This is a genomic window from Streptomyces sp. NPDC001407 (assembly GCF_042895325.1).
GTDB lineage: Bacteria > Actinomycetota > Actinomycetes > Streptomycetales > Streptomycetaceae > Streptomyces.
Genome location: NZ_JBIAWF010000008.1, coordinates 1 through 55,867 on the forward strand (window position 1 = coordinate 1; position 55,867 = coordinate 55,867).

Annotated in this window: 52 protein-coding genes (1 of these 52 cut by a window edge); 24 read left to right on the plus strand and 28 right to left on the minus strand. The window is 71.2% G+C overall.

Annotated features, from left to right (window positions below):
• The first annotated feature begins 421 nt into the window (after positions 1–421).
• From ACFY1P_RS13515 to ACFY1P_RS13525, 3 genes are read left to right on the plus strand one after another with little or no spacing between them, the layout of a single operon-like run.
• Positions 422–1,678, plus strand: a complete 1,257-nt coding sequence (locus ACFY1P_RS13515) for a sugar ABC transporter substrate-binding protein (protein ID WP_361535422.1) — start codon at positions 422–424, stop codon at positions 1,676–1,678.
• Complete coding sequence (locus tag ACFY1P_RS13520; RefSeq protein WP_361535416.1) at positions 1,679–2,620, plus strand: sugar ABC transporter permease; 942 nt, start codon at positions 1,679–1,681, stop codon at positions 2,618–2,620.
• On the plus strand, positions 2,617–3,462 hold the full coding sequence (locus tag ACFY1P_RS13525; protein WP_361535419.1) for a carbohydrate ABC transporter permease: 846 nt from the start codon (positions 2,617–2,619) through the stop codon (positions 3,460–3,462). Before ACFY1P_RS13520 ends, ACFY1P_RS13525 begins: the two co-directional genes overlap by 4 nt.
• Positions 3,463–3,500: 38 nt before the next feature.
• Here the strand turns inward: ACFY1P_RS13525 and ACFY1P_RS13530 are convergent, their stop codons facing one another.
• From ACFY1P_RS13530 to dusB, 3 genes are all read right to left on the minus strand, one after another.
• Positions 3,501–4,550: a helix-turn-helix domain-containing protein gene (locus tag ACFY1P_RS13530; RefSeq protein ID WP_361534026.1), complete on the minus strand. Its 1,050-nt coding sequence runs from the start codon at positions 4,548–4,550 to the stop codon at positions 3,501–3,503.
• Positions 4,551–5,257: 707 nt separating this feature from the next.
• On the minus strand, positions 5,258–7,987 hold the full coding sequence (ppdK, locus tag ACFY1P_RS13535; RefSeq protein WP_390750689.1) for a pyruvate, phosphate dikinase: 2,730 nt from the start codon (positions 7,985–7,987) through the stop codon (positions 5,258–5,260).
• A gap of 441 nt (positions 7,988–8,428) precedes the next feature.
• The gene (gene dusB, locus ACFY1P_RS13540) at positions 8,429–9,571 is read right to left on the minus strand and encodes a tRNA dihydrouridine synthase DusB (protein ID WP_390750690.1); all 1,143 of its coding nucleotides are present in this window, start codon (positions 9,569–9,571) and stop codon (positions 8,429–8,431) included.
• An 83-nt stretch (positions 9,572–9,654) separates the two neighbouring features.
• On the opposite strand from dusB, the gene ACFY1P_RS13545 reads away from it, so the two are divergent.
• Together ACFY1P_RS13545 and ACFY1P_RS13550 are read left to right on the plus strand one after the other, a co-directional pair.
• Positions 9,655–11,088: an MFS transporter gene (locus tag ACFY1P_RS13545; RefSeq protein ID WP_361534017.1), complete on the plus strand. Its 1,434-nt coding sequence runs from the start codon at positions 9,655–9,657 to the stop codon at positions 11,086–11,088.
• Between the two features lie 7 nt (positions 11,089–11,095).
• Entirely contained in the window at positions 11,096–11,527 is a 432-nt protein-coding gene (locus tag ACFY1P_RS13550; protein ID WP_390750691.1) for a MarR family winged helix-turn-helix transcriptional regulator, read from the plus strand.
• Between the two features lie 357 nt (positions 11,528–11,884).
• Here the strand turns inward: ACFY1P_RS13550 and ACFY1P_RS13555 are convergent, their stop codons facing one another.
• Positions 11,885–12,769: a helix-turn-helix transcriptional regulator gene (locus ACFY1P_RS13555; protein ID WP_390750791.1), complete on the minus strand. Its 885-nt coding sequence runs from the start codon at positions 12,767–12,769 to the stop codon at positions 11,885–11,887.
• A 110-nt stretch (positions 12,770–12,879) separates the two neighbouring features.
• Between ACFY1P_RS13555 and ACFY1P_RS13560 the strand changes: the two genes are divergently transcribed.
• The 3 genes from ACFY1P_RS13560 (at position 12,880) to ACFY1P_RS13570 (ending at position 16,155) form a co-directional block, all read left to right on the plus strand.
• On the plus strand, positions 12,880–14,322 hold the full coding sequence (locus ACFY1P_RS13560) for an MFS transporter (protein ID WP_361527266.1): 1,443 nt from the start codon (positions 12,880–12,882) through the stop codon (positions 14,320–14,322).
• A gap of 172 nt (positions 14,323–14,494) precedes the next feature.
• A complete protein-coding gene (locus tag ACFY1P_RS13565; RefSeq protein ID WP_390750692.1) occupies positions 14,495–15,499 on the plus strand; it encodes an aldo/keto reductase in 1,005 nt (334 codons plus the stop codon).
• A 65-nt stretch (positions 15,500–15,564) separates the two neighbouring features.
• Entirely contained in the window at positions 15,565–16,155 is a 591-nt protein-coding gene (locus tag ACFY1P_RS13570) for a TetR family transcriptional regulator (protein ID WP_390750693.1), read from the plus strand.
• Positions 16,156–16,164: 9 nt separating this feature from the next.
• On the opposite strand, the gene ACFY1P_RS13575 is transcribed toward ACFY1P_RS13570, so the two are convergent.
• Positions 16,165–16,482: a DUF6415 family natural product biosynthesis protein gene (locus ACFY1P_RS13575; RefSeq protein ID WP_361527272.1), complete on the minus strand. Its 318-nt coding sequence runs from the start codon at positions 16,480–16,482 to the stop codon at positions 16,165–16,167.
• Between the two features lie 185 nt (positions 16,483–16,667).
• On the opposite strand from ACFY1P_RS13575, the gene ACFY1P_RS13580 reads away from it, so the two are divergent.
• A complete protein-coding gene (locus ACFY1P_RS13580) occupies positions 16,668–17,945 on the plus strand; it encodes a transcriptional regulator (protein WP_361527274.1) in 1,278 nt (425 codons plus the stop codon).
• Here ACFY1P_RS13580 and ACFY1P_RS13585 read toward each other — a convergent pair.
• The 3 genes from ACFY1P_RS13585 to ACFY1P_RS13595 are packed head-to-tail and all read right to left on the minus strand — an operon-like array spanning position 17,926 to position 20,514.
• On the minus strand, positions 17,926–18,588 hold the full coding sequence (locus ACFY1P_RS13585) for an HAD family hydrolase (protein WP_390750694.1): 663 nt from the start codon (positions 18,586–18,588) through the stop codon (positions 17,926–17,928). The genes ACFY1P_RS13580 and ACFY1P_RS13585 overlap by 20 nt on opposite strands.
• 34 nt (positions 18,589–18,622) lie before the next feature.
• A complete protein-coding gene (locus tag ACFY1P_RS13590) occupies positions 18,623–19,267 on the minus strand; it encodes a response regulator transcription factor (protein ID WP_361527278.1) in 645 nt (214 codons plus the stop codon).
• Positions 19,255–20,514, minus strand: coding sequence for a histidine kinase (locus ACFY1P_RS13595; protein WP_390750695.1), 1,260 nt, complete (start codon positions 20,512–20,514; stop codon positions 19,255–19,257). Before ACFY1P_RS13595 ends, ACFY1P_RS13590 begins: the two co-directional genes overlap by 13 nt.
• A gap of 188 nt (positions 20,515–20,702) precedes the next feature.
• On the opposite strand from ACFY1P_RS13595, the gene ACFY1P_RS13600 reads away from it, so the two are divergent.
• Entirely contained in the window at positions 20,703–21,194 is a 492-nt protein-coding gene (locus ACFY1P_RS13600) for a hypothetical protein (protein ID WP_361527282.1), read from the plus strand.
• Positions 21,195–21,236: 42 nt separating this feature from the next.
• Here ACFY1P_RS13600 and ACFY1P_RS13605 read toward each other — a convergent pair whose 3' ends face one another.
• Positions 21,237–22,592, minus strand: coding sequence for a M14 family zinc carboxypeptidase (locus tag ACFY1P_RS13605; protein ID WP_390750696.1), 1,356 nt, complete (start codon positions 22,590–22,592; stop codon positions 21,237–21,239).
• Between the two features lie 234 nt (positions 22,593–22,826).
• Between ACFY1P_RS13605 and ACFY1P_RS13610 the strand changes: the two genes are divergently transcribed.
• Positions 22,827–23,438, plus strand: coding sequence for a Uma2 family endonuclease (locus ACFY1P_RS13610; protein WP_390750697.1), 612 nt, complete (start codon positions 22,827–22,829; stop codon positions 23,436–23,438).
• 66 nt (positions 23,439–23,504) lie between these two features.
• Here ACFY1P_RS13610 and ACFY1P_RS13615 read toward each other — a convergent pair whose 3' ends face one another.
• Positions 23,505–24,887 (minus strand): glycine--tRNA ligase, encoded by a 1,383-nt coding sequence (locus ACFY1P_RS13615; RefSeq protein WP_361527288.1) that lies wholly within the window; start codon positions 24,885–24,887, stop codon positions 23,505–23,507.
• A gap of 176 nt (positions 24,888–25,063) precedes the next feature.
• Here ACFY1P_RS13615 and ACFY1P_RS13620 point away from each other — a divergent pair, with 176 nt between their 5' ends.
• The 4 genes from ACFY1P_RS13620 (at position 25,064) to ACFY1P_RS13635 (ending at position 28,350) form a co-directional block, all read left to right on the plus strand.
• The gene (locus ACFY1P_RS13620; protein WP_390750698.1) at positions 25,064–26,038 is read left to right on the plus strand and encodes a metal ABC transporter substrate-binding protein; all 975 of its coding nucleotides are present in this window, start codon (positions 25,064–25,066) and stop codon (positions 26,036–26,038) included.
• Positions 26,039–26,052: 14 nt separating this feature from the next.
• Positions 26,053–26,823, plus strand: coding sequence for a metal ABC transporter ATP-binding protein (locus tag ACFY1P_RS13625; protein ID WP_361527292.1), 771 nt, complete (start codon positions 26,053–26,055; stop codon positions 26,821–26,823).
• Positions 26,823–27,719 (plus strand): iron chelate uptake ABC transporter family permease subunit, encoded by an 897-nt coding sequence (locus ACFY1P_RS13630; protein WP_361527294.1) that lies wholly within the window; start codon positions 26,823–26,825, stop codon positions 27,717–27,719. Before ACFY1P_RS13625 ends, ACFY1P_RS13630 begins: the two co-directional genes overlap by 1 nt.
• Before the next feature lie 205 nt (positions 27,720–27,924).
• A complete protein-coding gene (locus tag ACFY1P_RS13635; RefSeq protein WP_361527296.1) occupies positions 27,925–28,350 on the plus strand; it encodes a Fur family transcriptional regulator in 426 nt (141 codons plus the stop codon).
• Positions 28,351–28,407: 57 nt separating this feature from the next.
• Here the strand turns inward: ACFY1P_RS13635 and ACFY1P_RS13640 are convergent, their stop codons facing one another.
• Genes ACFY1P_RS13640 through recO form a run of 3 tightly spaced genes read right to left on the minus strand, consistent with a single transcriptional unit; the run spans position 28,408 to position 30,558 of the window.
• Entirely contained in the window at positions 28,408–28,941 is a 534-nt protein-coding gene (locus ACFY1P_RS13640; RefSeq protein ID WP_361527298.1) for a YcxB family protein, read from the minus strand.
• Positions 28,934–29,770: an isoprenyl transferase gene (locus ACFY1P_RS13645; RefSeq protein ID WP_361527300.1), complete on the minus strand. Its 837-nt coding sequence runs from the start codon at positions 29,768–29,770 to the stop codon at positions 28,934–28,936. Before ACFY1P_RS13645 ends, ACFY1P_RS13640 begins: the two co-directional genes overlap by 8 nt.
• A 41-nt stretch (positions 29,771–29,811) precedes the next feature.
• Positions 29,812–30,558, minus strand: coding sequence for a DNA repair protein RecO (gene recO, locus ACFY1P_RS13650; RefSeq protein ID WP_361527302.1), 747 nt, complete (start codon positions 30,556–30,558; stop codon positions 29,812–29,814).
• 101 nt (positions 30,559–30,659) lie between these two features.
• Between recO and ACFY1P_RS13655 the strand changes: the two genes are divergently transcribed.
• On the plus strand, positions 30,660–31,412 hold the full coding sequence (locus tag ACFY1P_RS13655) for a hypothetical protein (RefSeq protein WP_390750699.1): 753 nt from the start codon (positions 30,660–30,662) through the stop codon (positions 31,410–31,412).
• 7 nt (positions 31,413–31,419) lie between these two features.
• Here ACFY1P_RS13655 and ACFY1P_RS13660 read toward each other — a convergent pair whose 3' ends face one another.
• On the minus strand, positions 31,420–32,157 hold the full coding sequence (locus tag ACFY1P_RS13660) for a TerB family tellurite resistance protein (protein ID WP_390750792.1): 738 nt from the start codon (positions 32,155–32,157) through the stop codon (positions 31,420–31,422).
• A gap of 200 nt (positions 32,158–32,357) precedes the next feature.
• Positions 32,358–34,139 carry a 2-isopropylmalate synthase gene (leuA, locus tag ACFY1P_RS13665; RefSeq protein WP_361527306.1) on the minus strand — a complete coding sequence of 594 codons (1,782 nt, stop codon included), beginning with the start codon at positions 34,137–34,139 and terminating at the stop codon, positions 32,358–32,360.
• A 360-nt stretch (positions 34,140–34,499) separates the two neighbouring features.
• Here leuA and ACFY1P_RS13670 point away from each other — a divergent pair, with 360 nt between their 5' ends.
• Positions 34,500–35,543: a M4 family metallopeptidase gene (locus tag ACFY1P_RS13670; RefSeq protein WP_361527308.1), complete on the plus strand. Its 1,044-nt coding sequence runs from the start codon at positions 34,500–34,502 to the stop codon at positions 35,541–35,543.
• A 29-nt stretch (positions 35,544–35,572) separates the two neighbouring features.
• On the plus strand, positions 35,573–35,839 hold the full coding sequence (locus ACFY1P_RS13675; protein ID WP_361527310.1) for a protealysin inhibitor emfourin: 267 nt from the start codon (positions 35,573–35,575) through the stop codon (positions 35,837–35,839).
• A gap of 127 nt (positions 35,840–35,966) precedes the next feature.
• On the opposite strand, the gene era is transcribed toward ACFY1P_RS13675, so the two are convergent.
• The 3 genes from era to ACFY1P_RS13690 all read right to left on the minus strand — a co-directional run bounded on the left by era (position 35,967) and on the right by ACFY1P_RS13690 (position 38,218).
• On the minus strand, positions 35,967–36,908 hold the full coding sequence (gene era, locus ACFY1P_RS13680) for a GTPase Era (RefSeq protein WP_361527312.1): 942 nt from the start codon (positions 36,906–36,908) through the stop codon (positions 35,967–35,969).
• Between the two features lie 82 nt (positions 36,909–36,990).
• Entirely contained in the window at positions 36,991–37,338 is a 348-nt protein-coding gene (locus tag ACFY1P_RS13685; protein WP_361527314.1) for a cytidine deaminase, read from the minus strand.
• Positions 37,339–37,399: 61 nt separating this feature from the next.
• Positions 37,400–38,218: a helix-turn-helix transcriptional regulator gene (locus ACFY1P_RS13690; RefSeq protein WP_361527316.1), complete on the minus strand. Its 819-nt coding sequence runs from the start codon at positions 38,216–38,218 to the stop codon at positions 37,400–37,402.
• A 173-nt stretch (positions 38,219–38,391) separates the two neighbouring features.
• Here ACFY1P_RS13690 and ACFY1P_RS13695 point away from each other — a divergent pair, with 173 nt between their 5' ends.
• Positions 38,392–39,843, plus strand: coding sequence for an MFS transporter (locus tag ACFY1P_RS13695; protein WP_390750700.1), 1,452 nt, complete (start codon positions 38,392–38,394; stop codon positions 39,841–39,843).
• Positions 39,844–40,134: 291 nt separating this feature from the next.
• Here ACFY1P_RS13695 and ACFY1P_RS13700 read toward each other — a convergent pair whose 3' ends face one another.
• From ACFY1P_RS13700 to ACFY1P_RS13715, 4 genes are all read right to left on the minus strand, one after another.
• A complete protein-coding gene (locus ACFY1P_RS13700; protein WP_361534477.1) occupies positions 40,135–41,448 on the minus strand; it encodes a hemolysin family protein in 1,314 nt (437 codons plus the stop codon).
• A complete protein-coding gene (gene ybeY, locus ACFY1P_RS13705) occupies positions 41,445–41,942 on the minus strand; it encodes an rRNA maturation RNase YbeY (RefSeq protein ID WP_361534474.1) in 498 nt (165 codons plus the stop codon). The genes ACFY1P_RS13700 and ybeY overlap by 4 nt, the downstream gene beginning before the upstream one ends.
• 13 nt (positions 41,943–41,955) lie before the next feature.
• Positions 41,956–42,948, minus strand: a complete 993-nt coding sequence (locus ACFY1P_RS13710) for a PhoH family protein (protein WP_361534471.1) — start codon at positions 42,946–42,948, stop codon at positions 41,956–41,958.
• Between the two features lie 100 nt (positions 42,949–43,048).
• Positions 43,049–44,221 (minus strand): carbohydrate kinase family protein, encoded by a 1,173-nt coding sequence (locus tag ACFY1P_RS13715; protein ID WP_390750701.1) that lies wholly within the window; start codon positions 44,219–44,221, stop codon positions 43,049–43,051.
• 70 nt (positions 44,222–44,291) lie between these two features.
• Here ACFY1P_RS13715 and ACFY1P_RS13720 point away from each other — a divergent pair, with 70 nt between their 5' ends.
• Together ACFY1P_RS13720 and ACFY1P_RS13725 are read left to right on the plus strand one after the other, a co-directional pair.
• A complete protein-coding gene (locus ACFY1P_RS13720) occupies positions 44,292–45,671 on the plus strand; it encodes a 6-phospho-beta-glucosidase (protein ID WP_361534465.1) in 1,380 nt (459 codons plus the stop codon).
• Positions 45,672–45,815: 144 nt separating this feature from the next.
• Positions 45,816–46,616 (plus strand): HAD family acid phosphatase, encoded by an 801-nt coding sequence (locus ACFY1P_RS13725; RefSeq protein WP_390750702.1) that lies wholly within the window; start codon positions 45,816–45,818, stop codon positions 46,614–46,616.
• A 276-nt stretch (positions 46,617–46,892) separates the two neighbouring features.
• On the opposite strand, the gene ACFY1P_RS13730 is transcribed toward ACFY1P_RS13725, so the two are convergent.
• The 5 genes from ACFY1P_RS13730 to ACFY1P_RS13750 all read right to left on the minus strand — a co-directional run bounded on the left by ACFY1P_RS13730 (position 46,893) and on the right by ACFY1P_RS13750 (position 51,298).
• Complete coding sequence (locus ACFY1P_RS13730) at positions 46,893–47,801, minus strand: ribonuclease Z (RefSeq protein ID WP_361522766.1); 909 nt, start codon at positions 47,799–47,801, stop codon at positions 46,893–46,895.
• 15 nt (positions 47,802–47,816) lie between these two features.
• Entirely contained in the window at positions 47,817–48,176 is a 360-nt protein-coding gene (locus ACFY1P_RS13735) for a histidine triad nucleotide-binding protein (protein ID WP_361522769.1), read from the minus strand.
• A 42-nt stretch (positions 48,177–48,218) separates the two neighbouring features.
• Positions 48,219–49,310: a tetratricopeptide repeat protein gene (locus ACFY1P_RS13740; protein WP_390750703.1), complete on the minus strand. Its 1,092-nt coding sequence runs from the start codon at positions 49,308–49,310 to the stop codon at positions 48,219–48,221.
• A complete protein-coding gene (locus ACFY1P_RS13745; protein ID WP_361522774.1) occupies positions 49,307–50,572 on the minus strand; it encodes an ATP-binding protein in 1,266 nt (421 codons plus the stop codon). Before ACFY1P_RS13745 ends, ACFY1P_RS13740 begins: the two co-directional genes overlap by 4 nt.
• A gap of 237 nt (positions 50,573–50,809) precedes the next feature.
• On the minus strand, positions 50,810–51,298 hold the full coding sequence (locus ACFY1P_RS13750) for a hypothetical protein (RefSeq protein WP_390750704.1): 489 nt from the start codon (positions 51,296–51,298) through the stop codon (positions 50,810–50,812).
• A gap of 282 nt (positions 51,299–51,580) precedes the next feature.
• Between ACFY1P_RS13750 and ACFY1P_RS13755 the strand changes: the two genes are divergently transcribed.
• Together ACFY1P_RS13755 and ACFY1P_RS13760 are read left to right on the plus strand one after the other, a co-directional pair.
• Positions 51,581–52,837, plus strand: coding sequence for a glycosyltransferase (locus tag ACFY1P_RS13755; protein WP_361522779.1), 1,257 nt, complete (start codon positions 51,581–51,583; stop codon positions 52,835–52,837).
• A 53-nt stretch (positions 52,838–52,890) separates the two neighbouring features.
• Positions 52,891–54,480: a glycosyltransferase family 39 protein gene (locus ACFY1P_RS13760; RefSeq protein ID WP_361522888.1), complete on the plus strand. Its 1,590-nt coding sequence runs from the start codon at positions 52,891–52,893 to the stop codon at positions 54,478–54,480.
• A gap of 114 nt (positions 54,481–54,594) precedes the next feature.
• Here the strand turns inward: ACFY1P_RS13760 and ACFY1P_RS13765 are convergent, their stop codons facing one another.
• Positions 54,595–55,362, minus strand: coding sequence for a LuxR C-terminal-related transcriptional regulator (locus ACFY1P_RS13765; RefSeq protein ID WP_361522782.1), 768 nt, complete (start codon positions 55,360–55,362; stop codon positions 54,595–54,597).
• A gap of 241 nt (positions 55,363–55,603) precedes the next feature.
• Here ACFY1P_RS13765 and ACFY1P_RS13770 point away from each other — a divergent pair, with 241 nt between their 5' ends.
• Positions 55,604–55,867, plus strand: the 5' end (the start) of a protein-coding gene (locus tag ACFY1P_RS13770) for an FAD-dependent monooxygenase (RefSeq protein WP_390750705.1). 1,311 nt of this gene lie beyond the right edge of the window; the window shows 264 of its 1,575 coding nt (coding positions 1–264); the start codon lies at positions 55,604–55,606; the stop codon falls past the right edge of the window.

A 55,867-nucleotide genomic window follows, 5' to 3' on the forward strand; every position in this document is an offset into this window, starting at 1 on the left:
GCCCGTTGGGGGCACCTCTGGGGGCACCCCCGGACGGAGTCTGGGGGAGGTAGCTGGGGGAGTTTGAGGACAGCGCGCGAAGCGTGCTTCGGGGGCCTGGGGGCTTGCCCCCAGTTTCGGGAAGGGGCGGGGTAGGGGAAGAAAGCGCCGCAGGCGCCGACCGGCCCGCAGTCGGGGGTCTGGGGCAGCGCCCCCCACGCGGCGAAGCCGCACATCAGACGCAGCCGGGAAAGGGCGGGGGAGGGGAAAAAGCCCGCCGCAGGCGCACACCGGTCCGCGGCCGGGGGCTGGGGCGCATGCCCCAGTGCGGGATGGGGCGGGCCCCCAGGACGCCGCCACGCGGCGGTAATAGACCTGTCGTAATCCCCCGCCATCGTTGATCGTTGATGTGACCGACGACACCGGCGAGGGGACGATTCAGATGGCGATCAGCCGCAGACGGCTCCTGACAAGCGGCGGAGCCCTCGCGCTAGCGGGAGGGCTCGCCGCGTGCGGTTCCAACACCGGCCGCGGCGGCGGCGGTTCGAAGGCCGCCCTGACACAGTGGTACCACCAGTACGGCGAGCCCGGCACGGAGCCGGCCGTGCGGCGGTACGCGGCGGCGTACAAGGACGCCGACGTACGGATCCAGTGGCGGCCCGGCGCCTACGACCAGCAGATCGCGGCCGCGCTGCTGACCGACTCGGGGCCCGACGTGTTCGAGGTGGACGGGCCGACGCTGGACCAGATCCGCGGCGGCCAGGTCGCCGACCTCAGCGATCTGGTCAAGGACGTCCGCGGCGACTTCCCGCCCGCGATCCTCGCGCCCAAGACCTACGACGGCCGGGTGTGGGCCGTCCCGCAGGTCGTCGACACCCAGTTGCTCTACTACCGCAAGAGCCTGCTGGAGAAGGCGGGGGTGAAGCCGCCGGCGACCCTGGACGAGCTGGTCGACGCGGCGAAGCGGCTCACGGACTCGCGCACCAAGGGGCTCTTCCTCGGCAACGACGGCGGCGCGGGCGCGCTGGGCGGCACGCCGCTGCACGCCGCGGGCCTGACCCTGGTCACCGACGACGGCAAGCCCGGTTTCGACGACCCGGCCGCCGCCCGCGCCCTCGGCAAGCTGCACCGGATGTACGCCGACAAGTCGCTGCTGCTGGGCGCGCCCGCGGACTGGTCCGACCCGTCCGCGCTGGTGCAGGGGCTCACCGCGATGCAGTGGTCCGGACTGTGGGCGCTGCCCGCGGTGCGCAAGGCGCTGGGGGACGACTTCGGGGTGCTGCCGTTCCCCGCGGACGGCCCCTCGGGCAAGCCGGCCGTGCCGGTCGGCGCGTACGGCTCGGCGGTGAGCACCCGCAGCGGACGGCGGGACGCGGCCAAGGCGTATGTGAAGTGGCTGTGGATCGACCGCACCGATTTCCAGGAGGACTTCGCGCTTTCCTACGGATTTCACATACCGGCCCGTCTGTCGCTCGCCGCGAAGGCGGACCGGCTGAAAGAAGGCGCGGCGGCCGAAGCGGTGCGGTTCACTGCGGATCACGGCTATGCGCAGCCTCTGCTGTGGACGGTCGCGAGCAAGACCGCCTATCAGGACGCCCTCAGCCGCGTCATCAAGGACGGCGCCGATCCCGAGCGCGAGTTGCGCGGGGTCGTGCGTACGACGGAGGACGAACTCCGGCGCGTACGGAAGAAGTCCTGAATGGCGGCCCCGGGCACGACCCGTCGGCGTTCCACCCCACGCGAACGGAATCAGACCATCTGGTTCTGGATTTTCGTCGGTCCGTTCGCGCTGGGCCTCGCGCTCTTCACCTATGTGCCGCTCGGCTGGAGCGTCTGGCTGAGCTTCTTCGACGCCCACAACACCGTCTCCCCGACGCACTTCGTCGGCCTCGGCAACTACACGGCGGTGCTGGGTGAACCCGCTTTCCGCTCCGCCCTGGTGACCTTCACGGTCTTCACCGCCTTCATCGTCCCGGCCACCTATGCCCTCTCGCTCGGCCTGGCGCTCGCGGTGGGCCGGCTGCGCTTCGCGCGCGCATTCTTCCGGTCGGTTTTCTTTCTGCCGACCGCGTGCTCGTACGTCGTCGCCGCCCTGGTCTGGAAGCTGTCGATCTTCAACGGGGTGCGGTTCGGGCTGGCCAACACCGTCCTCGGCTGGTTCGGCGCCGACCAGGTCGCCTGGCTGTCGACCACCGACCCGCCGTGGTACTGGCTGGTGCTGGTCACCGTGCGGCTCTGGCTCCAGACGGGCTTCTACATGGTGCTCTTCCTGGCGGGGCTCCAGCGCATCCCGCCGCAGCTGTACGAGGCCGCGGCCGTCGACGGCGCCCGGCCCGGCTGGCAGACCTTCCGCCACATCACCTTCCCGGCGCTGCGCGCCACGTCGGTCGCGGTGGTGCTCCTGCTCGTCATCAACGCCTTCCAGGCGTTCGACGAGTTCTACAACCTCCTGTCGGACGCCCGCGGTTACCCGCCCTACGCCCGGCCGCCCCTGGTCTACCTCTACTACACGGCACTCGGCCAGGGGCAGAATCTCGGCCTGGGCAGCGCGGGGGCCGTGGTCCTGGCGCTGATCATCGCGGTGGTGACGGTGGCGCAGGCACGCTGGTTCGGCCTGGGCAGACGGGAGGCGGACGCGTGAGGCGGACGGACGACGGTCTCGTACGGGCCGGGCGGGCGCTGCGGCTGGTGCTGCTGATCGCGCTGGCCGCGCTGTTCCTGATCCCCTTCTACCTCCTGCTGCGGAACGGGCTGGCCACCGAGTCGGACATCACCGCGCCCGGCTGGACGTTCTTCCCGCGCGAGCTGCACTGGTCCAACCTGCGGGAGCTGTTCGACGACCCGAACGTGCCGATGGCGCACGCGCTGCTGAACTCCACGCTGATCGCGGTGGCGACGACGGTGGGCACCCTGCTGCTCGCCTCCCTGGCCGGCTACGGCCTGGCCCGGATCCCCTACCGCCACGCGAACGCGGTCTTCTACGCGGTCCTGGGCACCCTCATGGTCCCGGCGGCGGTCACTTTCGTGCCGTCCTTCGTGCTGGTCTCCTCGCTCGGGTGGATCTCCACGCTGCGCGGGCTGATCGTGCCGACGCTGTTCAGCGCCTTCGCCTGCTTCGTCTTCCGCCAGTTCTTCCTGGGCTTCCCCCGGGAGCTGGAGGACGCGGCGCAGGTGGACGGGCTGGGCCCGTGGCGTACGTACTGGCGGGTCGTCGTGCCCAATTCGCGCCCGGTGTTCGCGGCGGTGGGCACGATCGTCTTCATCGGCGCCTGGAACGCGTTCCTGTGGCCGCTGGTCATCGGCCAGGACCGCGACGCGTGGACGGTGCAGGTCGCCCTGTCGACCTTCACCACGGCGCAGACGGTCAACATCCACGAACTGTTCGTCGCCGCGGCCGTGTCGATCCTGCCGCTGCTGGTGGTCTTCCTGGTGCTCCAGCGCTACATCGTGGCGGGGGTGGAGCGTTCGGGGATCGACGGGTGAGACGACCGGCGCCACCGCTCCGGCTGGGGGTCCGGGGGTCATCCCCCGGGAGACTGCAGCATCGTGGCGGGGGTGGAGCGTTCGGGGATCGACGGCTGAGGGCGGCGGGCCGGCTGGGGGGCGCGGTGGCCGCCGCGCAGCAGCGCCGCGCCCAGCGGCGTCAGGGTGTGCATCACGGCGCTGCCGTTGCGCAGGGTCAGCACCAGGCCCGCTTCCCGCAGCACACCGGCGTGCTGGCTGGCGGAGGCCGCCGACACACCGACGCGGCGGGCGAGTTCACTGGTGGTGCAGCCGCCGCCGATCGAGCCGAGCACGGCCGAGCGGGTGTGCCCGACGAGCTTGCCCAGCGACCGCGGCGGCGCGTCCACGGGCGGCGAGGACTCCGCCATGTGCCGGACGGGGTAGACGAGCACGGGCGTGAGATCGGGGTTCTGATAGGTGACCGGCGTCCGGCGGCAGAAGAACGAGGGAACCAGCAGCAGGCCCCGCCCGTTGAGATGGACGTCGCGGTCCACCGGATAGTCGGCCTCCAGCACGGGGGCCCGCCAGCGCATCATCGGCGGCAGCGAGGAGAGCAGCGCGTCCGCGCCGCCGTCCAGCAGGGCCCGGCCGCGCACCGCGCGGTCCCCCTCTATCTGGGCCTGTATGTGGCTCCAGTAGGGGGCGACGGCCGCCTCGTGGTAGGCGTGCAGCGCGCCCGTCAGCTTGGCGAAGGCCCGGGAGTCGCCCTCCGCCATGGATCGTATCCAAGCGGGGAGCGTGCGGACGGTGGAGAGCCGGCCCAGCTCCCGGTGCACCCGGTCGGGCGGCGTCTCGCGCAGCGCCTGCATGCCCGAGTCCAGTCCGAGTACGCCTTCCGGGGGCGTCAGGAAGTCCGGAAAATAGCCGCGGGAGGGAACCAGCGGGGCGAGAAGCCGAGTTTCACCATTCAACCGGGCCCGGGTTTCCGACCGCCAATCGCCGAAGATCGACTCGCCTTGTTTGTCCCGGAGACGGTGCAGACTCAAAACGGTTTCCCAGAGTGCGTCCGGGTCTCCGGCCAGGCGCAACCGGGCCAGATCGAGTCCAGTGAAATGGACGCGTAGCACCAAACCCCCACATGAGACATCCGCAACCACCCCCCGCTCACTGAGTATGCACACCGATACGAGCTGTTACCACGTCCTTTTGGCCACAGTTGAAAGGACTCGCGGGGAACGTCGCGGAAGCGAAATGCTATTCACGCACTCGGGGCCGCCCCCGCTCGTTCCCGTGGGGGGTGGCGAGCGAAAAAGCGGCCGCTGAGTATGCGAGTTGCCGCCCGAGCCGATGCGGGCGGCAACAACTCCCGGTGGGGGAGTAAAGAGGGGCGGCGCTCCCGCACGGGCGCCGCCCCTCCGCCACGTCGCCGTCCGGCGCGGGCCCGGGTCCCCGTGGTGCGGTGCGCGTTACGTGCGGGTTACACCTTGGGGGCTTCGCCCCGAACCTCATGCCCGCCTGCGGGCCGGTGGGGGCTGGTCGCGCAGTTCCCCGCGCCCCTTCCCTGCGGGGTGCTCCTCGCTGGTGACGCGGCGACGCCCACGAGCTCGGCAGCACTGTCGTCCGGCGACTGCGGGCCGTCCTCGGCTGGTCGCGCAGTTCCCCGCGCCCCTGACGGGGCGCGGCCCGTAGCCCCCTGACGGTCCGCGAAATCCAGCCCGTCCGGCGATTGAGGACACCGCGCGGTGCGCGGTCAGGGGTCTGGGGCGGAGCCCCGGTTTCGGGAAGGGGCGGGTAGGGGAAAAGACCAGCCCGCCCCCGTGGCCAACGGCCCGCGTCAGCGACTGTCGCTGCCCGTGCTGATCGCCGCCGCCCGGCCCGCCTCCAAGCGCGCCACCGGGATGCGGAACGGCGAGCAGGAGACGTAGTCCAGGCCCACCTCGTGGAAGAAGTGCACCGACTCCGGGTCGCCGCCGTGCTCGCCGCAGACGCCCAGCTTGAGGTCCGGACGCGTGCGGCGCCCCGCCTCGGCCGCCGCGCGGACGAGCGAGCCGACGCCGTCCTTGTCGATGGTCTCGAAGGGGCTGACGCCGAAGATGCCCTTCTCCAGGTAGGCGGTGAAGAAGCTCGCCTCCACGTCGTCACGGGAGAAGCCCCACACCGTCTGGGTGAGGTCGTTCGTGCCGAAGGAGAAGAACTCGGCGGCCTCGGCGATCTGATCGGCCGTCAGCGCGGCGCGCGGCAGCTCGATCATCGTGCCGATGGTGAGCCGGAGCTCGGTGCCGGTGGCGGCCTCGACCTCGGCGATGACCCGGTCGGCCTCGTCGCGGACGATCTCCAGCTCCTGGACCGTACCCACCAGCGGGATCATGATCTCGGCGCGCGGGTCGCCCTTGGCGTTGCTGCGCTCGGCGGCGGCCTCGGCGATGGCCCGTACCTGCATCGCGAACAGGCCGGGGATGACCAGGCCGAGCCGGACGCCGCGCAGGCCCAGCATCGGGTTCTGCTCGTGGAGCTTGTGCACGGCCTGGAGCAGGCGCAGCTCGTTCTCGTGCGCCTCCTGGCGGGCCTCGGCGAGGGCGACGCGCACCGACAGCTCGGTGATGTCGGGCAGGAACTCGTGCAGCGGCGGGTCGAGCAGGCGGACGGTGACGGGCAGCCCGTCCATGGCCTCGAAGAGCTCGACGAAGTCGGCCTTCTGGAGCGGCAGCAGGGCGCCGAGTGCCTCGTTCCGCTCGTCCTCGTGGTCGGCCAGGATCAGGCGCTCGACGAGCTCGCGCCGCTCGCCGAGGAACATGTGCTCGGTGCGACACAGGCCGATGCCCTGGGCGCCGAAGCGGCGGGCGCGGGCGGCGTCCTCGGCGTTGTCGGCGTTGGCCCGTACGCGCAGCCGGCGCATGCGGTCGGCGTAGGCCATCATCCGGTGGACGGCCTGGACCAGCTCGTCGGCGTCGTCGGCGCCCGCGTGCATGCGGCCCTCGAAGTATTCGACGACCGGGGAGGGCACGACGGGCACCTCGCCGAGGTAGACCTTGCCGCTGGAGCCGTCGATGGAGACGACGTCGCCCTCCTCGATGACGACGTTGCCCCTGCCCTCCGGGCCCTTGGCGGTCATCCGGCGCCGCTTGGTGTCGACCTCCAGCTCCTCGGCGCCGCAGACACAGGTCTTGCCCATGCCGCGGGCGACGACGGCGGCGTGCGAGGTCTTGCCGCCGCGCGAGGTGAGGATGCCCTCGGCGGCGATCATGCCGTTGAGGTCGTCGGGGTTGGTCTCGCGGCGGATCAGGATGACCTTCTCGCCGGACCGGGACCACTTCACGGCGGTGTAGGAGTCGAAGACGGCCTTGCCGACCGCGGCGCCCGGGGAGGCGGCGATGCCGCGGCCCAGGAGGTCCACCTTCGCCTTCTCGTCGAAGCGGGGGAACATCAGCTGCGCCAGCTGGGCGCCCGTCACGCGCTGGAGCGCCTCGGCCTCGTCGATCAGGCCCTGGTCCACGAGCTGGGTCGCGATGCGGAAGGCGGCACCCGCGGTGCGCTTGCCGATCCGGGTCTGGAGCATCCAGAGCTTGCCGCGCTCGATGGTGAACTCGATGTCGCACAGGTCCTTGTAGTGCGTCTCGAGCGTCTCCATGATCTGCATCAGCTGGTCGTACGACGCCTTGTCGATGCGCTCCAGGTCGGCCAGCGGCACGGTGTTGCGGATGCCGGCGACGACGTCCTCGCCCTGCGCGTTCTGGAGGTAGTCGCCGTAGACGCCCTGGTGGCCGCTGGCGGGGTCGCGGGTGAAGGCGACGCCGGTGCCGGAGTCGGGGCCGAGGTTGCCGAAGACCATGGAGCAGATGTTGACGGCGGTGCCCAGGTCGCCGGGGATGCGCTCCTGGCGGCGGTAGAGCTTGGCGCGGTCACCGTTCCACGAGTCGAAGACCGCCCTTATGGCGAGGTCCATCTGCTCGCGCGGCTCCTGCGGGAAGTCGCGGCCGGTCTCCTTGGAGACGATGCCCTTGAACTCCTCCACGAGCCGCTGGAGGTCGGCGGCGTCGAGGTCGACGTCGGTGGTGACGCCCTTGGCCCGCTTGGTCTCCTCCAGCGCCTCCTCGAAGAGGTCGCCGTCGACGCCGAGCACGGTCTTGCCGAACATCTGGATGAGGCGGCGGTAGGAGTCCCACGCGAACCGCTCGTCGCCGGCCTGGGCGGCGAGCCCGGTGACCGAGGCGTCGGAGAGGCCGATGTTGAGGACGGTGTCCATCATGCCGGGCATCGAGAACTTCGCGCCGGAGCGGACGGACACCAGCAGCGGGTCGTCGGCCTGGCCGAGCTTCTTGCCCATCTTCGCCTCGAGGGCCTCCAGGTGGGCGGAGACCTCGTCACGCAGTGCCGTGGGCTCGCTGCCGCTGGCGAGGTAGACCTTGCACGCCTCGGTGGTGATGGTGAAGCCGGGCGGTACGGGCAGGCCCAGGTTCGTCATCTCGGCGAGGTTGGCGCCCTTCCCGCCGAGCAGGTCCTTGAGGTCCTTGTTGCCCTCGGTGAAGTCGTAGACGAACTTCTGGCGATCTTGGGTTTCCGGCACGGGACTCGACTCCTCACTGGGGTCCCCCCGTACACAGGTGAGGGGAAGGCTGCTCAAACGATGCTGACGGCGGGGAGCGTACCCAGATCGAAGGCTTCTCGGGAGGTCCACTCCACGGTCATGAGGCCGCAACCACCCGTCTGCCAGTAGATCGAAAGTCAAGGCTCGGGAAAGGGGCCGAAACCCGCTCGTTCAACACTTGAAGCAAGGATGACAAGCCGAATCCGCAAGGTCACGCAGCGTCGATGGATCAAGAGGTGAGTCATCAAGTAATGAACGCAAGAAGGGTGGCACCCAGTGCCACCCTTCAGAAAGGTACCTACCCTTTTAGCCGCTCATATGAGCGCAACCCCGATCAGGGGTGGCGAGAATCACGCCACGACCTGACTGAATCCGGGCCCTTTTCCGGCGCCTTCCGGCGCCGGCGAGGAGCAGTCCCGCTCAGCCGCCCGACGTGTCCAGCTCCGCGTCCGCGCCGACGACGGCGCAGTCGTACGGGTCGTCCAGCCACCCGTCGGGCAGGACCACCCGGTTGCGCCCGGACGTGCGGCCACGCGGGCCGTCCGCGCCCAGGGGCCAGGCCTGGTCGCCGTCGACCTCGCTCAGAAGAGCGGCCAGCTCGTCCAGGGAGGAGGAGACGGCCAGCTTCTTGCGCAGGTCGGAGCCGACCGAGAAGCCCTTGGTGTACCAGGCGACGTGCTTGCGGAAGTCGATGACGCCGCGCTCCTCGCTCTCCAGCCACTCCCCCAGCAGCTCCGCGTGGCGCACCATGACGCGGGCGACCTCCTTGAAGACCGGCGCCGCGGGTGCGCCGCCGCCCTCGAAGGCGGCCACCAGGTCTCCGAAGAGCCAGGGCCGGCCGAGGCAGCCGCGGCCGACCACGACGCCGTCGCAGCCGGTCTCGCGCATCATCCGCACGGCGTCGTCCGCCGACCAGATGTCGCCGTTGCCGAGCACCGGGATCTCGGGGACGGTCTCCTTCAGCCGCGCGATGGCGTCCCAGTCGGCCGTGCCGCCGTAGTGCTGGGCGGCGGTGCGGCCGTGCAGCGCGATGGCCGTCACACCCTCCTCGACGGCGATCCGGCCGGCGTCGAGGTAGGTCATGTGGTCGTCGTCGATGCCCTTGCGCATCTTCATCGTGACGGGCAGGGAACCGGCGTTGCCGACGGCCTCCCGCAGGATCGAGCGCAGCAGGTTCCGCTTGTACGGCAGCGCGGAGCCGCCGCCCTTGCGGGTGATCTTGGGGACCGGGCAGCCGAAGTTGAGGTCGACGTGGTCGGCGAGGTCCTCGTCCACGATCATGCGGACGGCCTTGCCGACGGTGTCCGGGTCCACGCCGTAGAGCTGGATGGAGCGCGGCTTCTCGGTGCCGTCGAAGTGGATCAGGCGCATGGTCTTGGCGTCCCGCTCGACCAGGGCCCGGGTGGTGATCATCTCGCTGACGAAGAGCCCCTTGCCGCCGGAGAACTCGCGGCACAGCGTGCGGAAGGGCGCGTTGGTGATCCCCGCCATGGGGGCGAGCACCACGGGCGGCCACACGGTGTGCGGGCCGATCTGGAGGGGCGTGGCGGCGTCGTTCGTCATGTCATCCATTGTCGCGTACCCATCCACCCGGTTTAGTTGTAGTCTTTAAATCATTAGACGAATACAACTGTTCGGGGGTCCGCATGCCTGAGTTGTCCCGACGCCGACGGCTGCTCGTCCTGGCGATCTGCTGTACGAGCCTGCTGATCGTCAGCCTCGACAACACGATCCTCAACGTCGCGCTGCCGTCGATGCAGAAGGATCTGCACGCCTCCGTCCCCGGTCTCCAGTGGACGATCGACGCCTACACCCTCGTGCTGGCCTCGCTGCTGATGCTGGGCGGCTCGACCGCCGACCGGATCGGGCGCAGACGGATATTCCAGACCGGCCTCGCGCTCTTCACCGCCGGATCCGTGCTCTGCAGCCTCGCGCCCGGGCTCGGCTGGCTGGTCGCCTTCCGGATGGTCCAGGCCGTCGGCGGCTCGATGCTCAACCCGGTCGCGATGTCGATCATCACCAACACCTTCACCGACCCCAGGGAGCGGGCCCGCGCGATCGGCGTGTGGGGCGGTGTCGTCGGCATCAGCATGGCCGCCGGGCCCATCGTCGGCGGCGCGCTCGTCGAGTCCGTCGGCTGGCGCTCGATCTTCTGGATCAACCTGCCGGTCGGGCTGCTCGCGCTGGTGATGACCGCGCGCTTCGTCCCCGAGTCCCGCGCCCCGAAGCCCCGCAGGCCCGACCCCGTCGGCCAGTTGCTGGTGATCGCGCTGCTCGGCTCCGTGACCTACGGGATCATCGAGGGCAGCGCCGCGGGCTGGACCTCGCCGCTGATCCTGGGCTGCTTCGCGATCGCCCTCGGCGCGCTCGCCGGGCTGCTGACGTACGAGAAGCGGCGCCACGAACCCCTCATCGAGCTGGGCTTCTTCCGCAGCGTCCCGTTCAGCGGGGCCACCGCGATCGGCGTGAGCGCCTTCGCCGCGCTCGGCGGGTTCCTCTTCCTCAACACCCTCTACCTCCAGAACGAGCGCGGCCTCTCCGCCCTGCACGCCGGGCTCTTCATGCTGCCGATGGCCGCCATGACACTGGTCTGCGCCCCGCTCTCGGGCCGCCTGGTCGGCGTGCGCGGCCCCCGGCTGCCGCTGGTTCTCGGCGGTACGGCGATGACGGCCAGCGGCCTGATGTTCGCCGCCTTCGACGCGCGGTCGGCCGACGCGGCGCTGTTCACCGCGTACGTCCTCTTCGGCATCGGCTTCGGCCTGGTCAACGCCCCCATCACCAACACCGCGGTCTCCGGCATGCCGCGCTCGCGCGCCGGGGTGGCCGCCGCGATCGTCTCGACCAGCCGGCAGGTCGGCCAGTCGCTCGGCGTCGCCGTGATCGGCGCGGCGGTCGCCGCCGGGCTCCAGCTGACGGGCTGGTGGATCATCGCCGGATGCGGACTCGCCGTCCTGCTGCTGGGTACGATCACCACCGGCCGCCGGGCCCGCCGCACCGCCGAGCGCGCCGCCATCCGCCTCGGCGCGGACGGCACCCACCCGGCCACCGACTCGCTCCCCACGAGATCAGGATCCCGGTGACGACACCATGACCACGCACGAGAACACCACGCGCACCGCGGAGCGCGCCTGGGGGAACCTCCGGGAGGTCGTCCTGGGCGGCAACGAGCGGCGCAAGGAGGTCGTCGAGGCGCTCGGCATGAGCTTCTTCCGCATCAAGGCACTGCGGCGCATCGCCCAGGGCCCGATGACCCTCCGCGAGCTGGCCGATCAGCTCCTGACCGACCGGCCGTACACGACGCTCGTCGTGGACGACCTGGAGAAGCGGGGCCTTGTCGAGCGGACGCCGAATCCGGCGGACCGGCGGTCGAAGATCGTCTCCGTGACCCCGTCGGGACGCTCTGCGGCGGACCGGGCGAACCGCATTCTGGGCTCGCCGCCGGCGGCACTGCTCGCACTGCCGCCGGAGGATCTTGCCGTCCTGGACCGGATCGCGTCCCGGCTTGCAGCCGGGGGCTGACGGCGCCTGCGGCGGGCTTGTTCCCCAGCCCCGCCCCTTCCCGGCTGCATCTGATGTGCGGCTCCGCCGCGTGGGGGGCGCTGCCCCAGACTCCTGGCTGCGGGTCGGTTGGCGCCTGCGGCGGGCGGCCTCAAACGCCGGCCGGGCTGAGTTGTGGTGGGTGCCGGGGGTGGGCGCACACGGGCCCGCACAAGACATCGGACCCGCACCCAAAAACCGCCCCCGCACCCAGCGGAAAGCGCACCCACCACAACCCAAGCCCGGCCGGCGATTGAGGCCACGCCCGAAGGGCGTCCCGCCGCAGGCGCAACGGATCCGCGCCCGACAACGGCGAACCCCCGCACCGAACAACAAGCCCTACGCGTAAACCTCCCGCAACCGCTCCAACCGCCCCCGGGACTCCTCATCCGCCGGCGTATAAGTGAGAAGCTTCGAGCCCCCGTTCGGCCCCAGCCAGAGCGCCGTGTAGTCGAGGCGCAGCAGCCCCACCCGGGACTGCCGGAACGACTTCGTGCGGGAGGCGAAGCGGACCACCTCGTGGCGTTCCCAGATCTCGCGGAACTCCGCCGAGCCCTCCTGGAGCCGTCGCAGGAGGCACTTCCAGGCGGGATCGGCGAGGTGTTCGGCCATCGACGCGCGGAACTTGGCGGCCATGATGCGGACCGCCTCCTCGCGGTCGACGAGGCTGGCGCACCAGTCGGGGTTCATGAAGGCGAGCCACATGCAGTTGCGCTCCTCCCGGGGGAGGGCGTCGAGGTCGCACATCAGGTGCCCGTAGGGGCGGTTGTAGGCGAGGATGTCGTACCGCGCGTTCTGGACGCACGCGGGGAACGGCTCCAGCTGATCGAGCATCAGGCGCAGCGCGGACGGCACCCCGGCGCACTCCGCGCCGGGCAGCGGATCGACGGCGCCCGCGAGAGCGAAGAGGTGGCCGCGCTCGCCCCGGTCGAGCATGAGCGCGCCGGCGATGGCGTCGAGCACCTGCGCGGAGACCTTGATGTCGCGGGCCTGCTCCAGCCACGTGTACCAGGTGACGCCGACGGCGGCGAGGTGGGCGACCTCCTCGCGGCGCAGGCCGGGGGTGCGGCGGCGGGGGCCGCGCGGGAGGCCCGCCTGTTCGGGGGTGATGCGCTCGCGCCGGCTGCGCAGGAAGGCGGCGAGTTCACCACGCCGTACGTCATCCGCGGAGTCCGCCGAAGCGGTCGGGGCAGTCGGCGCGGCCACTCGTCGTTCGTGCACCATCGTGGTCATGCCTCCAGGATGCCGCACCCGTAAGCCGGTTGGCAGGTAGTGCTTGTACCAGGATAAGAAGACTCTGGTACCCGTCTGAGCGATTCGGCATCGTCTCCGGTGTGAGCGAAACCCGGATATCCCCGATTGCCCCGGCGGCCGTCGCCGTCACCCCTGAACCGAGCCCTGCCCTCAGTCCTCTGGGACTCTTCACCGTGCTCGTCGGCGCGGCCCTGCCGATGGTCGACTTCTTCATCGTCAACGTCGCCCTCCCCACCATCGACCGCGATCTGCACGCGGGCCCGGCACTGCTGGAAATGGTCGTGGGCGGCTACGGCGTCGCGTACGCCGTCCTGCTCGTGCTCGGCGGCCGGCTGGGTGACATGGTCGGCCGGCGGCGGCTGTTCCTGTGGGGTACGGCCGCCTTCGGCGTGACGTCCGTGGCCTGTGGGCTCGCCCCGGACGCGTGGACGCTGGTCGCCGCCCGGGTGGCGCAGGGCGCCGCGTCCGCGCTGATGCTGCCTCAGGTGCTCGCGACGATCCAGGCCACGACGCACGGCAAGCACCGCGCCAGGGCGCTGAGCCTGTACGGCGGTACGGCCGGGGTCGCCAGCGCGGTCGGCCAGGTGCTCGGCGGCGTGCTGGTGTCCTTCGACGTCGCGGGCACCGGCTGGCGCTCGATCTTCCTGGTGAACGCGCCGGTCGCGGTGGCCGCGCTGCTGCTGGCGGTGCGTACGGTGCCGGAGACGCGTTCGGAGCACCCGACGCGGGTGGACGGGCGCGGCACGGCGCTGCTGTCGCTGACGCTGGTGTCGCTGCTGCTGCCGCTGACGGAGGGCCGGGCGGCGGGCTGGCCGGTGTGGTCGTGGGTGCTGCTGGCCGTCTTCCCGGTGGCCGCGGTGATGTTCGTGGTGGTGGAGCGGCGCGAGGAAGCGGCCGGGCGGACGCCGCTGGTGCCGCCGTCGCTGCTGCGGATCCGCTCGGTGCGCGGCGGGCTGGCGCTGCTGGTGCCCTTCTCGCTCGGCTGGGGCGGCTACATGTTCGTCATCGCGGTGGCCCTCCAGGAGGGGCTGCGGCTGGGCCCGCTGGCGGCGGGGCTGGCGCTGCTGCCGCTGTGCGTGACGTTCTTCGCCGGTTCGCTGCTCGGGCCGCGGCTGGCCGCGCGGTACGGCGGCCGGGTGATCACCGCCGGGACGCTGATCCAGGCCGTCGGCGTGCTGTCGGTGGCCGCGACCTTCTACTGGGGCTGGGACGGTCTGGGCGCGTGGGGCCCGGGGCCCGCGCTGGCCGTGCAGGGGCTGGGGCAGGGGCTGCTGCTCCCGCTGACGCTGCGGGTCGTGCTGAGCGAGGTGCCGGTGGCGCAGGCGGGGGTCGGCGGCGGGGTGATGGTGACCACGCAGCAGTCGTTCATGGCGCTCGGGGTGGCCACGCTGGGGTCGCTCTTCCTCTCACTGGCCCCGTCGGCCGGGATGCGGGACGCGCTGGCGGTGACCTTGGCCGTGCAATTGGTGGCAGTGGCCGTGTCGGTCCTGCTGAGCCTGCGGCTGCCGCGCACGATGGCCTGAAATCGCCCCCAGGGCGCCGTGCGGGCCCTGAGACGAGGGGCGAGAACACACATGGACTGACAGATATTGAAATCTGTCAGTCCATGTGTCACTCTTCTGGTGTGCCCCTCGCCGGGCGGCCCCCTCCCGGGCCGCCGCGAGGAGGCCCCCAGTCCCCCTCGAAGGAGTCCCCGTGCAGCACCGCACCCTCGGCACCACCGGCCCCCAGGTATCCGCTCTCGGCCTCGGCGCGATGGGCATGTCCGCCCTCTACGGCGACGCCGACCGCGCCGAGTCGATCGCCACGATCCACGCCGCCCTCGACGCAGGCGTCACGCTGATCGACACCGGCGACTTCTACGGCATGGGCCACAACGAACTGCTCATCAACGAGGCGCTGCGCACCGCCCCCGCGGGCACCCGCGAACGGGCCCTCACCAGCGTCAAGTTCGGCGCCCTGCGCACCGTCGAGGGCGGCTTCACCGGAGTCGACGGCAGCCCCAACGCCGTGAAGAACTTCGCCGCCTACTCGCTCCAGCGCCTCGGCACCGACCACATCGACATCTACCGCCTCGCCCGCCTCGACCCGAACGTGCCCATCGAGGAGACCGTCGGCGCCATCGCGGAGCTCGTCGAGGCCGGGCACGTCCGGCACATCGGCCTCTCCGAGGTGAACTCCGAGACCATCCGCCGGGCCGCCGCCGTCGCCCCGATCGCCGACCTCCAGATCGAGTACTCCCTGATCTCGCGCGGCATCGAGCACGACATCCTGCCCACCCTCCGCGAGCTGGGCATCGGCCTCACCGCGTACGGCGTGCTCTCGCGCGGTCTGATCAGCGGCCACTTCACCCGCGACCGGCAGCTCGCCGCGAACGACTTCCGCGGCAGGAGCCCGCGCTTCCAGGGCGAGAACCTCCAGCACAACCTGGATCTCGTCGACGCCCTCCGCGAGGTCGCCGAGTCCAAGGGCGCGACCGTCGCCCAGACCGCCATCGCCTGGGTCCTCTCGCGCGGCGAGGACATCGTCCCCCTGGTCGGCGCCCGCCGCCGCGACCGCCTCACCGAGGCGCTCGGCGCGCTCGACGTCCAGCTGGGGGAGGCCGACCTCGCCGCCATCGAGCGGGCCGTCCCGGCCGGCGCAGCGGCCGGCGACCGCTACCCCACGGACCAGATGGCCCATCTCGACAGCGAGAAGTGAGCGGGTACGGTCACTACGGGGGCTCCCCCGCGCCCCCGCCCCTCACCGAAAGGCCGTACGCCCTGATGCCGCCCGAGACCCTGACCCCCGCCCGCATCCTCGAGACCACCGAGGAAGTGCTGCGCCGCTACGGCCCGGCCAAGGCCACCGTCGTCGACGTGGCGCGGGCCCTGGGGGTCAGTCACGGCAGCGTCTACCGCCACTTCGGCAGCAAGGCCGCCCTCCGCGAGGCGGTCACCCAGCGCTGGCTCGACCAGTCGCACACCGCGCTCTCCGCCTTCGCCGACGCGGAGGGCCCCGCCGAACCGCGGCTGCGGCAGTGGCTCACCGGCCTCTTCACGGCCAAGCGCCACAAGGCGGGCGACGACCCGGAGCTCTTCGCCACCTACATGGTCCTCGTGGGCGAGAACAGCGCCGTCGTCGACCGCCACATCGAGACGATGATCGAGCAGCTGGCCCGCATCATCGCCGACGGCACGACGACCGGCGAGTTCACCACGCTCGACCCCACCCCCACGGCCCGCGCCGTCTGGGACGCGACGAACCGCTTCCACGACCCGGCGTACGCGCAGGAATGGTCCCGCCCGGAGATCGACGCGGCATTCGAGGCGGTCTGCGACCTGGTGGTACGGGGGTTGCGGCCGGCAGGCGCCTGACCGGCGCGCTCACCCGCTGTGGACGAGGAGCGCCCGGCAGACGTGGGCCAGGCTGTCCACGTGCTCGGCGGCGGACCGCAGCCCGGCGCCGGGCCCGTCGAGGAGTACGGCGCGAGCGCGGACGAGCGTGAACCGGCACAGGGCCCACTCCTTGCTCCCGGGACGCATACCGGCGCTCCGCGCGTCGACGACGGGCAGCAGGGCGTGGATGTGCCGGCGGAGGCTCACCTCCAGCTCTTTGAGCTCGGTGTGCGTCGGCAGTACGGGAGTTGTGAGAGCCCGCTCGATGGTGTGCTTGATCTGGTCGGCGTCGATGAGGTCGGGCATGGGGTTCCTCGCCGTTCGGTTGATGGTCAGCCTTAGGGGGAGCCTTCCGCGCGGGACAGTCCGATTCGAGGACTCTTGGAGGACGTCTCAGGGACTTCCACAGGACCCGGATAGACCCGAGTGGGTGACCCCTTCAGGGCCTGCCGGAACGTACCGTGGGGACGACGGCTGCGACTGGAGGGTCCGTGTCACGAGCTCCCGGGAACGTTCGGCTGAAGTCGGCGCGGGTGGCTGCCGGTTTCGCGTCGCAGCAGGCGCTGGCAGACGCCATAGGTAAAGCCGCGCGCAAGCTGGGGATGCGAGGTGTGTCGGCGGGTGCACGCCAGGTGCGGCGCTGGGAATCGGCCGCGCCGCCCTGGCCTCACCCCGACGTCGGCCGCGTCCTCGTGCATCTGCTCGGTCAGCCCTTGGAGGAGCTGGGCTTCACTCCCCCGTGGGGGCAAACCGAAGCTCGGCCACCGGGCGTCAGGAGCCTCAGTTCCGCCAACGGCGCGTTGGCTACGACTGGTTTGTCCTCCGTGCCGTCCCGGACCACGTCCTGTCTCCAACCCGCCAGCGTCGGAGAGGATTTCGCCAACGTGACCCGGGCGCACCGGCGCCTGTACTGGTCGGTGGCCCCGACGACCTTGCACCCCGCGGTACTCGGCCACGCCCGTCTGGGGTGCGCACTTCTCTCGGAGACGGCTGACGGATGCCGTGCCGTGGTCGCGGCTGCCCTCGCGGAGAGCTACCTCCTCGCAGGCCGCATCGAGTTCTTCGACCTGCGGCAACCGGACCAGGCGAGCGAAACGCTGTTACGCGCGCTGCAAGCAGCCGGTGAAGCAGGAGATTCGCTCCTGGGCAGCGCCGTCCTCGCGCATACGGCGTTCATTCCGGGCTGGGCCGGGCACAGAGACGACGCGGTCGAGCGCCTGGTGGCCGCTCGCGCCTACGCCCGCCGAGGCCCGGCGTCAGCGGAGTTCTGGGCCTGGCTGGACGCGGTCGAGGCGGAGTGCGAGACACGGTGCGGCAATCTGCGCACAGCCCTTCACCTGGTCAGGCATGGCGAAGATGTGATGACGGACGGATCCGAGCACCCGTCACCGCCATGGATGGACTGGTTCGACGAAACACGCCTCGCCGCGTTCAAGGGCAACACCCAGCTCAAGGCAGGGCACCTGCCGCAGGCCAGGGAGACGCTGCTGGGGGCACTCGACAAGTTGCCCGCCGAATCGGCCAAGCAGCGCACGGTGATCCTCGGCGACCTCGCAGCGGTCGAGGCGGCCGCAGGCGACCCGGAAAAGGCGTGCGCGTACGCGTGCCGAGCCCTCGACCAGCTCGGCACAACCTGGTACGCGACAGGCATGGACCGAGTGCGGGAAGTACGCCGGTCGCTCGCGGCCTGGCAGCACGAGCCATGTGTGCGAGGTCTCGACGACCGGCTCTACTCCTGGGGAACGACCGTCAGCGCGCTTCGGCGTTGAACTTCGCGATGCGTTCCGCGAGTTCCGTCAGGCTCTCGACCCGGAACGTGGGAACGCTCCGCGCCTCCGGCTCCTGCCACTGGATCGTCGCCCACGGGCCGCGCCGGACGAGCGCCGTAGGCATGTGCGCGGAGGCCGCGGGCCTGATGTCGTTGTCGAGGCGGTCGCCGACGTACAGGATCTCTTCCGGCCGGAACGGCACGGCTTCGGCGACCCGGACGAAGAACTCCGGGTCCGGCTTGGACGCCCCCCAGTCGTCGCTGGTCCCGATGAGGTCCACGTCGCCGCTGAACAGCTCACGGAGCAGGCCGCCGGCCCGTACGGTCTGGTTTCCGGCGATGCCCAGCCACAGGCCCGCTTCCCGGAGCTCCCTCAACGCGGGCCGCACATCCGGGTACAGATCGTCCTCGCCGAACCATTCGGGCTGCCCGGCCGCCGCGCGCGCCGCGCGTTGCTCGGCGAGGTCGAAGCCCGGCCGGAAGGCTTGGAAGGTCTCGCGGTAGTCGCGCCCTTGCGCGATCACCGCACCGAACATCGCGGCGAAGGTGTGCCGAGGCACGCCCAGCCAGTCGGCCCAGGTTCCGTACTCGCGGGTCTCGTCCACGAGGCACTCGCCGACATCGAACACCACTGCGCGAATCATGACGGAAGACTAGGGCACCCAAAGGCCCCCTCCCCTACCCCACCCCCAAGAACCGCAGCACCGCCAGCACCCGCCGGTGATCCGCGTCCGCACGCGGCAGGTCCAGTTTCGCCAGGATCGAGTTGATGTGCTTCGCGACAGCGGACTCGCTCACCACCAGTGCCTCCGCGATTCCCGCGTTGGAGCGGCCGGAAGCCATCAGTTCCAGGACCTCGCGTTCGCGGGGGGTCAGGCGGTCCAAGGGGTCGCTGTGGCGGCGCAGCAGAAGCTGGGAGACCACCTGCGGGTCGAGCGCCGTGCCGCCGCCCGCGACGCGGCGCAACGCGTCGATGAACTCCTCGACGTCGGCGACGCGTTCCTTCAGCAGATAGCCCACACCTCGCGTGTCACCGGACAGCAGATCCGCCGCGTACCGCTCCTCCACGTACTGCGAGAGCAGCAGCACCGCCGTGTCCGGCCACTGCCGGCGGATGACGAGGGCCGCGCGTACGCCCTCGTCCGTGAAGCCGGGCGGCATGCGGACGTCGAGGACGACGAGGCCGGGGCGGTGCTCCTCGACCGCCGCCAACACCGCTTCCGCGTCGCCCACTTCCGCGACCACGTCGAATCCGGCCGTCTCCAGGACCCGGACCAGGCCGATCCTGAGCAGGACGGAATCCTCGGCGATCACGGCGCGCACGGCAGCTCCACAGTAACGACGGTCGGGCCCCCCGTGGGGCTGCTGATCGAGAACGTGCCGTCGACCGACGCGACGCGCTTGGCCAGACCGGCCAGCCCGGTGCCACCGGAAGAGTCCGCTCCGCCCACGCCGTCGTCGGAGACGACCACGAGCAGTATCCCCCCGAACCGTTCGACGGTGACATCGGCCCGGGACGCCTGCGCGTGCTTGACGACGTTGGCGAGGGCCTCGGAGACCACGAAGTAGGCGACGGCCTCGATGGTCGGGGCGGGCCGCGAGGCGAGGTCGACGTGCAGGTGTACGGGCAGGGGCGCGCGCTCGGCGATGCCGGAGAGGGCGGCGTCGAGGCCGCGGTCCTCCAGGACGGCGGGGTGCAGGCCGCGCACGAGGTCGGACAGTTCGGTGATCGCCTCCTTGGCCTCGCGGTGCGCCTCCTCGATGACCTTGCGGGCGTCCTCGGGGAGGTCCTTCATGGTGGCCTTGGCGAGGCCGAGGTTGACGGCGAGGGAGACGAGGCGCTGCTGGGCGCCGTCGTGCAGGTCGCGCTCGATGCGGCGGCGTTCGGCGTCCGCGGCGTCGACGACGCCCGCGCGGCTCTCGGTGACCTCGGCGACGCGGATCCGCAGGAGTTCCTCGCGGCTGGGGCCGAGGCGGGTCAGCGCGGCGCGGGTGTCGAGCCGGGCGAGGGCGCGGGAGAGCCAGGCCGCGCCGTAGAGCCCGGCGATCCCGGCGGCCGTGACGTACGCCGCCTGCGTGGTGATGCCGAAGTGCTCGACGCGCACCTCCACCGGCAGGACCCACATCCAGACGTAGACGGTGGCGGCCGCCGCGGCCGCCGCCCACCCCAGCAGGGTGAGCGTGCCGCCGAGCGCGATCAGCGGGCCGGTGAAGAGGTGGTACTGCACCTGCCGCCACGCGGCCGGCGAGCGCAGCCACCGCTTGGCGCGCTCCGCCCGGGTGGCGCCCTCCACCCCGACCGGCCGGGGGATGTCCACGCCGAGCCGGCCGCGGAAGCGCGCGCCCTGGATCACGGTCAGCACGGGCGAGGCGAGGGCGAGCACGGCGAGCGGGGCGAGGACGGCGGCCAGTACGGCGAAGATCTCCGTCGGCCCGCCGGGCAGCCACGGCACCGCCACGACGAGCAGGGCACAGACCTGCACGAGAGCACCGGCGGCCAGGAAGGCGGCAGCCCGCCCCGCGCCGTCGAAGGGCTTGAGCAGGGTCTGGAGCACGAGGGGAATTCGCATGCCCCAAACGGTAAGGCCGCAGGTCAGGGGCGGACTATGGCACTGCCGTCCGAGTTGGGGGTGAAGCTGGTGCCACCCCCGGACGGGCAGCAGCACGACTGACAGTGAAGGGGCGCGCGGCGGATTCTGGAGGAGCCGAGAACACGACCGGAATCACGGTCGGCATGCCGACAGGGAGCCCCGCCCCGATGAGCGTCCTCGAACTCCCCCGCCGTGCCGAGCCCGTCGCCCAGGACGACCGCACGGGCGCGCTCGCCGAGGTGACCGGGCTCCGCGGCGACCTGCCTCCCAGCGCTCCGCGCCGTCGGCGCGGGCATCTGCTCGGCCACGCCCTGGTGGCGTGCGGACTCGCCCTGCTCCCCTGGCTGTTCGTGCTCGCCACGAGCCTCCCGGCCACGACGACGGCCTCGCGCTGGTCGGCCGCGTGGGTGGGACTGGACGCGCTGGAGGCGCTCGCGCTCATCACCACGGGCCTGCTCGCGGCCCGTCGCGACCGCCGTCACGGGGTGGCGGCGGCCGCGACGGCGGCGCTGCTCGTCATGGACGCATGGTTCGACACGATGACGGCCGCGCCGGGCGCGGACCTCGTGTCGGCGCTGATCATGGCGGTGGCGCTGGAGCTGCCGCTGGCCGTGGTGTGCGGGGCGCTGGCGGTACGGGCCTCCTCGCGCGCTTCTTGAAGCGTGTCGTCGGCGGCGAGGCGGGCCGGTCGACGAGGCGGGTCAGTCCGCCGACCGGTACGGCGCCGCCGCGTGCTGCGCCGCGTACCTCAAGGCGGGCTCGATCTTCGGCCAGAAATAGCTGTCCTGGCAGGAGTACGCCGGGGTGAAGCCGTCGCAGCCGCGGCCGTCGCTGTCACCGACCTCGATGGTGAAGCTGGCGAGACCGAGCTTGTCGTACGTCCAGTCGTCGGTGCCGCCGGAGGCGTCGTAGAGGATCTCGCCCGCCTGTCCGGACTGATAGCCGGTGATCGAGCCCATGTGACCGGCGAGGGCGCGCAGCGCGGCGTCGTTGCCGCTGTGCACGCGGTGGTCGGACTCCCAGGGGAAGAGGACCATGCTGGCGTCGCTGTGGAGGCTGATCATCATGCCCCGGGCGTCGGCGGGCGCGGGGTCGCTGTCGCCGGTGCCGGTGCGCACGGCGGGGTAGAGCTGCCGGAAGAGGCCCTCCAGCGCGGCGTTCTCCGGCTCGGAGTCGGCGGCGGGGCCGAGGTAGACCTCGTTGCAGGGCTGGGTGGAGGTGCCGAGGCCACCCCAGTGGGTGCCCGCGTTGCGGTTGAGGTCGACGCCGATCTGCCCGGTCCAGCCGCAGGACGCGCCGTGGGAGTCGTCGGCGTTCTTGCGCTGCCACACGGGGTTGTCGCCGCCGCTCGCGACGATGTCGACGCCGTCGGGGTTGGCCATCGGCACGACCCACATCTCGGTGGTGTCCATGAGCTTGGTGATGTCCGGGTCCTTGCCGTACTGCCCGGTGAGCTCGTCGGTCCAGCGCCAGGACATCTCACCGGTGGTGAGCTCGCGGGCGTGGATCTGGCTCATCAGGAAGAAGCGGGGCTTGGCCGAGTTCGGGTCGAGCGAGCAGTCCCCCGGCTTCATCTTGGTGACGCAGACGGCCTTGAGGTCGTGCCCGCCCGAACCGGTCTGCTTCCGCCAGGACTTGCCGTACGTGACGACCGTGGCCAGGTCCGGGTGCTGGGCGGCGAGCTGGTCCAGGTGCGCGTACTGCGCGCCGACGGTGTGATAGCCGCCGTCGTACGTGTCGCCCGCCGCTGCCGTCTTCCCGGGTGCCGGTCTCTCGACGGTGCGCACGGCGGTGGGGGCGAAGCCGAGGTGGCGCAGCCCGGCGCCGGTGGTGGGGTCGCCGAGGACGAAGAGGTGGTCGCCCTGACGGCGCTCCAGGAGGTCGTACCCGGCGGTGATCAGGGTCTGCGCGTCCTGCTTGTGGTGGGCGGGGACCTCGTAGATCACCGCGTCCTGCGAGGCGCCGGCGCGGGCCGTGGCCCCTTGCGGGAGCGTCGCCGCCGCGGCGGCCATGACGCTCACTCCGACGGCTATCCCTGCCAGGCGTTTTCGGGACATGGGGTGGGCCTTTCCGTGTGGGGACGGAACGGGACCGCTGCCGATGGGGCCGACATGCGGCCGCAGGCGCATGATGCCGTGTCCATGTCATAAACGGAAGGGGGGCGACCCTTCGCGCACCCCGGAGGCGCTCGACACCCTTTCGGGCGAACGCTCGATCGAAGCGGCGCGGTCTGGCAGCAGCGGTCACTACGGTGTGTGTCCGGCCACCAACTCACGCCGAGGAGGCGCATCATGGCAGTCATGGTGGACATTCCGCAGGAAGCGCTGCAGCCGATAGAAGACGACCCGGACATCGAATTCGATCAGCTGTGCCGCGACCTGGAGCAGGCCAACGACGCCATGCCCGATGGCTATCGCGCGGAGATCATCGGGGGGAAGATCGTCATGTCGCCGTGGTCCCGGGGGCGCTACCTGCCCATCCTTCATTCCCTCCAGGACCAGGTGTCCGCCCACACTCCACCGGGCCATCGCGCCTCGACCAGCCCTAACCTCTTCGTCTTCCCGCAGCAGTCCCGAGGCTACGGACCGGATCTGCATGTCTCTGACACGACCGCGACCAACATCGACAGCATCCTGCTGCCCGGCTCGGCGCTCTCCCTCGTAGCTGAGCAGACCTCACCTTCGACGCGGTTCGCCGACCTCACCGACAAGGTCTCCGTCTACGGCAGGGGTGAAGTGCCGGTGTACATCCTGATCGACATGACGAAGAGCGCCGTCACGGTGTACTACGACCCCAACCCGGACTACGGATACCTGGCCCACCGCCCGATCAAGTTCGGCGACAAGGTCCACATCCCCGCCCCCTTCGACTTCGAGCTCGACACCGCCGACTGGCAAAGCTGAAGAAGGAAACCCGAAGGCCCCGCCCCCGCCGAAGCGGGAGCCGGGGCCTTCGCGCAACGAAAAGCGTCAGCAGCCCAGCAGACGCGAGCCCAGGTAGCCCTCGATCTGGTCGAGAGACACCCGCTCCTGCTTCATCGTGTCGCGCTCGCGCACGGTCACGGCGTTGTCGTCGAGCGTGTCGAAGTCGACCGTGACGCAGAACGGCGTGCCGATCTCGTCCTGGCGGCGGTAGCGGCGGCCGATCGCGCCCGCGTCGTCGAACTCGATGTTCCAGTTCTTGCGCAGGTCCGCCGCGAGGCCCTTGGCCTTCGGGGACAGCTGCGGGTTGCGGGAGAGCGGCAGCACCGCGACCTTGACCGGCGCCAGGCGCGGGTCGAGGCGCATCACGACGCGCTTCTCCATGACGCCCTTGGCGTTCGGCGCCTCGTCCTCGTTGTACGCGTCGAGCATGAAGGCGAGCATGGCGCGGTTGAGACCGGCCGCCGGCTCGATGACGTACGGGAAGTAGCGCTCGCCGGCCTCCTGGTCGAAGTACGACAGGTCCTGGCCGGAGCCCGCGGAGTGGGCCTTGAGGTCGAAGTCGGTGCGGTTGGCCACACCCTCCAGCTCCGAGAACTCCGAGCCGCCGAAGTTGAAGCGGTACTCGATGTCGACGGTGCGCTTGGAGTAGTGGGAGAGCTTCTCAGCGGCGTGCTCGTACCACCGCATGTTCTCCTCGCGCATGCCGAGGCCGGTGTACCAGTTCCAGCGCTGCTCCATCCAGTACTCGTGCCACTGCTCGTCCTCGCCCGGCTTGACGAAGAACTCCATCTCCATCTGCTCGAACTCGCGGGTGCGGAAGATGAAGTTGCCCGGCGTGATCTCGTTGCGGAAGGACTTGCCCGTCTGGGCGATGCCGAACGGGGGCTTCTTGCGCGAGGTCGTCTGCACCTGGGCGAAGTTGGTGAAGATGCCCTGGGCGGTCTCGGGGCGCAGGTAGGTCACCGAGCCGGTGTCCTGCGTCGGGCCGAGGTGGGTGGCGAGCAGGCCGGAGAACTGCTTGGGCTCGGTGAACTGGCCCTTGTTGCCGCAGTTCGGGCAGTTGATGTCGGCGAGGCCGTTCGCGGGCAGCTTGCCGTGCTTGGCCTCGTACGCCTCCTCCAGGTGGTCCGCGCGGTAGCGCTTGTGGCAGGAGGTGCACTCGGTCAGCGGGTCGGAGAAGGTGGCGACGTGGCCGGACGCCTCCCAGACCTCACGGGCGAGGATCACCGACGAGTCGAGACCGACCACGTCGTCGCGCGAGGTGACCATGGAGCGCCACCACTGACGCTTGATGTTCTCCTTGAGCTCCACACCGAGCGGTCCGTAGTCCCAGGCGGCACGCTGTCCGCCGTAGACCTCACTGCACGGATAGACAAAGCCACGGCGCTTGCTCAGGCTGACGATGGTGTCGATCTTGTCGGCGGCCACGGTGCTCTCTTCATTGCGACGACGAACAGCGAATGCTTCAGGTTACCGGCGGCGCACCCCCTCTCATCAAATCGGCTCTGGCCTTGGCTTGACCCGATCGGCCGGGCGGCCCGGTTGCGCCCCCTTTGCGAACATGTTGTTGACAATCGTTTCCACTTTTGTTGAAAATGACTGTCATGAACGTAAGCCGTCTCCGCTCCCCGCGAATAACCACCGCCGCCGTCGCCACGGCCGCAGCCCTCGGGCTGCTCACGCTCTCCGCGTGCTCCTCCGACGCGGCGGGCAAGGCGGCGGACGGCAGGACGAAGGTGATCGCCTCCTTCTATCCCCTGGAGTTCCTGGCCAAGGAGATAGGCGGCGACCACGTCAGCGTGACGAACCTGACGAAGCCCGGCGTCGAGCCGCACGACCTGGAGCTCACGCCCAGGCAGACCGGCTCCCTCTCCGACGCGGGCGCGATCGTCTACCTCAAGGGCCTCCAGCCCGCCGTGGACGCCGCGATCAAGCAGTCCGGGAACAAGCACATCGCCGACGCGGCCTCGTTCACCGCCCTGGAGGAGCACGGCACCGAGGTGGACGGCCACCACCACTCCACCGGCGACAACCACTCCCACTCGGAGTCCGAGGCCGGCAAGGACCCCCACATCTGGCTGGACCCGGTGAAGTACGCCGAGGTCGCCAAGGGGGTCAACAAGACCCTCGCCGAGGCCGACCCCGAGCACCGGGCCGACTTCCAGAAGAACACGGACGCGCTGGTCAAGAGGCTCGACGGGCTGAACGCGAAGTTCGCCGACGGCCTGAAGAACCGCGCCTCCGACACCTTCATCACCACCCACGCGGCCTTCGGCTACCTCGCCGAGCGCTACGGGCTCACCGAGGAGGCCATCAGCGGCCTGGACCCGGAGTCCGAGCCCAGCGCCGCCCGGATGAAGGACCTGCACCAGCTGGCCAAGGACCACCACGTCAGCACGGTCTTCTTCGAGACCATCGCCAACCCGGCCACGGCGAACACCCTGGCCAAGGACCTCGGCGTGCAGACGGACGTCCTCGACCCGCTCGAAGGCATCACGGACAAGTCCAAGGGCGACGACTACTTCGCCGTCATGGAGTCCAACCTCGCCGCCCTGCAGAAGGCGCTCGGCACCAAGTGACGGAGGTCAACGACATGGACGGCCAACCCGTCATATCCCTGCGCGGCGCGACCGCGACCCTGGGCTCGCGCCCGGTGCTGCGCGGCGTGGACCTGACCGTGGAGCGCGGCGAGGTCGTCGCGCTGCTCGGCGCCAACGGCTCCGGCAAGTCCACGGCCGTCCGCGCGATCGTCGGCCAGGTGCCGCTGACCGGCGGCGAGCTGGAGCTCTTCGGCACCCCGCGGCGCCGCTTCCGCGACTGGGCCCGGCTCGGCTACGTACCGCAGCGCACCACCGCCGCGGGCGGCGTGCCCGCCACCGTCGGCGAGGTCGTCGCCGCGGGCCGGCTGGCCCGCACCCGGCTCGGCATCATGCGCAAGGCCGACCGCGAGGCCGTCGTGCGGGCCCTGGAGCTCGTCGGCATGGCCGACCGGCTCAAGGACTCCGTGGACGCGCTCTCCGGCGGCCAGCACCAGCGCGTGCTGATCGCCCGCGCGCTGGCCGTGGAGCCCGAGCTGCTGATCATGGACGAGCCGATGGCGGGCGTCGACCTGGCCAGCCAGGAGGTCCTCGCGGCCGCCCTGCGCGCCCAGGTCGAGCGGGGCGCGACGGTCCTCCTCGTCCTGCACGAGCTCGGCCCCCTGGAGCCGCTCATCGACCGCGCGGTCGTGCTCCGCGACGGCTGCGTCGTCCACGACGGCCCGCCGCCGGAGGCCGTCGGACAGCACGCGCTGCCCGGCCACGACCATGTACACCCGCACGCCGGCCCGGCAGCGGAACCGATACGGACAGGGCTGCTGACCTGATGGACATCCTCGACTTCGCCTTCATGCAGCGGGCCCTGCTCGCCGCCCTCGTGGTCGGCCTCACCGCGCCCGCGATCGGCACCTTCCTCGTCCAGCGCCGCCAGGCGCTGATGGGCGACGGCATCGGCCACGTGGCGCTCACCGGCGTCGGCCTCGGCTTCCTGCTCAACACCAGCCCGGTGTGGACGGCCACCGCCGTCTGCGTCGCCGGCGCCGTGGTGATGGAGCTGATCCGCTCCTACGGCAAGGCCCGCGGCGACATCGCGCTCGCCATGCTCTTCTACGGCGGCATGGCCGGCGGCGTGATGCTGATGAGCCTGTCCTCCAGCGGCTCCAACGCCAACCTCACGACGTACCTCTTCGGCTCGATCACCACCGTCTCGCAGCAGGACATCGTCGCGATCTGCATCCTGGCGGCGTTCGTGATCCTCACCACGCTGGGCCTGCGCCGGCAGCTCTTCGCCATCTGCCAGGACGAGGAGTTCGCCCGCGTCACCGGGCTCCCCGTGCGGCTGCTCAACCTCCTGATCGCCGTCACCGCCGCGGTGACCGTCACCGTCGCCATGCGCGTCGTCGGGCTGCTGCTCGTCAGCGCCCTGATGGTGATCCCCGTGGCCGCCTCGCAGCAGATCGCGCGCAGCTTCGCGATGACCTTCGCGCTGGCCATCGCCATCGGCGTGCTGGTGACCGTCTCCGGCACCACGCTGTCGTACTACGTGAACGTGCCCTCGGGCGCCTCCATCGTGCTGCTCGCCATCGGCGTCTTCATCACCCTGACCGTCCTCGCGACACCGCTCGCGAGGAAACGCGCCCGGCAGGCCGCCGCGGCCGCCGAGGACGGCTGCACGCTCACGGTGCCCGACGCCCGCCGTCCCGCCGACGACGTGCGGGTCTGACCGGCGCACCCCGCCCCCGGGACCGGCCCGCACCCTCCGGCGTACGGCGCCCGGCGCGCCGGTCCCGCACCCGCGTACGGCGCCCGGCACCCGGCGTACAGGTCCGAGGCGCGTCCCGGGGCTTACACACCCGGTGCCGCGGGCTGGCACAATTGGCCGTGCGACACGTGCGGATGGGTGTTCAGGCGAGCTTTTGGAGGCAACTGTGGCGACCGCGGGTCCCCCCGTACGCGGCCGGTCCACCAAGCAGCGGGCCGCGGTCTCGGCCGCGCTCGACGAGGTGGACGAGTTCCGTAGCGCTCAAGAGCTCCACGACATGCTCAAGCACCGCGGTGCCTCGGTGGGTCTGACCACCGTCTACCGCACGCTCCAGTCCCTCGCCGACGCGGGCGAGGTCGACGTGCTGCGCACCAGCGAGGGCGAGTCGGTCTACCGCCGCTGCTCCAGCGGACACCACCACCATCTGGTGTGCCGGGTCTGCGGCAAGGCCGTCGAGGTCGAGGGCCCCGCCGTGGAGAAGTGGGCGGACTCCATCGCCGCCGAGCACGGCTTCGTGGACGTCGCCCACACCGTCGAGATCTTCGGCACCTGCGGGGACTGCGCCGCCGCGGCGGACCGGCCCCGCGCCTGACGGCCACATGACTGTGCCCCGGGAGCCGGCCGGCTCCCGGGGCACAGTCATGTGCGCCTAGCCGCGCGGCACATACGCCTCCAGCAGCGCCCGGACCCGGTCGAGGTCACCGGGCCCGGTGAGGGCACGCTTGGGCAGGATCGTCAGGCACCGGCCCTTGTCGGCGCTCAGCAGCACGAAGACGTCCTCCCGCTCCAGCAGACTGCCGAAGTGCGGCCAGGCCACCGCCTGCGACGACTGCGCCGAGGAGATGGACAGGCCCCCGGCGTCCAGCGTCATCCACCGCGGGCCGTCGAGCCGCGCACGCGCCTGACGCGCCTGCCAACGGGGCGACTGCACCGCGAGCACCAGAGCGAGCCCCGCCACCAGGCCCCACTGTCCTCCCGACACCCCGCCGAAGCCGTGCCTGGTGGCGGTGAAGACGACCGCCGCCGCGTTCCCCGCCCAGAGGACGAGCGCCACCCGCCGGTAGGCCCGCGCACTGCGCACCGCCCGGCCGCGGGCGCGCAGCGCGGACCGGAAGTCGGCGACGGTCAGTTCGTACGCGAACGTCACGCTGCCGGCCGCCGGGGACGTCAAGGTCTCACTCACCCGCGGCGGTCCCCTTGTCGAGCTCGCCCTCGTTGGGGATCGCACCGCCGAAGCGGCGGTCCCGCTGGGCGAACTCCAGGCAGGCGCGCCACAGGTCGCGGCGGTCGAAGTCGGGCCAGAGCACGTCCTGGAAGACCATCTCGGCGTAAGCGCTCTGCCAGATCAGGTAGTTGGACGTGCGCTGCTCACCGGAGGGGCGGACGAAGAGGTCGACGTCCGGCATGTCCGGGTAGTAGAGGTACTTCGCGAAGGTCTTCTCCGTGACCTTCCCCGGGTCGAGGCGGCCCGCGGCGATGTCGCGCCCTATGGCCGCCGCCGCGTCGGCGATCTCCGCGCGGCCGCCGTAGTTGACGCAGAAGTACATCGTCATGGCGTCGTTGTGCTTGGTCTGCTCCTGGGCGACCTGGAGCTCCTCGACGACCGACTTCCACAGCTTCGGCATCCGCCCGGTCCAGCGGACCCGGATGCCCAGCTCGTCCATCTCGTCACGGCGGCGGCGGATGACGTCACGGTTGAAGTTCATCAGGAAGCGCACCTCTTCGGGCGAGCGCTTCCAGTTCTCGGTCGAGAAGGCGTACAGGGAGAGGTTCTTGACGCCCATCTCCAGGCAGCCCTTGAGGACGTCCATGACGACGCCCTCGCCGACCTTGTGGCCCTCGGTGCGCGGCAGCCCGCGCTCCTTCGCCCAGCGGCCGTTGCCGTCCATGACGATGGCCACGTGGTTGGGGACCAGTTCGCCGGGGATCTTCGGCGGCCGCGCCCCGGACGGATGCGGGTCGGGTGTGCGGTACTCGCGTCGGGAACGGCCCAGAATCCCGCGTCGTGCCATGCGTGCCACTTCTCCTCGATGCCAGGGTGTACTTCTCTGCGTCACTTCTCTACGTAACGGAGGGAGCGGAGCCCGCGCTCCAGGTGCCAGTGCAGATACGCCGCCACCAGGCCGCTGCCCTCCCGGACGTGCCGCGCCTCGCACGCGTCCGCCGTCGCCCAGTCCCCGGTCAGCAGCGCGCCGAGGAGCCCGATCGACTCCGAGGAGGGTACGACGCTTCCGGGCACCCGGCAGTCACCGCACACCACACCGCCCGCGGCCACCGAGAAGAATCGGTTCGGTCCGGGCATTCCGCACTTGGCGCACGCCTCGAAGCTGGGCGCGTAGCCGTTGACCGCGAGGGAGCGCAGCAGGAAGGCGTCGAGGATGAGGTGCGGGGCGTGCTCGCCCGCGGCGAGCGTCCGCAGGCCGCCGACGAGCAGCAGATACTGCTGCACGGCGGGCTCGCCCTCGTGGTCGGTGAACCGCTCGGCGGTCTCCAGCATGGCGGTGCCGGCGGTGTAGCGGGCGTAGTCGGTGACGATGCCGCCGCCGTACGCGGCGATGGTCTCGCTCTGGGTGCACAGCGGCAGGCCGCGGCCGATCAGCTCGCCGCCGCGCGCGAAGAACTGCACGTCCACGTGCGAGAAGGGCTCCAGCCGCGCCCCGAACTTCGACTTCGTCCGCCGCACGCCGCGGGCGACGGCGCGTACGCGCCCGTGCCCCCGGGTGAGCAGGGTGATGATCCTGTCCGCCTCGCCCAGCTTCTGGGTTCTGAGGACGATGCCGTCGTCGCGGAACAGACTCATGGGGCCATTGTCCCGTACGCGTGAGGGTGCGTTCTCCCCCGGGCGCGGCCCCGGACGCCCAGGGGGACGGCGGTGGCCCGGAACCGTTGGAGAATGTCGGCATGTTGATCTTCCCGTCGCTCCGGAACCCCTTGTCGGCACTCGCCATGGGAGTCGTCGGCCTCGGACTGGCCGTCCTCGCGGCCTATCTGCTGGGCGTCACCGTGCCCGGCAAGCGGGCCGACGCCTGGGCCTTCGCGACGGCACCCGCCTGTCTGCCGGACGAGCCCTCCACGGAGTGCAGGAAGACCGTGCCGGCCACCGTGGAGAAGACCGAGACGGTGACCGACGGCAGGACGGAGCACCACTGGCTGACGCTGACCGAGCGCGGCGGCGGCTCCCACCGCGTGGACATGAGCCGGTCGGCCTCGGTCTTCGGGGCGGTCCGGCACGGTGACCGGGTGGCGATGACGTCGTGGCGGGGCAAGGTCCGCTATGTCGACTTCCGGAACATGCGGCAGGACGCCGCCGACCGCCCCAAGGAGGCCTACCGCCTCCCGCTGGGCACCGGCCTGGCACTGCTGCCGCTCAGCGCGATGTTCCTCTGGTTCGCCCAGGGCCTCGCCCGCTGGACCTCGGCCGCCCCCGCGCGCTCCCTGTGGCAGATCAGCGTCGCGATCGCGTCGGGCATCTGCCTGGCGCTCATCGCCTTCTTCGCGCCCCTGGCCACCGACACGGTCTCGACGGCCCTGCTGCTCAGCGCGGTCACGGCGTTCCCCGTGGTCCTCGGTGGCCTGTGGCTGATCCGGCAGCAGCGCCGGCGCCCCACGGGCCGCCGGCGGCGGACGGGCAGGCCGAACCCGTCCCGCGCGTGAGGGAGTCCTAGGAAGGGGTGCGGGCCGAGGCGAGCAGGCGGTCCGTGTCCTCCGGGCGGAGGAGCAGGGCGCGGCCCACCGTCGCCAGGACCTCGCGCTCCGCGGGGCGGTAGGGGCCGTCGGCGAGGGCGATGCGCGCGCCCTGGAGGAGGATCGATTCCCGGCCGGCCGGGGCGAGGTGCGGGGCGAGCGGCTCCAGCGCCTCGTGGAGCTCGATGGCCAGGGCCGTGCCGCGCGGGTCGAAGCCGTCGCGGCCGCAGCCGCCGTCACCGAGGCCGCCGCCGCTCGCGTACATCCCGGGGAGCCGGCCGGTGTCCGCGGCGAGCGCCTCGATCAGGGTGATCAGCTGCTCCTCGCTGCAGTCGACGAAGCCGGCGGCGCGCACCGCGCCCACCGCGGCCCTGCGCACCGTACGCGCCTCGGTGCCGCCCGCGGCGAGGACGGCGAGGGCGACGGTGTGCACGGCGTCGCGGAGCATCGCGGAGAAGCGCGTGGTGGTGGGGTGGTCGAGGATGTCCGTGCTGTAACGGGCCCGGCAGGCGGTGCACTCGACGATCGGGCCGACCGGCCCGCGCGAGAGCAGCGGCACGCCGAAGGCGACGAGCCGGCGGCGGCCCGTACGGCGGCGGTAGTTGCGGTCGCCGCCGCAGCCGGGGCAGTAGAACTCGCCGTCGCCGACGGTGCGCCATACGGTGCGTACGCCCACCACACACCGGTCCTGACCGGATCGGCCTCGCGCGTGCATCACGGCGCACCTCCCTAACGCCACGGCCTCGTCGCCGCGTTGACGTGATGTTAGCCACATCGTTGATGTGGCGTCAGTACCCCGTGCGCAGACTTCGGGCGGCAGTGGGGCGAACACGCCACCGAGCCACCGGATACGGTGGTTTCGGTGGCATGTTCTTGACGGGCTCCGGCCGGAGCCGCGAGGGGCACCGGCCGACGTCAGCCCCGGTAGGCGCGGTTGACCGCCGAGACGACCGCCTTGATGGAGGCGCGCGTGGTGTTGGGGTCGGTGCCGATGCCCCACAGCACCTTGCCGTCGATCACACACTCGATGTACGAGGCGGCGCGGGCGCTCGCGCCCTCGCTCATGGTGTGCTCGGAGTAGTCCAGCAGACGGGCGTCGACCCCGACGGCGGCGAGCGCGTCGAAGAAGGCGGAGATCGGGCCGTTGCCCGTGCCCGTCAGCACGGTGTCCACGCCGTCCACGACCGCCTCGACGGTGAGGGCGTCGGTGCCCTCGCTGGTGGTCGAGGTCTGGTGGGAGCGCAGGGCGATCCGGCCCCAGGGGTTGTCCTCGGTGGGCAGGTACTCGTCCTGGAAGACCGACCAGATCTCCTGCGGGGTGACCTCGCCGCCCTCGGCGTCGGTCTTCGCCTGGATGATCCGGGAGAACTCGATCTGCATCCGGCGCGGCAGGTCCAGCTTGTGGTCGTTCTTCAGGACGTAGGCGATGCCGCCCTTGCCGGACTGCGAGTTGACGCGGATGACCGCCTCGTACGAGCGTCCGACGTCCTTGGGGTCGATGGGCAGGTAGGGGACGGCCCACTCGATGTCGTCCACGGTCTTCCCGGCGGCGGCAGCGGTGGCCTCCATCGCCTCGAAGCCCTTCTTGATGGCGTCCTGGTGGGAGCCGGAGAAGGCGGTGTAGACCAGGTCGCCCGCGTAGGGGTGGCGCGGGTGGACCTCCATCTGGTTGCAGTATTCGGCGGTGCGGCGGACCTCGTCGATCTGCGAGAAGTCGATCTGCGGGTCGACGCCCTGGGAGAAGAGGTTCATGCCCAGGGTGACCAGGTCGACGTTGCCGGTGCGCTCGCCCTGGCCGAAGAGGCAGCCCTCGACACGGTCCGCGCCCGCCATGACCGCCAGCTCGGCGGCGGCGACGGCCGTGCCCCGGTCGTTGTGGGGGTGCACGGAGAGGCAGATGTGCTCGCGCCGGGACAGGTGCCGCGACATCCATTCGAAGCGGTCGGCGTGGGTGCTGGGGGTGGACCGCTCCACCGTGGCCGGCAGATTGAGGATGATCTCCCGCCCGGCCTCGGGCTGCCAGACGTCCATGACGCCCTCGCAGACCTCCAGCGCGAAGTCCAGCTCGGTGTCGGTGAAGATCTCGGGGCTGTACTGATAGCCGAAGACCGTGTCGTCGCCCAGGATCTTCTCGGCGTACTCCACGACCAGCCGGGTGCCGTCCACCGCGATCTGCTTGACCTGCTCGCGGGAGCCGCGGAAGACCACCCGGCGGAAGACGGGCGCGGTGGCGTTGTAGAGGTGGACGGTCGCGCGGTGGGCGCCGCGCAGCGACTCCACGGTCCGCTCGATCAGCTCCTCGCGCGCCTGGGTGAGGACGGAGATCGTCACGTCCTCGGGGATCGCGCCGTCCTCGATGATCGAGCGCACGAAGTCGAAGTCGGTGGCGCCGGAGGAGGGGAAGCCGACCTCGATCTCCTTGTAGCCCATGCGCACCAGCAGGTCGAACATCTCGCGCTTGCGGGCCGGGGACATCGGGTCGATCAGCGCCTGGTTGCCGTCGCGCAGGTCGGTGGAGAGCCAGCGGGGGGCGGCGGTGATCCGCCGGTCGGGCCAGGTGCGGCCGGGGAGGTCGACGGCCTCGTACGGCCGGTATTTGTGGACCGGCATCCCCGACGGGCGCTGGGTCACGGTCGCGGCGGTGACGGGCGTGGGGGGACGTACGGCCGCGGTCTCGGATGTGCGGGGCTCGGGCATCTGCGTGGGGCTCCTCGTGTGTCCGCTGGGCGGCCGACGGGGCGGGTCACCGGCAAGTGACCGCAACACCGAACTCCGCGGGGAGGGAGTCGGCCTACTGCAGACCCTCGCCGCGGCAGCTAAGGAGAAGCAGCCCGAAACGCATGATGCTCAGCACGATAGCCGAGCCCGCCGCGCCATGGACCCCCCGTATCAGCATGCGGGACGCGATCACCCCTGGGTCCCATGGGCCGCCGGGGGCCGGGGAGGCCGGAGAGGGAATGTGGAATTGCCGTCCCTCAAATGATAGCCAACCACTCGATTTCATTAATCGTGACGCCAAGCAGTGACAAGCCGGAGGGCCGGTGCCACATTGCCGCCATGAAACCGGTTTTCTGCACCATCGTGCCTCCTCACATCCTGGACAGGCTCGCCGAATCGGACGACCCGACGGTCCACGAGCCCGCCCGGCGCACCCTCGAACACGACTCCGTCCACCGCACCCGCCGCCGCATCGCCGCCCTCGGCAGCGCCGCGGCACCGGCGGGCACCCCCTCCGACACCCCCCGGCGGACGATCTTCGACGCCGGGCACCAGGAGACGACGCCCGGCACAAAGGTGCACGCCGAAGGCGACGGCCCCGCCAAGGACGGCACGGTCAACCGCGCGAATTCCGCGCTCGGCGCCACCTTCGACTTCTACCTCAAGGCATACGGCCGGCATTCCATCGACGATGCCGGGCTCCCCCTGAATGCGACCGTCCATTACGGCACGAATTACGACAACGCCTTCTGGGACGGCACCCAGATGGTGTTCGGGGACGGCGACGGACGGCTGTTCGGCGATTTCACCGTCTCGGTGGACGTCATCGGCCACGAGCTCACCCACGGCGTGACGCAGTACACGGCCAACCTGGAGTATTACGGCCAGTCGGGCGCGCTCAACGAGTCCCTCTCGGACGTCTTCGGCTCGCTGATCAAGCAGTACGCGCTCGGGCAGACCGCGGACCAGGCCGACTGGCTGATCGGCCAGGGGCTGCTGGGCCCGCACATCCACGGCACGGCACTGCGCTCCATGAAGGCACCCGGCACGGCCTACGACGACCCGCAGCTGGGCAAGGACCCGCAGCCCGCCACCATGGACGACTACGTGCGGACCTCGCGGGACAACGGCGGCGTGCACACCAACTCCGGCATTCCCAACCACGCCTTCTATCTGGTGGCGAGCGCGCTCGGGGGCCATGCCTGGGAGCGGGCCGGGAAGATCTGGTACGCCACGCTGACCGGCGGACAGCTGGCCTCCGACGCCGATTTCGCGGAGTTCGCGCGGCTGACGGCGGCGACGGCCCGGAGCCTCTACGGCGAGGGGGACGCGATTTCGGCCGTTCTCAAGGCGTGGTCGCAGGTGGGGGTTCCCACCTCGTAAGGACGGCTTCACGGGGTAAGGATGGCGATATGCGGATTGCCATCACCCGGACCGGCGGATTCACCGGAATCGAGCGTCGGGCCGAGCTGGACACCAGCTGCCGGCCCGACGCGACCCATCTGGAGGCCCTGGCCCACCGGGCCCTGGCCCCCGGCCCCGAGGACCCCGGGCGGGGCGTCCCGGACGGCTTCCACTACGAGATCACCGTGGACAGCCGCTCGGTCCGCCTCGCGGACCCCCACCTCACGCACGACCAGAGGGAACTCATCCAGCTGGTCCTGAAGGAGGGCGCGTAGGGAGGCGCCCCTGAAAGGGGTGCGGGGAACTGCGCGAGCAACCGGCGAAGACCCGCAGCCGCGCGGGGCGCGAGAGGCACCCCAATAGGCGCGAAAGGGGCCCGGGGGCGAAGCCCCCGGACAGAAGCTAGAACCCCAACTTCCGAAGCTGCTTCGGATCGCGCTGCCAGTCCTTGGCGACCTTCACATGCAGGTCGAGGTAGACCGGGGTACCGAGGAGCGCCTCGATGTGCTTGCGGGACTTCATGCCGACCTCCTTCAGCCGGGAGCCCTTGGGGCCGATGATGATCCCCTTCTGGCTGGGGCGCTCGATGTAGACGTTCGCGTGGATGTCCAGCAGCGGCTTGTTCGCCGGGCGGTCCTCGCGCGGCAGCATCTCCTCGACCACGACGGCGATCGAGTGCGGCAGCTCGTCGCGCACGCCCTCCAGCGCCGCCTCACGGATCAGCTCGGCGACCATGATCTGCTCGGGCTCGTCCGTGAGATCGCCCTCGGGGTAGAGCGGCGGGCTCTCCGGCAGCATCGGCACCAGCAGATCGGCGAGCAGCGACACCTGCTTGTCGCCGACGGCCGAGACCGGGATGATCTCCGCCCACTCGATGCCGAGCTCCTCGCCCAGCTGGTGGATCGCGATCAGCTGCTCCGCGAGCGCCTTGGAGTCCACCAGGTCCGTCTTGGTGACGATGGCGACCTTGGGGGTCTTCTTGATGCCGGCCAGCTCGGAGGCGATGTAGCGGTCGCCGGGGCCGAGCTTCTGGTCGGCGGGCAGGCAGAAGCCGATCACGTCGACCTCGGCCCACGTGGTGCGCACCACGTCGTTCAGCCGCTCGCCGAGCAGGGTCCGGGGCTTGTGCAGGCCGGGGGTGTCCACCAGCACGAGCTGGGCGTCGGGGCGGTGCACGATGCCGCGCACGGTGTGGCGGGTGGTCTGCGGCCGGTTGGACGTGATCGCGACCTTCGTCCCCACCAGTGCGTTGGTCAGGGTCGACTTGCCCGCGTTGGGGCGGCCGACGAAGCACGCGAAGCCCGCGCGGTGAGGGGCCTGGGACGGGGAGGAGGCTCTATCCATACTCGATATTCTCCCCGATCCCCCGACGGCCGCCGACCAGCGGTGGCCGTGACGACCCGCGGCCCCGGGCGGAGCCGCCCGGTCAGCCCGCCAGGAGCGTCGTACGCAGCGTGCCGTCCGGGCCCGCCAGCAGCACGGGCGTCTTCGGTCCGCCCAGGTCCCGTACGGCCGCGCGGTCCTCGTCGGGGAGGGTGTCGGCCTCGGAGACGACGGCGGCGGCCTCCAGCGACTTCGCGCCGCTGGCCACGGCCATCGCAACGGCGGTCCGCAGCGCGCTGAGCCCGAGCGAGTCGAGCGCGACGGTCCCGGCGACGTAGGTCCGGCCGGTCTCGTCGCGCACGGCGGCGCCCTCGGGGACGGCGTTGCGGGCGCGCGCGGAGCGGGCCAGCGTGATGATCTTGCGGTCTTCGGGGTCCAGCGTCTCCGTCATACGCGCGAGCATATGCAGCGCCTTCCGGGGAGCGGCACCCGCCACCTGTGCGGAGGACGGCTCAGCCCGCGACCGAGTACATCCCGCGGCGGCCCTCCGGCGAGGTGAGCCACTCGACCTTCGCCGCCGTGCCCGACTCCGGCACGGGGTTGTGCAGCACGATCGTCAGGTCCGGGCGGGCCGGGACGCGCAGCTGGGTGCTCTCGAAGTACAGCGCGCCGACCAGCGGGTGCTCCAGCTCCTTGACCAGCTGGCCGCCCTCGTGCACATCACCGCGTGCCCAGAGCCCGGCGAACTCCTCGCTCTGTCCGGAGAGTTCGTCGACGATCACCTGGAAGCCCTCGTCGTCGGGGCGCTCCGACCAGGCGGAGCGGAACTGGGCGACGATGCGGTGGGCGTTGTCGTCCCAGTTCGCGGCCCGCGCGCGGTAGACGGGGTCGGTGAAGAACGTCATCAGGCAGTTCTGCACGGTCTCCTCGCGGAAGCCCATGACCACCCCGGCCGCCTCGTTGTAGGCGACGATGTTCCAGTACGGGTCCATCATGTGCGCCGGGTAGGGCATCCAGGCGTCGATGAGCCGGTGCAGCCCCGCGCACAGATACTCCGCGTCGTACTCCGACTCCGGCAGCGGCGGGTTCAGGCCGGCCAGGGCGTAGAGGTGGCGGCGCTCGGGGCCGGCCAGCCTCAGCACGCGCGCGACGGCGTCGAGCACCTGCGGGGAGACGGTGATCTCCCGCCCCTGCTCCAGCCACTGGTACCAGGACGCGCCGACCCCGGCGAGCACGGCCACCTCCTCACGGCGCAGCCCCGGGGTGCGGCGCCGGGCGCCGCCGTCGGGGAGGCCGACGTCGGCCGGGCTCACCCTGGCCCGACGGCTCATCAGGAAGTCACGCAGCTCCTGACGGCGTCGCGATTTGGGGCCTTGTGCCCCGTCCGGTGTGGTCCGCGCTTCGATCGACCCGGCTGTCAACGGCTCCCCCTCGCCTGGTGGTACGGGCACCACCATAAGCACAGTCTCCCCACGGGTATTCCGGACGCCGGAGGGTGTTGCCCATGGCGATCGACACCTCCCCTTCCCTGACCACCGCTCCGCCACCGGCGGCCGACCGCATGACCACCCGCGCGAAGATGATCCTGCTGGTGCTGTGCGCCGCGCAGTTCATCATCGCGCTCGACTTCTCCATCCTGAACGTGGCGCTGCCCGTCCTCGGCGACGACCTGGGCATGGGGCAGGCCGATCTCCAGTGGGCGGTCACCGCGTGCGCGCTGCCCGCGGGCGGCTTCCTGCTGCTCTTCGGCCGGATCGCCGACCGCTACGGGCGGCGCAGGCTGTTCCTGACCGGGCTCGCGCTCTTCACCGCGGCCTCCGTGCTCGCCGCGTTCGCCTGGAACCCGGCGGTCTTCCTCCTCGGGCGCGCCTTCCAGGGGCTGGGCTCGGCCGTCATCGTGCCGACCGGCATGTCCCTGCTGACCACCACCTTCGCCGAGGGTCCGCAGCGCGAGAAGGCGCTCGGCATCAGCGGCACCCTGCTCTCCCTCGGCTACACCATCGGCATGGTGCTCGGCGGCGTGATGACGGACTCCCTGGGCTGGCGCTCCACGATGGGCCTGCTGGGCGTGGCCGGCATCGGCATCCTGGCCGTCGCCCCCGGTCTGCTGACCGAGTCCAGGCACCCGCGGCGGCCGCGCGTCGACATCCCGGGCGCGGTGACCGTGACCGGCGGTCTGCTCGCGTTGATCTACGCCCTGTCGACCGCCGCGCAGCGCGGCTTCGGCGGCATCGACGTGATCGCCGCCCTGATCGCCGGGATCGCCCTGCTCGTCGCCTTCGTGGCCGTGGAGTCGCGGGCCGCGGAGCCGCTGGTGTCGCTGCCGATGCTGCGCCGGCGGACGGTCGCCTGGGGGAACCTGGGCGGGCTGGCCACCTTCTCGCTGATGAGCGCGGTCATCTTCCTGCTCACCCTCTACCTCCAGGAGGTCCTGGAGCTCTCGCCCTTCCGCACGGGCCTGGTCTTCGGCGTGCAGGGCGTCTTCGCGGCCCTCGCCGGGATGACCGCCCCGAAGGTCATCGCCCGCCTGGGTGCCCGCAACACGCTGGTGACGGGCCTGGTCATCCAGGCGGTCTTCACCGCCACCCTGCTGGGCCTGGGCCTCGGACAGGCGGGCGCGTGGCTGGCGCTGGCCGGGGTGACGCTCGCCTGCATCGGCCATCTGTGGGCGATCGTGGCCTACGGCGTCACCGCGACGTCGGGCCTGCCGGACACCGAACAGGGCCTGGCGACGGGCCTGGTCACCAGCTCCCAGCAGGTGGGCCTCACCCTGGGCATCCCGCTGCTCAGCGCCCTGTCCTCGGCGCGGATCGCTTCGCTGCGGGACGGGGGAGCGTCCTTCGCGTCTTCGACGCTGGGGGGTATTCGGCTGGGGTTGGGGGCGGATGCGGTTGCTGTCGCGGTGGTCGCGATCTTGGTAGCGGTCGGTTTGCGACGGCGCCACGTCTCGTCCTGACGGACCACGCCTGCGGCGGGCTTGTTCCCCTACCCCGCCCCTTCCCGGCTGCATCTGATGTGCGGCTCCGCCGCGTGGGGGGCGCTGCCCCAGACCCCGAACCTCAGGTCCGTTGCCGCCTGCGGCGGGAGCGGCCTGCGGCCGCGTCCTCAAACGCCGGACGGGCTGGATTTCCAGCCCGTCCGGCGTTTGAGGACAGCGCGCGTCAGCGCGGTCAGGGGGTCCGGGGTCTCCCCGGTTTCGGGAAGGGGCGGGGCTGGGGAAGAAAAGAAGCCCGCCGCAAGGCGACGATCAGCCCTCGCCCAGCGGCGAGCGCACCGGCTCCACCAGCACCGTCACAATCCGGTTCCGCCGCCCCGCCGCCGCCTCGGCGGTGAGACGCAGAGCCCGCATCCCCCCGGCCGCATCGGCGAGGCCGTAATCCGCCAGCCCCACCTCCGCCACCGCGCCGGCGATCGGCACGCGCCCCAGCGCCTTGGCCAGCAGCCCGCCCACCGTCTCGACGTCCTCGTCGTCCAGCGCCAAGCCATAGAGCTCGCCGAGGTCGCCGATGTCGAGGCGGGCGGTGACGCGGTAGCGGGCGTCGCCGAGTTCCTCGACGGGCGGCAGCTCGCGGTCGTACTCGTCGGTGATCTCGCCGACGATCTCCTCGAGGATGTCCTCGATGGTGACGATGCCGGCCGTGCCGCCGTACTCGTCGATGACGACCGCGCAGTGGTTGCGCTGCTGCTGCATCTCGCGCAGCAGGTCGCCGGCGTTCTTGGTGTCGGGGACGAAGACGGCGGGCCGCATCGCCGTCGAGACCAGCTCGGACTCCGCGTCGCGGCTGATGTGCGTCTTGCGGGCGAGGTCCTTGAGGTAGACGACACCGACGATGTCGTCCTCGCTCTCGCCGGTCACCGGTATCCGGGAGAAGCCGGAGCGCAGTGCCAGCGTCAGGGCCTGACGGATCGTCTTGCCGCGCTCGATGACGACGAGGTCGGTGCGGGGCACCATCACCTCGCGGACGAGGGTGTCGCCGAGCTCGAAGACGGAGTGCACCATGCGGCGCTCGTCGTCCTCGATGAGCGACTCCTTCTCCGCGAGGTCGACCATCGCCCGCAGCTCCGCCTCGGAGGCGAAGGGGCCCTTGCGGAAGCCCTTGCCGGGGGTGAAGGCGTTGCCGAGGAGGATCAGCAGCTGCGGCACCGGGCCCATGATCCGGGCGAGCGGCAGCAGGACGTACGCGGCGGCCGTGGCGGTGCCCAGCGGGTGCTGGGCACCGATGGTGCGCGGGGAGACGCCGACGGCCACATAGCTGACCAGCACCATCACCGCGATGGCGACGGTCAGCGCCTGCCAGGTGGCCTCGAACTCCCGCAGGCAGGCGTAGGTGACGACGACGCCCGCCGCCATCTCGCAGGCGACGCGCACCAGCAGCGCCACATTGAGATAGCGGGTGGGGTCGGCGGCCACCGCCATCAGCCGGGCGCTGCCGCGCCGCCCCGACCGTACGGCCTCCTCGGCCCGGAACCGGGTGGTCCGGGCGAGGCCGGCCTCGGCGCAGGCGGCGAGCCAGGCGACGACGAGCAGCAGGACCGCGACCGCGATCAGCCGGCCGGTCACGTGAACGTCGGAGCCGGGGAGGGCCCCTCGATCCCGCGCTCGGCACGCCAGCCGTCGATGATGGCGGCCTGGAGGCCGAACATCTCGGCCTTCTCCTCGGGCTCCTCGTGGTCGTAGCCGAGGAGGTGGAGCACGCCGTGGACGGTGAGCAGCTGGAGCTCCTCGTCCATGGAGTGGTTGGTCGGCGCCTCCTGGCCCTGCTTCCGCGCGACCTCCGGGCAGAGCACGATGTCGCCGAGCAGGCCCTGCGGGGGCTCGTCGTCGTCCTTGGCGGGCGGGCGCAGCTCGTCCATCGGGAAGGACATCACGTCGGTGGGGCCGGGGAGGTCCATCCACTGGATGTGGAGCTGCTCCATGGCTTCGGCGTCGACAACGATGACCGAGAGTTCGGAGAGCGGGTGGATGCGCATCCGGGCGAGGGCGTAGCGGGCGACATCGAGGACCGCCTGCTCGTCGATGTCCGTGCCGGATTCGTTGTTGACGTCGATTGCCATGGGTCTACGCGACTTACTTTCCGTTGCGGCTGTCGTACTGCTCGTACGCGTCGACAATACGGCCGACCAGCTTGTGCCGGACCACGTCGTTGCTGGTGAGCCGCGAGAAGTGGACGTCGTCCACGCCTTCGAGGATCTCCTGCACCTGACGCAGACCACTCTTGGTGCCGCCCGGCAGGTCGACCTGGGTGATGTCACCGGTGATGACGATCTTCGAGTCGAAGCCGAGGCGGGTGAGGAACATCTTCATCTGTTCGGGGCTGGTGTTCTGGGCCTCGTCCAGGATGATGAAGGCGTCATTCAAGGTACGGCCACGCATATATGCCAGCGGCGCCACCTCGATCGTGCCCGCCGCCATCAGGCGCGGGATCGAGTCGGGGTCGAGCATGTCGTGCAGCGCGTCGTAGAGCGGGCGCAGATACGGGTCGATCTTCTCGTAGAGCGTGCCGGGCAGGAAGCCGAGGCGCTCGCCGGCCTCGACGGCCGGGCGGGTCAGGATGATCCGGTTGACCTGCTTGGACTGCAGGGCCTGGACCGCCTTGGCCATGGCCAGATAGGTCTTTCCGGTGCCCGCGGGGCCGATGCCGAAGACGACCGTGTGCTTGTCGATGGCGTCGACATAGCGCTTCTGGTTGAGCGTCTTGGGGCGGATGGTGCGGCCCCGGCTGGAGAGGATGTTCTGCGTGAGGACCTCGGCGGGGGTCTCCCCCTGACCCTCTTCGTCCCGAAGCATGGCGATCGACCGTTCCACCGCGTCCTCCGTCATCGGCGCGCCCGTGCGGAGCACCAGCATCATCTCGTCGAACAGGCGCTGCACGAGGGCGACTTCGCGTGGCTCCCCGGTGGCGCTGACCTCGTTGCCCCGCACGTGTATGTCCGTGCCGGGGAAGGCCTTCTCGATCACGCGCAGGAGCGAGTCCCCGGAGCCCAGGACCGTCACCATGGGGTGCTTGGCCGGGACGGTGAACCGGGCGGTCGCCTGCGGCTGTGTGGGTGTCTGAGTCATGGGCCGGCTCTGGGGCCTGCTCATCCCTCTTTCCGTGTCCGTCTGGGTCTGTCTGCTGTGTCTTCAGGGTACGACGGGGGGCCGACAGGTCAGAGGGGATTTACGGCTGGCGGAAGCCCAGCGTGGGCACCGCCCGGCGCAGCGGCCAGGGCCGGGCGGCGGCGGGCAGGACGCCGTCGAGGAAGGCGTAGCGGCGCAGGGCGGCCGGGGGCTGGTCGTCGAAGGACCGGGCGTGCTTCCACCAGGCGGCGATCTCCGCCCAGCCGGGCGCGGACAGTGACCCTCCGAATTCCTGTACGGACAGGGCGGCGGTCAGGCCCGCGAAGGCGAGCCGGTCGGCGAGCGGCCAGCCCGCGAGGGTGCCGGTGACGAAGCCCGCGACGAAGACGTCGCCCGCGCCGGTGGGGTCGAGCGCCTCGACGGCGATGGCGGGCACCTCGGCGCTCTCGCCCGTGGCGCTGTCGACGGCGTAGGCGCCCTTCTCCCCCATGGTGACGACGGCGACCGGCACCTTCTCGGCCAGCGCGCGGGCGGCGGCGCGCGGGCAGTCCGTGCGGGTGTAGCGCATGGCCTCCTCGGCGTTGGGCAGGAACGCCTCGCAGTGCTCCAGGTCGGCGAGGTCGGCGGGGTCCCAGCGGCCGGTCTCGTCCCAGCCGACGTCGGCGAAGACCCGGCTGCCGCGACGGGCGGCGTGTCCGATCCACTCCTCCTGCCGGCCGGGCACCAGGAGGGCCACGGCGGCGCGGGCCGGGGGCGGGCACTCGGGGGCGGGCTCCTCGGGGGGCGGGGCCTCGTGGCCGTGGGAGACCATCGTCCGCTCGCCCTCGTAGGCCATGGAGACGGTGACCGGGGAGTGCCAGCCGGGCACCGTGCGGGAGAGGCCGAGGTCGATGCCCTCGCCGCGGGAGAGGGCCTCCCAGCAGTATTCGCCGTACATGTCGTCACCGAAGGCGGCGGCGAGCGAGGTGCGCAGGCCCAGCCGGGCGAGGGCGGTGGCCATGTTGGCGATGCCGCCGGGGCTCGACCCCATGCCGCGCGCCCAGGACTCGGTGCCGCGCACGGGGGCGGAGTCCAGGCCGGTGAAGATGATGTCGAGGAAGACCGTCCCGGTCAGATAGACGTCGGTCTCCGGATCGCCCTCGGCCCGCACTTCCGCGAGCGGATCGAGGACCGGCACGGCCGTTCCGGCCGGATCCTCCACGCACCCACCTCCCTGCAAGCGCTCGCCGGGGAAAGCCGACTGCGGTGCCGCATGAGGCGAAATGATCGTCATGCTCGCTCGCTGCTCCTCTCACGGGTGCGGGTCCGGACAGTCTGCCCGATGCTGCGATACGTTCCGTTCCATGAGGCTGACGATTCTCGGCGGTGGCGGTTTCCGAGTGCCCTTGGTGCACCGGGCCCTGTTGGACGACGCGCGGCGCGGCACTCCCGGCCGCTGCACGGAACTCGTGCTCTACGACACCGACTCCATGCGGCTGCGGGTGATCGCGTCCGTGCTTGCCGCGCAGGCGACGGACGTGCCGGACGCCCCGGTGGTGCGGATCGCCCGCGGCCTGGACGAGGCGCTGAGCGGTGCGGACTTCGTGTTCTCCGCGATCCGGGTGGGCGGCACCGCCGGACGCGTACGGGACGAGCGGATCGCCCTCGGCGAGGGCGTGCTGGGCCAGGAGACGGTGGGCGCGGGCGGCGTGCTCTACGGGCTGCGGACGATCCCCGTGGCCCTGCACATCGCCGAACGGGTGGCGGAGGTCGCCCCGGACGCGTGGGTCATCAACTTCACCAATCCGGCGGGCATGGTCACCCAGGCGATGGCACAGGTCCTCGGCGAACGGGTCATCGGGATCTGCGATTCACCCGTGGGGCTGGTGCGCCGCGCGGCGCGCGCCGCGGGCGTCGACCCCGACGGAGTGACGTTCGATTACGTGGGGCTCAACCACCTCGGCTGGCTGCGCTCGTTGAAGGTGAACGACAGGGATCTCCTCCCCGAACTCCTGGCGAACGAGACGGCCCTCGCCTCCTTCGAGGAGGGCAAGCTCTTCGGCCCCCAACTGCTCCAGGCCCTGGGCTCCCTGCCCAACGAATACCTGCACTATTACTACTTCCGCCGCGAGACCCTGCGTTCGGTCCTGGAGGCGGTCGAGACCCGCGGCGAGTTCCTCGACCAGCAGCAGGGCGGGTTCTTCGACGCGGCGGCCAAGTCACCCGACCAGGCGTACCGCCTGTGGGAGCGCACCCGGCTGCGCCGCGAGGAGACCTATATGGCCGAGAGCCGGGCCGCGAGCGGCGGCTGGCAGCGCGACTCGTGCGACCTGGAGGGCGGCGGCTACGACCAGGTGGCGCTCGCCCTGATGCGGGCGGTCTCCCGGGACGAGCGCACGCGCCTGATCCTCAACGTGCCCAACGGCACGACCGTTCCGGCGCTGGACCCCGACGCCATCGTCGAGACGGTCTGCGAGGTGGGCGCCGACGGCGCCAGACCGCTGCCGTGCGCCCCGCTGAGCGACGACCAACTCGGGCTGATGCTCCAGCTCAAGGCCGTCGAACGGGCAGCGATCGACGCGGCCGTACGGCACGACCGTACGGCCGCGCTGCGCGCCCTGGTGCTGCACCCGCTGGTCGACTCCCCGGCGGCCGCGGCGCGCATCCTGGACCGCGCGACGGAGAACGCGAAGGCGCACGGCTGGGGCCCGGAGGCCCTGCGGCAGGAGCCCACAGCGGTCTGAGCCGGCGGGTGCCGGGCCCCGCCCGGGACCCGCCGTCCGTGTCACGGATCTCCGCGCGTAGAAATGTCACGCCGTTTACCCTTGACCGAGAACCGCCAAACCTCTAGTTTCGCGCTGCACCCACCCTGCTCACCTGGAGTCTTCGTGCAGCCCTCCCTCACGTCCAAGCGCAAGCGCGTCCGCCTCGCCGCGGTCACCGCCGCCGTCGCCGTCGGCACCGGCCTCTACGCCGCGGGCGCGGCCACCGCCGACCACTCCGCTCCGCGCACGGACAAGGAGATCCCGAACCTCACCAAGGTCACCGACAAGATCAAGGCGTACTACGGCGACACCGTGGACAAGAAGGGCCAGCACTACGCCTCGCCCGACAGCAACTACGCCAAGCAGGTCGCGGACATCCAGAAGAAGGCCAAGGCCCAGCTGGAGCACGTCGTCAAGAACAAGTCCGGCAAGAAGGGCGCCAAGCCCGCCATCGTGCTGGACGTCGACGACACCACCCTGCTGACCTACAACTACGAGCTCCAGCAGGGCTTCAACTTCACGCCCGCCTCGCAGGACGCCTACCTCAAGTCCACGGACATGGCCCCCGTCTTCGGCATGCCGCAGCTCGTCAACTGGGCGCAGTCCAAGGGCATCACGGTCTTCTTCGTCACCGGCCGCGACGAGCACCAGCGCGACTGGAGCGTCCGCAACCTCAAGAACGCGGGCTACAAGGCCGCCGCCGATCCCGCGCACTTCTTCCTCAAGAACAAGAAGACGCCGCCGGCGTATCTGCCCTGCGGTTCCTCTTGCACGACGGTGCAGTACAAGTCGGGCACGCGCAAGCACATCGAGTCCGAGGGCTATGAGATCGTGGCCAACTTCGGCGATCAGTACAGCGACCTGTCGGGTGGCTACGCGAAGCGTACGTACAAGCTGCCGAACCCGATGTACTTCCTGCCGTAGCGGGGGGTTTGTTCCCCAGCCCCGCCCCTTCCCGAAACCTGGGAGACCCCGGACCCTCTTGACCGCGCTCCGCGCGGTGTCCTCAAACTCCCCCAGCTACCTCCCCCAGACTCCGTCCGGGGGCACCTCCCAGCGGTAGCTGGGGGAGTTTGAGGACGAGCGCCGCAGGCGCTGCGCTTCAGCCGACAGACCCGCACATCAGGGTCTGGGGCAGCGCCCCCCACGCGGCGGAGCCGCAGATTGGATGCAGCCGGGAAGGGGCGGGGCTGGGGAAAATCACACCCGCCGCGGCACAGCCACCCGCATAAGATCCCGCGCCACCGTAACCTCACCCGCGAACCCCGCCGCCCGAGCCTGCCGCTCGAAGACCGACGGGTCGTCATACCGCTGCGAGAAGTGCGTCAGCACAAGATGCCGCACCCCGGCCCCCGCGGCGACAGCCCCTGCCTGACCCGCCGTCAAGTGACCGTGGTCGACAGCCAGCGCGGCGTCCTCGTCCAGGAACGTCGACTCGATGACGAGCATGTCGCACCCCTCGGCCAGCGCGTACACGCCGTCGCACAGGCGCGTGTCCATCACGAACGCGAACCGCTGCCCGCGCCGCACCTCGCTCACCGCGTCCAGGGTGACCCCGCCGAGCTCGCCCTCGCGCTGGAGGCGGCCCACGTCGGGGCCGGTGATGCCGTGCGCGGCCAGGCGCTCGGGCAGTATCCGGCGGCCGTCGGGCTCGACGAGGCGGTAGCCGTAGGACTCGACGGGGTGCGAGAGGCGGCGGGCCTGAAGGACGTACGACGGCGTCTCGGCCAGCACCGCGCCCTCGCCGGACACCGGCTCCTGGTGCAGCTCCACCGTCTCGCGGTAGGCCGTGGCGTACCGCAGCCGGTCGAAGAAGCGCTGCCCGCTGCGCGGGTAGTGCGCGGTCACCGGGTGCGGCACGCGGTCGAGGTTGATGCGCTGGACGACCCCGGCGAGCCCGAGCGAGTGGTCGCCGTGGAAGTGCGTCACGCAGATCCGGTTGAGGTCGTGCGCGGCCACACCCGCCCGCAGCATCTGCCGCTGCGTCCCCTCGCCGGGGTCGAAGAGCAGGCCCTCGCCGTCCCAGCGCAGGACGTAGCCGTTGTGGTTCCGGTGCCGGGTGGGCACCTGACTGGCGGTGCCCAGGACGACGAGCTCGCGTACGGACAAGGGAGTCGCCCCGCTCTAGCCGGGAGGCCAGTTGAGGGAGCGGCCGCCGAGCACGTGGGCGTGGGCGTGGAAGACGGTCTGCCCCGCGCCCGCGCCGGTGTTGAAGACGATCCGGAAGCCCGTCTCCTTGATCCCGGTCATCGAGGCCACCTCCTCCGCCGCGCACAGTATGTCGGCGGCGACCTGCGGCTCCGCGGCGGCCAGGGAGGCGGCGTCGGGGTAGTGCACCTTGGGGATGACCAGGACGTGCGTGGGCGCCTGAGGGTTGATGTCCTGGAACGCGACCGTCGTGTCTGTCTCCCGGACGACGGTCGCCGGGACCTTCCCCGAGGCAATCTTGCAGAACAGGCAGTCGGCCTGCGGTTCTCCCGCCACCGGTGGCTCCTTGGGATCTCGACGGCTGATACCCAGCGGATATTACCTTCGCGCATTCCCCCGCTTCGTCCTGGCCGCGAAGGCCATGCACGCGCCGAGGCCGCCCAGCGCGCTGATGTTGAAAACGCCGAACAGCCACTGGGGATCCAGGCGGACCGTCAGAAGCAGGATCGAGATCAGGGTGCACCACGCCGCGCCCAGGGCGATCGCGCCGAGGGGCACGCTGCGGCGCGGCAGTTGCGTGACGAAACCGCGGAGGGGCGCCGGGATCTTGTACCGCACCCGGAGCAGGCAGCCGGTCCAGACCGCGGCCATCGCGGCGATCCCGGCGAGCCGGGCGGGCAGCGGAATGGCCGGGGGCAGATTGTGGCCGGGCTCCGACGTGTCGGTGACGATCATCGTGAAGATGGCGATGACGAAGCACGCGAGAGCGGGCCAGCAGGCGCGGCGCATCAGCTTGCCGGTGATGAACCGCAGGTTGTGGTGGGCGTACGAGGAGTTGGGGTCGGCGGCGAGGGCCGCCGAGATGTCGCCCAGGGCTTCGTAGAGGTCGGAGTGGGGGCGCTCGGCGGCCAGGGCGGCGAGGTTGTTGCGGGCGTCGCCGTTGCCGGGGTCGAAGGTGAGCACGTGGCGCATGGCCTGCTCGCAGATGTCCGTGCGGCCCATGGAGTACGCCGCCATGTAGAGCGCGAAGTGGGCGGAGACCAGCTCCGGGCTCAGCCGGATCGCCTCCAGGGCCGCCTCGTACGCCTCGCCGACCCCCTCGCCGCCCGGCAGCAGGCGCAGCGCCTTCGACAGCACCACCCGTGGAATGGGCTCCTGCGGGAGCATCCGGACGCCCTCGCGGGCGGCGTCCACCGCGTCGTACGCCATGCCGGCGGTCCGCAGGGCATCGCTCCGCCGCAGGTGGGCGTCCGCCTGCTCCGGGTCCGCCCGCAGGGACTCGTCGGCGGCCCGCAAGGCGCCTTGCCAGTCCCCGGCCTCGAACCGGCAGACGGCCAGGCGCTCCCAGGCCCGGGAGTCGTCCGGCTCCAGCGCCAGATGTCTTCCGAGCGTCTCCTCGGCCTGCTCGTAGCGGCCGACCTCCATGAGCGCCATGGCACGGTCCACCAGGCCGGGTGCGGTGGTGCTCACAGCATCTTCTTCCGCTTCAGGTACGCGAGCAGCTCGTCGTAGGCACCGCCCTCGTTCGCGAACTGCGCGACGTTGCGCGCCGAGGAGAACCACGGGCCGGTCGAGGGGCGTATGTGGTCGAGCGCGCCGAGCAGGTCGGCCATCTCGATCATGCGGGCCCGGCCGGTCCGTACGGAGTCCAGCAGCGCGCGCTCGGCCGCCGACTCGCACAGGTGCTGGAGGTCCGCGCCCGAGAAGCCGTCGGTCCGCTTGGCCAGCTTCGCCAGGTCGATGCCCGCGACGGGCCGGTCCTTGAGGTGGTGGTGGAGGATGCCCTCGCGGGCGGGCTGGTCGGGCGGCAGGACGAGCAGCATCCGGTCGAGCCGGCCCGGCCGGCGCAGCGCGGTGTCGACGTCCCACGGGTGGTTGGTGGCGGCGAGCACGAAGACGCCCTCGTTGGCGCTGCCGTTGACGCCGTCGAGCTCGGTGAGGAGCTGGTTGACGGTGTTGCGCATGCCCGTGTGCCGGACCTGGCTGCGCTTGGCGCCGAGTGCGTCGATCTCGTCCAGGAAGAGCACGCACGGGGAGTTGCGCCGGGCGGTCTCGAAGAGCTGGCGCAGATTGCGCTCGGAGCTGCCGATCCACATGTCGAGGACGTCGCTGATGCTGACGGACATGAAGCGGGCGCCGAGCTCGCCCGCCACGGCACGCGCGATGTACGTCTTGCCGCAGCCGGGCGGCCCGTACATCAGCAGGCCGCCGCGCAGGCTCTTGCCGTACAGCTTGCGCAGCTCGGGGTTGCGCATGGGCGCGAGGAAGGCCGCCTCCAGGCGCTCCTTGACCTCGTACATCCCGCCGACGTCCGCGAGCTTGACGCTGCCGGTCTCGACCTCCCACAGGGACCCGTCGTCCGCGTCGTCACCGTCGGCGGCGAGCGGCGGGTGCGGCACCTCCGCCGCCTCCTCCTCCCGCACGAAGGCGGGCGGCACGACGTCGGAGAGCTCGTTCTCGGCGCGCTTCCAGTCGTACGAGGTGGGGGCGGGCGCGTCGGGCACGGGCGCGGGGGCGGGCGCGGCAGCGGGGGGCGCGACGGCGCGGGCCATCAGCGCCTGCGCCTCGGTGTTACCGGGTTCGCGCTGCAATGCGGCGGCGACATGAGCGATGGCGTCCTGACCGAGTCCCGCGTCGAGCAGAAGCTGAGCGAGGTGCAGGCGCAGGGGCACGTCGTCGGGAGCGGCTTCGACCGCGGTACGCAGACTCATGATGAGCGGTGACTCGGACATGGCCCCAGGGTATGTCGAAGCGGTGGGGCCATTTTTCCGCGCCTGGTGGGTGCGCAATCCAGCCCGTTGGGGGCACCTCTGGGGGCACCCCCGGACGGAGTCTGGGGGAGGTAGCTGGGGGAGTTTGAGGACAACGCGCGAAGCGTGTTGCGGGGTCTGGGGCGGAGCCCCGGTTTCGGGAAGGGGCGGGGTGGGGGAACAAAGCGCCGCAGGCTCCAACGCACCCGCACCCGCACCCTACTTCCCCGGCACACCCGACGGCGTCGGCGGAGCCGACACCCCCCGCCCGGAGGGCGAGCAACTAGGCGACCCCGACCGCCCGACGGGAGGAGTCGGCCCACCGGCCCCACCGGAAGACGGCCCACCGGAAGACGCCCTGGAGCAATCCCCCAGCACCGACACCACGAACACCGTCCGCCCGTCCACCTTCGCCGTGATCCGCCCCTTCACACACGCCTGCCCGGAAATCCCCGTGATCCGCCCGAAAACGATGATCTTCCCCCCACCCCCGGTCCGCCCCTCGCAGTCGACCCCGACCGCCGACACCGGCCGGGGCGACCCCTTGTCCGTGACGCCCGCGTCCTCCGCCTTTCCGGCGCACGAGATCCAGCGCACGTCGTACCCTTCGCGCTTCAGCTCGTCCGTGGCCCGCTTGCCGGTGGTGACGGCGACGGTGATCGCGTCGAGGCCGCCGGCACCGGTCGGCTCGCAGCCGGTGAGAGCCACCAGTGCCGGTCCCAGGAGCGCCGCGACTCCCGCAGCGCACAGCGACCGCCGGCTCCGAATGCGCCTCAATGCACCCATAGAGGGCAGCTTCCCACTCCCGGCCGCCGGGCGGAAGTGGGGCCCGCGCCGAGATGGCGGTCAGGTGGCGGTCAGTCAACTTCCTTTCACCGCCCATCAGTTCGGAGGGTCCGCTTTCACTCGTTCCCCGTCGCGCCCGCGCCCGCCGCCCGTACCCTCTCGTGCGAATGGGGAGCCACGAAAAGGTGATGCGGGGGGACTTCGTTGCTCACGTCCGTTGTCGTCGGTGCCGTGTCCCTGACGTTGTTCTGGATGGCCGCGTTCACGCTGTGGTGGCAGATGCACGCCTGGCGCACGCCCGAGACGCTCGCGGCGACCCGTTTCGAGCAGCCCAGCGGTGACACCGCCCTGAGCTTCTCGCTGCTGCTGCCCGCCCGGCACGAACAGGCCGTGCTCGAACACACCGTCAGGCGGCTGCTGGAGTCCACGCACACCCGCTTCGAGATCCTGGTGATCGTCGGGCACGACGACCCGGAGACCGCGGCGGTCGCCGAGCGCGTGGCGGCCGCGGCTCCCGGGCACGTACGCGTGATCGTCGACACGCACGCGAAGAAGAACAAGCCCAAGGCGCTGAACACCGCGCTCCCCCACTGCCTCGGCCACGTCGTCGGCGTCTTCGACGCCGAGGACCAGGTGCACCCGGCGCTGCTCGCGCACGTCGACCACGCCTTCCGCGCGACGGGCGCGGACGTGGTGCAGGGCGGCGTGCAGCTGATCAACTTCCACTCAAGCTGGTACAGCCTGCGCAACTGCCTGGAGTATTTCTTCTGGTTCCGCAGCCGCCTGCACCTGCACGCGCAGAAGGGCTTCATCCCGCTGGGCGGCAACACCGTCTTCGTCCGCACCGACGTGCTGCGCGAGGCGGGCGGCTGGGACCCCGACTGCCTGGCGGAGGACTGCGACCTGGGCGTACGGCTCTCCAGCAGGGGCCGGCGCGTGGTCGTGGCGTACGACTCGGAAATGGTCACCCGCGAGGAGACGCCGGACACCCTGATGAGCCTGCTCAAGCAGCGCACCCGGTGGAACCAGGGCTTCCTCCAGGTCTACCGCAAGCGGGACTGGCGACGGCTGCCCACGTTCGGGCAGCGGATGCTGGCCCGCTACACCCTGATGACGCCGTTCATGCAGGCGTTCACCGGTGTCATCATCCCGCTCAACGTCGTGGTGACGTTCCTCCTGCACGTCCCCGTCGAGGTCGCCGTGCTGACGTTCCTGCCGGCCGTCACCGCCTTCGTCACCTTCGTCTTCGAGGTCGTCGGGCTGCACGACTTCGGTGTGCAGTACGGGCTGCACGTACGCCTGCGGCACTACTTCAAGCTGATCGCGGGCGGGCCCTGCTACCAGCTGCTGCTCGCCGGGGCCGCCCTGCGCGCGGTCTGGCGGGAGCAGCGGGGCCGCAACGAGTGGGAGCTGACCCAGCACGTGGGCGCGCATCTGATCCGAGAGGACGTCGCTTCTTGACCCCGCTTGCCGCCTCGGCCGCCCCGCCCGTCACCCCCTTCCGGCCACCGCCCGTGCTCCGGCGGCCGTATGTGGTGGTCAGACCGGTGCTGCGGCTGCGCCGGTCGGTGCCGGACCTGGTCCTGTGCGGGCTGCTGCTCGTCGTGATCGTGCTGGTGCAGGGGCACGGCATCACGGGTTATCCCTCGCTGAGCGACGACGAGGGGACGTATCTGGCGCAGGCGTGGGCCGTGCAGCACGGCAAGGGGCTCGCGCCGTACACGTATTGGTACGACCATCCGCCCGTGGGCTGGCTCCAGCTCGCGGTCCTGACGTGGGTGCCCTCGGTCGTCGCGCCGGATCTGATGTCGGTCGCGCCGATGCGCTGCGCGATGCTGCTGGTGGCGGCGGTGAGCGCGGTGCTGGTGTATGTGCTGGGGCGGCGGCTGGGGTTGCAGCACTGGGCGGCGGGGCTGGCCATGGCGCTCTACGGGCTGTCGCCGCTGTCCGTCGTCTTCCAGCGGCAGATCTTCCTCGACAACATCGCCGTGATGTGGATGCTGCTGGCCTTCTGCCTGGCGGCCTCCCCGCGGCGGCATCTGTGGCACCACTTCGGGGCGGGCCTGGCGGCGGCGGCCGGGGTGCTGTCGAAGGAGACGATTCTGATCGTGCTGCCCGCGCTGCTGCTGACGCTGTGGCGGCACAGCCACCGCGCGACGCGCAAGTTCGCGGTCACCGGCGCGGTGCTGGCATGCGCGCTGACGGGCCTGTCGTATCCGCTGTTCGCCCTGCTCAACCACGAACTGCTGCCCGGCCCCGGCCATGTGTCGCTCGTGGAGGGGGTCACCTACCAGATGGGCCGGGCGGGTTCGGGCTTCCTGCTCTCGCCCGGTTCGGCGGCGCACCGGGTGCTGGACTCCTGGCTCTACTACGACCGGGCCCTGCCGCTGGGCGGGCTGCTCGCCGCGGTCCTGCTGCTGGTGTGCGTGCGCCGCTCCGTCACGGGCCGGGCGCTCGCGGGGCCCGCGGTGGCCGTGCTGCTGCTGGCGGCCGTGGCCCTGCGGCCGAACGGCTACCTCCCCGCGATGTACGTCATCCAGGCGCTGCCCTTCCTCGCCCTGACCCTCACCGGGGTGGCCGCGGCGGTCGCGTGCGCGCTGCTGCGTACGCGCCCCGGCTTCTGCCGCCGCTGGTATCCGGCGCGCTGGACGGCCGTCGTGCTGCTGGCGGCGGCGGGGGTCGCGTACGCCGGTCCGCGCTGGTACGCGGGCACGCGCACCGAGCTGACCGCCGACGTCAACCGCCCTTACCGCGCGGCGGTTTCCTGGCTGCGGGACCCGGACAAGGTGCCCGACCCGGCGCGTACGCGCGTGCTCACCGACGACGCGGTCTGGCTCGACCTCGTGCACGCGGGCTACCCGGCCCGTACGGGTGCCGTCTGGTTCTACAAGGCGGATCTCGATCCGGCCGTGGCGAAGTCCCTGCCGCACGGCTGGCGGGACGTCGACTACGTCGTCACGACCCCGACCGTCCGCCGCGACGCCCCGTCGCTGCCCACGGTCGCCGCCGCCCTGAAGCACTCCGCGCCCGTCGCCTCCTTCGGCAAGGGGCCGTCGCGGGTCGAGATCCGCCGGGTGGACCGGGTGCGGGAGCGGTCCCGCTGACCGGTGGGAGGAGCCCGCCGACGCCGAATCCCCCGCGGTCGGCGTCGGCTGCCCCACCTCTGGTGTCGAGCCTGACGAAGGCCCCGGGGCCCTGCCATAGGAAGGTCTTCCCAGTCACATGACGAGGCCGGAGCGGCGGGCCAGCGATACGGTGGAGACGCGGTTGTTGGTGCCGAGCTTGCGGTAGACCTTCTCCAGGTGACGGTTGACGGTGTGCGGGGAGATGGTGAGGCGCCGGCCGATGGCCTCGGCGGTGAGGCCCTCGGCGAGCAGCCCGAGGACAGTGAGTTCGCGGGGCGTCAGCCCGTGGCTCTCGACGGGCCGCGCCGGCCCGGTGGCCGCCGCGAGCGCGTCGCTCAGCCGCTGCTGTTCCGTCATGTTCCGGTGCGCGCTGACGAGCAGTGGCTGGATCCGCTGCGCGAAGGCGAGCTCACGCGGGCTGAAGTCCCCCAGCCGGCCCAGCGAGACGGCACGCAGGATCCCGGGCTCCCCCGGCAGCGGAAGCCCGAGCTGCTGGGTCGTGCCGTAGTCCCGGCGGGCCTCGGAGTACCACTGGGAGTGGCGCCACCGGTCGCAGATCTGGCTGACGATCACCGGCTTGTACTGCTCGGCCGCGATGTACGAGATGAGCGGATGACTCTGCCGCACGCGCCGCCGGATCACATCACTCGCCGACTCCCCGATCGCCCCGGGCGCCCACCCCAGCGCCCGCCCGCTCAGCTCCGCCGTACGGATCTCGGCGAAGATCACCGTCCCGCAGTCGAAGGCGTCGCGCAGATGCTCTGATATCAGCCGCCCTGACGCCGCCGGGTCGTCGTTCTCGAGAACGGCGACGACGAGGTCGAGCATGCGCTCGTAATCCTGAGTGTGGAGCTGCGACATCCTCCGAGCATGTCGTCCGTGACGGGGAGGGGGCGCGGCGGGGGGTGGGTTTCGGTCACGTCCCGCGGGCCGGCGCCCTCACCGCGACCGGCTCCCGTACGCCCGCTGCCCGCGGGTGCCGCCGCCCCGGCTCACCGACGATCCGCCGGATGGCGGGGGTGTGCCGACCGGACTGCCGCCCGCCCGCCTGTCACACTCGCCGGGTGCCCCGCCGGACCGAGGCGAGCAGGAGGACTTCGACATGCCCGTGGCAGACGCCGGTACGGAGGTATTGATCGTCGGGGGCGGGCCGGTCGGGCTCACCGCCCGAGCGCTCCTGGAACGCTGGGGCGTGCGGGCATTGCTGGTCGAGAAACACCGCGAGCTGTCGCCCTTTCCGCGATCCCGGCTGGTCAATGTGCGCTCGATGGAGATCTTTCGCCGGCTCGGGACGGCCGCCGGGATCACCGCCGTCGCGTTCGCGCCGGAGTACGGCCGCATCCGCTTCCGCGACACCCTGTACGAC

What these genes read in the sequence shown, in the direction of transcription:
- ACFY1P_RS13515 (WP_361535422.1), top strand. Translation starts at nt 422, where the DNA reads ATGGCGATCAGCCGCAGACGGCTCCTGACAAGCGGCGGAGCCCTCGCG.
- ACFY1P_RS13520 (WP_361535416.1), top strand. Translation starts at nt 1,679, where the DNA reads ATGGCGGCCCCGGGCACGACCCGTCGGCGTTCCACCCCACGCGAACGG.
- dusB (WP_390750690.1), bottom strand. Translation starts at nt 9,571, where the DNA reads ATGACGAACGACGCCGCCACGCCCCTCCAGATCGGCCCGCACACCGTG.
- ACFY1P_RS13545 (WP_361534017.1), top strand. Translation starts at nt 9,655, where the DNA reads ATGCCTGAGTTGTCCCGACGCCGACGGCTGCTCGTCCTGGCGATCTGC.
- ACFY1P_RS13550 (WP_390750691.1), top strand. Translation starts at nt 11,096, where the DNA reads ATGACCACGCACGAGAACACCACGCGCACCGCGGAGCGCGCCTGGGGG.
- ACFY1P_RS13555 (WP_390750791.1), bottom strand. Translation starts at nt 12,769, where the DNA reads ATGGTGCACGAACGACGAGTGGCCGCGCCGACTGCCCCGACCGCTTCG.
- ACFY1P_RS13570 (WP_390750693.1), top strand. Translation starts at nt 15,565, where the DNA reads ATGCCGCCCGAGACCCTGACCCCCGCCCGCATCCTCGAGACCACCGAG.
- ACFY1P_RS13575 (WP_361527272.1), bottom strand. Translation starts at nt 16,482, where the DNA reads ATGCCCGACCTCATCGACGCCGACCAGATCAAGCACACCATCGAGCGG.
- ACFY1P_RS13585 (WP_390750694.1), bottom strand. Translation starts at nt 18,588, where the DNA reads ATGATTCGCGCAGTGGTGTTCGATGTCGGCGAGTGCCTCGTGGACGAG.
- ACFY1P_RS13595 (WP_390750695.1), bottom strand. Translation starts at nt 20,514, where the DNA reads ATGCGAATTCCCCTCGTGCTCCAGACCCTGCTCAAGCCCTTCGACGGC.
- ACFY1P_RS13600 (WP_361527282.1), top strand. Translation starts at nt 20,703, where the DNA reads ATGAGCGTCCTCGAACTCCCCCGCCGTGCCGAGCCCGTCGCCCAGGAC.
- ACFY1P_RS13605 (WP_390750696.1), bottom strand. Translation starts at nt 22,592, where the DNA reads ATGTCCCGAAAACGCCTGGCAGGGATAGCCGTCGGAGTGAGCGTCATG.
- ACFY1P_RS13610 (WP_390750697.1), top strand. Translation starts at nt 22,827, where the DNA reads ATGGCAGTCATGGTGGACATTCCGCAGGAAGCGCTGCAGCCGATAGAA.
- ACFY1P_RS13620 (WP_390750698.1), top strand. Translation starts at nt 25,064, where the DNA reads ATGAACGTAAGCCGTCTCCGCTCCCCGCGAATAACCACCGCCGCCGTC.
- ACFY1P_RS13625 (WP_361527292.1), top strand. Translation starts at nt 26,053, where the DNA reads ATGGACGGCCAACCCGTCATATCCCTGCGCGGCGCGACCGCGACCCTG.
- ACFY1P_RS13630 (WP_361527294.1), top strand. Translation starts at nt 26,823, where the DNA reads ATGGACATCCTCGACTTCGCCTTCATGCAGCGGGCCCTGCTCGCCGCC.
- ACFY1P_RS13645 (WP_361527300.1), bottom strand. Translation starts at nt 29,770, where the DNA reads ATGGCACGACGCGGGATTCTGGGCCGTTCCCGACGCGAGTACCGCACA.
- recO (WP_361527302.1), bottom strand. Translation starts at nt 30,558, where the DNA reads ATGAGTCTGTTCCGCGACGACGGCATCGTCCTCAGAACCCAGAAGCTG.
- ACFY1P_RS13655 (WP_390750699.1), top strand. Translation starts at nt 30,660, where the DNA reads ATGTTGATCTTCCCGTCGCTCCGGAACCCCTTGTCGGCACTCGCCATG.
- ACFY1P_RS13660 (WP_390750792.1), bottom strand. Translation starts at nt 32,157, where the DNA reads ATGCACGCGCGAGGCCGATCCGGTCAGGACCGGTGTGTGGTGGGCGTA.
- leuA (WP_361527306.1), bottom strand. Translation starts at nt 34,139, where the DNA reads ATGCCCGAGCCCCGCACATCCGAGACCGCGGCCGTACGTCCCCCCACG.
- ACFY1P_RS13670 (WP_361527308.1), top strand. Translation starts at nt 34,500, where the DNA reads ATGAAACCGGTTTTCTGCACCATCGTGCCTCCTCACATCCTGGACAGG.
- ACFY1P_RS13675 (WP_361527310.1), top strand. Translation starts at nt 35,573, where the DNA reads ATGCGGATTGCCATCACCCGGACCGGCGGATTCACCGGAATCGAGCGT.
- era (WP_361527312.1), bottom strand. Translation starts at nt 36,908, where the DNA reads ATGGATAGAGCCTCCTCCCCGTCCCAGGCCCCTCACCGCGCGGGCTTC.
- ACFY1P_RS13685 (WP_361527314.1), bottom strand. Translation starts at nt 37,338, where the DNA reads ATGACGGAGACGCTGGACCCCGAAGACCGCAAGATCATCACGCTGGCC.
- ACFY1P_RS13690 (WP_361527316.1), bottom strand. Translation starts at nt 38,218, where the DNA reads ATGAGCCGTCGGGCCAGGGTGAGCCCGGCCGACGTCGGCCTCCCCGAC.
- ACFY1P_RS13695 (WP_390750700.1), top strand. Translation starts at nt 38,392, where the DNA reads ATGGCGATCGACACCTCCCCTTCCCTGACCACCGCTCCGCCACCGGCG.
- ybeY (WP_361534474.1), bottom strand. Translation starts at nt 41,942, where the DNA reads ATGGCAATCGACGTCAACAACGAATCCGGCACGGACATCGACGAGCAG.
- ACFY1P_RS13710 (WP_361534471.1), bottom strand. Translation starts at nt 42,948, where the DNA reads ATGACTCAGACACCCACACAGCCGCAGGCGACCGCCCGGTTCACCGTC.
- ACFY1P_RS13715 (WP_390750701.1), bottom strand. Translation starts at nt 44,221, where the DNA reads ATGACGATCATTTCGCCTCATGCGGCACCGCAGTCGGCTTTCCCCGGC.
- ACFY1P_RS13720 (WP_361534465.1), top strand. Translation starts at nt 44,292, where the DNA reads ATGAGGCTGACGATTCTCGGCGGTGGCGGTTTCCGAGTGCCCTTGGTG.
- ACFY1P_RS13745 (WP_361522774.1), bottom strand. Translation starts at nt 50,572, where the DNA reads ATGTCCGAGTCACCGCTCATCATGAGTCTGCGTACCGCGGTCGAAGCC.
- ACFY1P_RS13765 (WP_361522782.1), bottom strand. Translation starts at nt 55,362, where the DNA reads ATGTCGCAGCTCCACACTCAGGATTACGAGCGCATGCTCGACCTCGTC.